The 57282-nt window shown below is 41.8% G+C and carries 68 protein-coding genes, 2 pseudogenes and 1 other annotated feature (1 of these 71 only partly in view); of the genes and pseudogenes, 61 read left to right on the forward strand and 9 right to left on the reverse strand.

The genetic code is table 11. The annotated features are described in order from the left end of the window. A partial coding sequence (locus tag G4417_RS11505; RefSeq protein ID WP_207718449.1) for a hypothetical protein occupies positions 1-343 on the forward strand: 343 nt, incomplete at its 5' end. A 236-nt stretch (positions 344-579) separates the two neighbouring features. Next, positions 580-1755 (forward strand): leucine-rich repeat domain-containing protein, encoded by a 1176-nt coding sequence (locus tag G4417_RS11510; RefSeq protein WP_022381279.1) that lies wholly within the window; start codon positions 580-582, stop codon positions 1753-1755. An 80-nt stretch (positions 1756-1835) separates the two neighbouring features. On the opposite strand, the gene G4417_RS11515 is transcribed toward G4417_RS11510, so the two are convergent. Further along, complete coding sequence (locus G4417_RS11515; protein ID WP_173683532.1) at positions 1836-3548, reverse strand: hypothetical protein; 1713 nt, start codon at positions 3546-3548, stop codon at positions 1836-1838. A 295-nt stretch (positions 3549-3843) separates the two neighbouring features. Here G4417_RS11515 and G4417_RS11520 point away from each other — a divergent pair, with 295 nt between their 5' ends. The 14 genes and pseudogenes from G4417_RS11520 (at position 3844) to G4417_RS11585 (ending at position 21436) form a co-directional block, all read left to right on the forward strand. Beyond that, positions 3844-4185, forward strand: a complete 342-nt coding sequence (locus G4417_RS11520) for a hypothetical protein (protein ID WP_173717689.1) — start codon at positions 3844-3846, stop codon at positions 4183-4185. 179 nt (positions 4186-4364) lie between these two features. Then, positions 4365-6032: a leucine-rich repeat domain-containing protein gene (locus G4417_RS11525; protein WP_173683535.1), complete on the forward strand. Its 1668-nt coding sequence runs from the start codon at positions 4365-4367 to the stop codon at positions 6030-6032. Positions 6033-6524: 492 nt separating this feature from the next. Further along, positions 6525-7241, forward strand: coding sequence for an ABC transporter ATP-binding protein (locus G4417_RS11530; RefSeq protein ID WP_008707211.1), 717 nt, complete (start codon positions 6525-6527; stop codon positions 7239-7241). Between the two features lie 3 nt (positions 7242-7244). Next, entirely contained in the window at positions 7245-11027 is a 3783-nt protein-coding gene (locus G4417_RS11535; protein WP_161276177.1) for an FtsX-like permease family protein, read from the forward strand. A gap of 122 nt (positions 11028-11149) precedes the next feature. Next, a pseudogene (locus G4417_RS17755) lies at positions 11150-11233 on the forward strand (CAT RNA binding domain-containing protein); the annotation flags it as partial. Continuing rightward, a pseudogene (locus G4417_RS11545) lies at positions 11234-11527 on the forward strand (hypothetical protein); the annotation flags it as partial. It abuts the pseudogene before it with no gap. A 248-nt stretch (positions 11528-11775) separates the two neighbouring features. Next, positions 11776-12009 (forward strand) — a binding site (T-box leader). 173 nt (positions 12010-12182) lie between these two features. Continuing rightward, positions 12183-14837, forward strand: coding sequence for a valine--tRNA ligase (locus G4417_RS11550; protein WP_025579947.1), 2655 nt, complete (start codon positions 12183-12185; stop codon positions 14835-14837). Positions 14838-14849: 12 nt separating this feature from the next. Continuing rightward, on the forward strand, positions 14850-16886 hold the full coding sequence (locus tag G4417_RS11555; RefSeq protein WP_173683537.1) for an LTA synthase family protein: 2037 nt from the start codon (positions 14850-14852) through the stop codon (positions 16884-16886). A 110-nt stretch (positions 16887-16996) separates the two neighbouring features. Continuing rightward, entirely contained in the window at positions 16997-18295 is a 1299-nt protein-coding gene (locus tag G4417_RS11560) for a bifunctional folylpolyglutamate synthase/dihydrofolate synthase (RefSeq protein WP_173683539.1), read from the forward strand. Continuing rightward, positions 18292-18444, forward strand: a complete 153-nt coding sequence (locus tag G4417_RS11565) for a hypothetical protein (protein ID WP_173683540.1) — start codon at positions 18292-18294, stop codon at positions 18442-18444. The genes G4417_RS11560 and G4417_RS11565 overlap by 4 nt, the downstream gene beginning before the upstream one ends. 10 nt (positions 18445-18454) lie before the next feature. Continuing rightward, a complete protein-coding gene (locus G4417_RS11570) occupies positions 18455-19792 on the forward strand; it encodes a tetratricopeptide repeat protein (RefSeq protein WP_173683541.1) in 1338 nt (445 codons plus the stop codon). Between the two features lie 165 nt (positions 19793-19957). Continuing rightward, complete coding sequence (locus G4417_RS11575; protein ID WP_173683576.1) at positions 19958-20272, forward strand: STAS domain-containing protein; 315 nt, start codon at positions 19958-19960, stop codon at positions 20270-20272. A gap of 22 nt (positions 20273-20294) precedes the next feature. After that, entirely contained in the window at positions 20295-20720 is a 426-nt protein-coding gene (spoIIAB, locus tag G4417_RS11580; RefSeq protein ID WP_173683542.1) for an anti-sigma F factor, read from the forward strand. A 2-nt stretch (positions 20721-20722) separates the two neighbouring features. Next, complete coding sequence (locus G4417_RS11585) at positions 20723-21436, forward strand: SigF/SigG family RNA polymerase sporulation sigma factor (protein WP_173683544.1); 714 nt, start codon at positions 20723-20725, stop codon at positions 21434-21436. Positions 21437-21533: 97 nt separating this feature from the next. On the opposite strand, the gene G4417_RS11590 is transcribed toward G4417_RS11585, so the two are convergent. From G4417_RS11590 to G4417_RS11615, 6 genes are all read right to left on the reverse strand, one after another. Then, positions 21534-22031: a QueT transporter family protein gene (locus G4417_RS11590; RefSeq protein ID WP_173683546.1), complete on the reverse strand. Its 498-nt coding sequence runs from the start codon at positions 22029-22031 to the stop codon at positions 21534-21536. Positions 22032-22099: 68 nt separating this feature from the next. Beyond that, positions 22100-22714: a stage V sporulation protein AA gene (locus G4417_RS11595; RefSeq protein WP_173683547.1), complete on the reverse strand. Its 615-nt coding sequence runs from the start codon at positions 22712-22714 to the stop codon at positions 22100-22102. Between the two features lie 6 nt (positions 22715-22720). Further along, on the reverse strand, positions 22721-23077 hold the full coding sequence (locus G4417_RS11600; protein WP_173683549.1) for a SpoVA/SpoVAEb family sporulation membrane protein: 357 nt from the start codon (positions 23075-23077) through the stop codon (positions 22721-22723). A gap of 29 nt (positions 23078-23106) precedes the next feature. Next, positions 23107-24189: a stage V sporulation protein AD gene (locus G4417_RS11605; RefSeq protein WP_173683550.1), complete on the reverse strand. Its 1083-nt coding sequence runs from the start codon at positions 24187-24189 to the stop codon at positions 23107-23109. An 89-nt stretch (positions 24190-24278) separates the two neighbouring features. Next, positions 24279-24740, reverse strand: coding sequence for a SpoVA/SpoVAEb family sporulation membrane protein (locus G4417_RS11610; protein WP_173683553.1), 462 nt, complete (start codon positions 24738-24740; stop codon positions 24279-24281). 37 nt (positions 24741-24777) lie between these two features. Next, positions 24778-25197 (reverse strand): stage V sporulation protein AB, encoded by a 420-nt coding sequence (locus G4417_RS11615; protein WP_173683555.1) that lies wholly within the window; start codon positions 25195-25197, stop codon positions 24778-24780. 399 nt (positions 25198-25596) lie between these two features. Between G4417_RS11615 and murB the strand changes: the two genes are divergently transcribed. The 41 genes from murB to G4417_RS11820 all read left to right on the forward strand — a co-directional run bounded on the left by murB (position 25597) and on the right by G4417_RS11820 (position 53046). Further along, positions 25597-26517, forward strand: coding sequence for a UDP-N-acetylmuramate dehydrogenase (gene murB / locus G4417_RS11620; RefSeq protein ID WP_173683557.1), 921 nt, complete (start codon positions 25597-25599; stop codon positions 26515-26517). A gap of 85 nt (positions 26518-26602) precedes the next feature. Continuing rightward, positions 26603-27490: an RNase adapter RapZ gene (rapZ, locus tag G4417_RS11625; RefSeq protein WP_173683558.1), complete on the forward strand. Its 888-nt coding sequence runs from the start codon at positions 26603-26605 to the stop codon at positions 27488-27490. A gap of 10 nt (positions 27491-27500) precedes the next feature. After that, the gene (gene whiA / locus G4417_RS11630; protein ID WP_173683577.1) at positions 27501-28460 is read left to right on the forward strand and encodes a DNA-binding protein WhiA; all 960 of its coding nucleotides are present in this window, start codon (positions 27501-27503) and stop codon (positions 28458-28460) included. Further along, on the forward strand, positions 28457-28711 hold the full coding sequence (locus G4417_RS11635) for an HPr family phosphocarrier protein (protein ID WP_008707243.1): 255 nt from the start codon (positions 28457-28459) through the stop codon (positions 28709-28711). Before whiA ends, G4417_RS11635 begins: the two co-directional genes overlap by 4 nt. A 235-nt stretch (positions 28712-28946) precedes the next feature. Then, complete coding sequence (locus G4417_RS11640; protein ID WP_173683559.1) at positions 28947-30095, forward strand: hypothetical protein; 1149 nt, start codon at positions 28947-28949, stop codon at positions 30093-30095. Between the two features lie 441 nt (positions 30096-30536). Beyond that, positions 30537-30854 (forward strand): 30S ribosomal protein S10, encoded by a 318-nt coding sequence (gene rpsJ / locus G4417_RS11645; RefSeq protein WP_008707245.1) that lies wholly within the window; start codon positions 30537-30539, stop codon positions 30852-30854. Between the two features lie 193 nt (positions 30855-31047). Next, positions 31048-31680, forward strand: a complete 633-nt coding sequence (gene rplC / locus G4417_RS11650; protein WP_173683560.1) for a 50S ribosomal protein L3 — start codon at positions 31048-31050, stop codon at positions 31678-31680. Positions 31681-31701: 21 nt separating this feature from the next. After that, positions 31702-32322, forward strand: a complete 621-nt coding sequence (rplD, locus tag G4417_RS11655; protein ID WP_008707249.1) for a 50S ribosomal protein L4 — start codon at positions 31702-31704, stop codon at positions 32320-32322. Beyond that, a complete protein-coding gene (gene rplW, locus G4417_RS11660; RefSeq protein ID WP_008707251.1) occupies positions 32322-32621 on the forward strand; it encodes a 50S ribosomal protein L23 in 300 nt (99 codons plus the stop codon). Before rplD ends, rplW begins: the two co-directional genes overlap by 1 nt. Positions 32622-32682: 61 nt before the next feature. Continuing rightward, positions 32683-33528, forward strand: a complete 846-nt coding sequence (rplB, locus tag G4417_RS11665; protein ID WP_173683561.1) for a 50S ribosomal protein L2 — start codon at positions 32683-32685, stop codon at positions 33526-33528. A 15-nt stretch (positions 33529-33543) separates the two neighbouring features. Beyond that, positions 33544-33825 (forward strand): 30S ribosomal protein S19, encoded by a 282-nt coding sequence (rpsS, locus tag G4417_RS11670; protein ID WP_008707255.1) that lies wholly within the window; start codon positions 33544-33546, stop codon positions 33823-33825. 88 nt (positions 33826-33913) lie between these two features. Further along, on the forward strand, positions 33914-34303 hold the full coding sequence (rplV, locus tag G4417_RS11675; protein WP_008707257.1) for a 50S ribosomal protein L22: 390 nt from the start codon (positions 33914-33916) through the stop codon (positions 34301-34303). Between the two features lie 11 nt (positions 34304-34314). Then, a complete protein-coding gene (rpsC, locus tag G4417_RS11680; RefSeq protein WP_008707259.1) occupies positions 34315-34971 on the forward strand; it encodes a 30S ribosomal protein S3 in 657 nt (218 codons plus the stop codon). After that, positions 34971-35408: a 50S ribosomal protein L16 gene (rplP, locus tag G4417_RS11685; RefSeq protein WP_008707261.1), complete on the forward strand. Its 438-nt coding sequence runs from the start codon at positions 34971-34973 to the stop codon at positions 35406-35408. The genes rpsC and rplP overlap by 1 nt, the downstream gene beginning before the upstream one ends. Continuing rightward, the gene (rpmC, locus tag G4417_RS11690; RefSeq protein WP_020994114.1) at positions 35398-35607 is read left to right on the forward strand and encodes a 50S ribosomal protein L29; all 210 of its coding nucleotides are present in this window, start codon (positions 35398-35400) and stop codon (positions 35605-35607) included. Before rplP ends, rpmC begins: the two co-directional genes overlap by 11 nt. A gap of 15 nt (positions 35608-35622) precedes the next feature. Further along, on the forward strand, positions 35623-35877 hold the full coding sequence (rpsQ, locus tag G4417_RS11695; protein WP_008707264.1) for a 30S ribosomal protein S17: 255 nt from the start codon (positions 35623-35625) through the stop codon (positions 35875-35877). Between the two features lie 13 nt (positions 35878-35890). After that, positions 35891-36259 (forward strand): 50S ribosomal protein L14, encoded by a 369-nt coding sequence (gene rplN, locus G4417_RS11700; RefSeq protein ID WP_008707265.1) that lies wholly within the window; start codon positions 35891-35893, stop codon positions 36257-36259. Between the two features lie 11 nt (positions 36260-36270). Beyond that, positions 36271-36582: a 50S ribosomal protein L24 gene (gene rplX / locus G4417_RS11705; RefSeq protein ID WP_008707266.1), complete on the forward strand. Its 312-nt coding sequence runs from the start codon at positions 36271-36273 to the stop codon at positions 36580-36582. A 21-nt stretch (positions 36583-36603) separates the two neighbouring features. Next, positions 36604-37143, forward strand: coding sequence for a 50S ribosomal protein L5 (gene rplE / locus G4417_RS11710; RefSeq protein ID WP_008707267.1), 540 nt, complete (start codon positions 36604-36606; stop codon positions 37141-37143). 15 nt (positions 37144-37158) lie between these two features. Beyond that, positions 37159-37344: a type Z 30S ribosomal protein S14 gene (locus G4417_RS11715; RefSeq protein WP_008707268.1), complete on the forward strand. Its 186-nt coding sequence runs from the start codon at positions 37159-37161 to the stop codon at positions 37342-37344. Positions 37345-37488: 144 nt separating this feature from the next. Beyond that, positions 37489-37890 (forward strand): 30S ribosomal protein S8, encoded by a 402-nt coding sequence (gene rpsH, locus G4417_RS11720; protein WP_019162493.1) that lies wholly within the window; start codon positions 37489-37491, stop codon positions 37888-37890. 88 nt (positions 37891-37978) lie between these two features. Next, positions 37979-38518, forward strand: a complete 540-nt coding sequence (gene rplF / locus G4417_RS11725) for a 50S ribosomal protein L6 (RefSeq protein ID WP_173683562.1) — start codon at positions 37979-37981, stop codon at positions 38516-38518. 17 nt (positions 38519-38535) lie between these two features. Further along, the gene (rplR, locus tag G4417_RS11730) at positions 38536-38904 is read left to right on the forward strand and encodes a 50S ribosomal protein L18 (protein WP_008707271.1); all 369 of its coding nucleotides are present in this window, start codon (positions 38536-38538) and stop codon (positions 38902-38904) included. Positions 38905-38922: 18 nt separating this feature from the next. Beyond that, positions 38923-39432, forward strand: a complete 510-nt coding sequence (gene rpsE, locus G4417_RS11735; protein ID WP_119233022.1) for a 30S ribosomal protein S5 — start codon at positions 38923-38925, stop codon at positions 39430-39432. 15 nt (positions 39433-39447) lie between these two features. After that, positions 39448-39630 carry a 50S ribosomal protein L30 gene (rpmD, locus tag G4417_RS11740; protein WP_008707273.1) on the forward strand — a complete coding sequence of 61 codons (183 nt, stop codon included), beginning with the start codon at positions 39448-39450 and terminating at the stop codon, positions 39628-39630. A 143-nt stretch (positions 39631-39773) separates the two neighbouring features. Further along, positions 39774-40214: a 50S ribosomal protein L15 gene (rplO, locus tag G4417_RS11745; protein WP_019162488.1), complete on the forward strand. Its 441-nt coding sequence runs from the start codon at positions 39774-39776 to the stop codon at positions 40212-40214. Beyond that, the gene (gene secY / locus G4417_RS11750) at positions 40214-41530 is read left to right on the forward strand and encodes a preprotein translocase subunit SecY (RefSeq protein ID WP_173683563.1); all 1317 of its coding nucleotides are present in this window, start codon (positions 40214-40216) and stop codon (positions 41528-41530) included. The genes rplO and secY overlap by 1 nt, the downstream gene beginning before the upstream one ends. Before the next feature lie 69 nt (positions 41531-41599). Further along, complete coding sequence (locus G4417_RS11755) at positions 41600-42244, forward strand: adenylate kinase (protein ID WP_008707277.1); 645 nt, start codon at positions 41600-41602, stop codon at positions 42242-42244. 32 nt (positions 42245-42276) lie between these two features. Then, positions 42277-43032, forward strand: a complete 756-nt coding sequence (gene map, locus G4417_RS11760) for a type I methionyl aminopeptidase (RefSeq protein ID WP_173683564.1) — start codon at positions 42277-42279, stop codon at positions 43030-43032. 25 nt (positions 43033-43057) lie between these two features. Next, positions 43058-43276, forward strand: a complete 219-nt coding sequence (infA, locus tag G4417_RS11765) for a translation initiation factor IF-1 (protein ID WP_005428560.1) — start codon at positions 43058-43060, stop codon at positions 43274-43276. Positions 43277-43751: 475 nt separating this feature from the next. Then, positions 43752-43865 carry a 50S ribosomal protein L36 gene (gene rpmJ / locus G4417_RS11770; protein ID WP_003497809.1) on the forward strand — a complete coding sequence of 38 codons (114 nt, stop codon included), beginning with the start codon at positions 43752-43754 and terminating at the stop codon, positions 43863-43865. Positions 43866-44186: 321 nt separating this feature from the next. Then, on the forward strand, positions 44187-44555 hold the full coding sequence (rpsM, locus tag G4417_RS11775) for a 30S ribosomal protein S13 (RefSeq protein ID WP_008707282.1): 369 nt from the start codon (positions 44187-44189) through the stop codon (positions 44553-44555). 162 nt (positions 44556-44717) lie between these two features. Beyond that, entirely contained in the window at positions 44718-45113 is a 396-nt protein-coding gene (rpsK, locus tag G4417_RS11780) for a 30S ribosomal protein S11 (protein WP_008707283.1), read from the forward strand. Positions 45114-45144: 31 nt separating this feature from the next. Then, entirely contained in the window at positions 45145-45738 is a 594-nt protein-coding gene (gene rpsD, locus G4417_RS11785) for a 30S ribosomal protein S4 (protein WP_173683565.1), read from the forward strand. Between the two features lie 146 nt (positions 45739-45884). Then, positions 45885-46844, forward strand: coding sequence for a DNA-directed RNA polymerase subunit alpha (locus tag G4417_RS11790; RefSeq protein WP_173683566.1), 960 nt, complete (start codon positions 45885-45887; stop codon positions 46842-46844). Positions 46845-46982: 138 nt separating this feature from the next. Beyond that, positions 46983-47519 (forward strand): bL17 family ribosomal protein, encoded by a 537-nt coding sequence (locus tag G4417_RS11795; protein ID WP_173683567.1) that lies wholly within the window; start codon positions 46983-46985, stop codon positions 47517-47519. Positions 47520-47801: 282 nt separating this feature from the next. Continuing rightward, positions 47802-48689, forward strand: a complete 888-nt coding sequence (locus tag G4417_RS11800; protein ID WP_173683578.1) for a phosphatidylinositol-specific phospholipase C/glycerophosphodiester phosphodiesterase family protein — start codon at positions 47802-47804, stop codon at positions 48687-48689. A 152-nt stretch (positions 48690-48841) separates the two neighbouring features. Then, positions 48842-50176: a MurT ligase domain-containing protein gene (locus G4417_RS11805; RefSeq protein WP_173683568.1), complete on the forward strand. Its 1335-nt coding sequence runs from the start codon at positions 48842-48844 to the stop codon at positions 50174-50176. Then, complete coding sequence (locus tag G4417_RS11810) at positions 50176-50898, forward strand: type 1 glutamine amidotransferase (protein WP_173683569.1); 723 nt, start codon at positions 50176-50178, stop codon at positions 50896-50898. Before G4417_RS11805 ends, G4417_RS11810 begins: the two co-directional genes overlap by 1 nt. A 2-nt stretch (positions 50899-50900) precedes the next feature. Then, positions 50901-51542: a WYL domain-containing protein gene (locus G4417_RS11815; protein ID WP_173683570.1), complete on the forward strand. Its 642-nt coding sequence runs from the start codon at positions 50901-50903 to the stop codon at positions 51540-51542. Positions 51543-51567: 25 nt separating this feature from the next. Next, positions 51568-53046: a sugar-binding protein gene (locus tag G4417_RS11820; protein WP_173683571.1), complete on the forward strand. Its 1479-nt coding sequence runs from the start codon at positions 51568-51570 to the stop codon at positions 53044-53046. A 100-nt stretch (positions 53047-53146) separates the two neighbouring features. Here the strand turns inward: G4417_RS11820 and G4417_RS11825 are convergent, their stop codons facing one another. Continuing rightward, the gene (locus tag G4417_RS11825) at positions 53147-53719 is read right to left on the reverse strand and encodes a xanthine phosphoribosyltransferase (RefSeq protein WP_055052561.1); all 573 of its coding nucleotides are present in this window, start codon (positions 53717-53719) and stop codon (positions 53147-53149) included. A gap of 406 nt (positions 53720-54125) precedes the next feature. Here G4417_RS11825 and G4417_RS11830 point away from each other — a divergent pair, with 406 nt between their 5' ends. The 3 genes from G4417_RS11830 (at position 54126) to G4417_RS11840 (ending at position 55692) form a co-directional block, all read left to right on the forward strand. Continuing rightward, a complete protein-coding gene (locus G4417_RS11830) occupies positions 54126-54353 on the forward strand; it encodes a hypothetical protein (protein ID WP_019162473.1) in 228 nt (75 codons plus the stop codon). A 130-nt stretch (positions 54354-54483) separates the two neighbouring features. Beyond that, positions 54484-54831, forward strand: coding sequence for a metal-sensing transcriptional repressor (locus G4417_RS11835; protein ID WP_008707305.1), 348 nt, complete (start codon positions 54484-54486; stop codon positions 54829-54831). 30 nt (positions 54832-54861) lie between these two features. After that, positions 54862-55692 carry an Mrp/NBP35 family ATP-binding protein gene (locus G4417_RS11840; RefSeq protein WP_008707307.1) on the forward strand — a complete coding sequence of 277 codons (831 nt, stop codon included), beginning with the start codon at positions 54862-54864 and terminating at the stop codon, positions 55690-55692. Between the two features lie 76 nt (positions 55693-55768). Here the strand turns inward: G4417_RS11840 and G4417_RS11845 are convergent, their stop codons facing one another. Then, entirely contained in the window at positions 55769-56647 is an 879-nt protein-coding gene (locus tag G4417_RS11845; protein ID WP_055052560.1) for a LysR family transcriptional regulator, read from the reverse strand. A gap of 288 nt (positions 56648-56935) precedes the next feature. On the opposite strand from G4417_RS11845, the gene G4417_RS11850 reads away from it, so the two are divergent. Beyond that, positions 56936-57282, forward strand: partial view of a phosphoribosylformylglycinamidine synthase gene (locus G4417_RS11850; RefSeq protein WP_022380650.1) — the 5' end (the start) only. Its footprint extends 3418 nt past the window's final position; 347 of the gene's 3765 nt are visible here — the first part of the coding sequence; it begins with the start codon at positions 56936-56938; its stop codon lies off the right edge, out of view.

A 57282-nucleotide genomic window follows, 5' to 3' on the forward strand; every position in this document is an offset into this window, starting at 1 on the left:
AGTGGACGGAGCTATGAAGAAATCATGCAGTACCTGCACAGTAAATCTGAAGAGGCGTGATCAAATGTTAACGGAATACTATTTTGCAGTCAGGTATGGAGATATCATTATTCTTCTCTATCATGAAGATATGATGTCTGTATGGGAATTATTATTTAAGAACAGCCAGAAGGAAAAGGCATTGAAAAGATTTTTAGAATACTGCTACATGATAGATGTAAAAGTAGCATTCGAAGGTTTGAAAGGAGAAAAAACCAAAGGGTTAAAGGCAACTCTTAAATTTGCGAAAGAACATGATATGTGTATGACTGAAGCACAGATTCAAGGTGCCAATAACATGTAAATTTCCAGCCCGAGATGCTTTTAGGGCTATTCCAGGCTGGAAATTAAGGCAGCTGCTAAACAAAAGGCTTTCAGACTACAGGCGAACATATGTTGCTGCAAAACTGTGGAGATTAATTTAAATTTGCATTTTGGTTCGGGGTCATTAGAATACTTTTAATACCAGAAATACAGGATCTTTTATAGTTAGTGATATACTATGATAATAGATGAATATTATTGATTGGAGGAGATTCTATGAAGTCAAAGAAAGTAAAGAAAATATTGTTGATTGCTTTAACGTGTGTAGCAATTTCTGCATCTGTCTCAGCAGAAGCTGCTATGAAATCACAGATAACCATTGAAAGTAAAAATAAGTATGAACAGTTGAAAATTTCAGAGAGCCGTGTGTATGGAGAATACCCAACTGGAGATTATAAGAAGATAATGCTTCTTCCTTCGGTTTCTAAAGTAGAAAAATTTTGTTTTGAAGATAATTTGAATATAGAAGAAGTAGAGTGGATGGCTTCAGTAGATACTGTTCCAGTTTTTGCCTTTAGCACATGTCCAAAGCTTAAAAGGGTAATACTTTCTGATAATGTGAAAAAAATTGGACAAAGTGCATTTATATACTGCGGTGAACTGACGAGTGTTAAACTTCCCCAAAATCTTCAAAGTATAGATTTTTTTGCATTTGCTGACTGTCGAAAACTGAAAACGTTATATATACCTGAAACAGTTACTGAGATAGGTGCTGAGGCGTTCATAAATTGTGATTCTCTAACAGTTCATGGAAAGAAAAATTCATATGCATACTATTACTGTAAGATGAATGGTATTCCTTTTGTAAGTGAGGGAACTGCTTCAAAACCAGAAACAAATCGTCCGTATATAAAATCTGTTGATTCAGATATAGTAAACAAACAAATCTATGTTACAATTGATTTGAGCGGAAAAGTAAAGAATGCAGATGGATATCAATATCAAATATATGATGGTACTAAGGTATTAGCTAATAAAAATTCTGCAAACACAACCTGTATATTAAAAAAAGTGCCGACTATGGGATTTGCCAGAGTCCGTTCTTATACTGTTCAAAATGGTAAAAAAAGTTATAGCAGGTGGTCTAATGAAATGCGTATGCCTCCTGTTAAACTAAATAAAGATAATATAAAATTAATAAAAATTACCGGGAAAAAGAAAACAGTAACCGCACAGTTTGGAAATTTAAAATACAGTGATGGGTTTGATTGCGTACTTAAGAATGCAGATTCAGGAGAAAATATTGTATTAAAAAATCAAAAGAAAAATACAGTTACTTTTAAAAATATAAAACCGGGAGTTTACTATTTGAAAGCGCATGCATATACGTTGTTGAATGGTATTAAACAGTTTGGCGTATGGTCAGATAATAAAAAAGTTGTTGTTAAATAGAAAATTGGAATTATAAAAAGCAGGCGAAAAACTGCCTGCTTTTTATAATGGAAATTTATGCTGTTATTGATGTAGCGAAATCAAGCTGTAATAAATTCAAGCGTATTATACTGAAAGAAGCCGTCAGTGGATGCTAAACCACTGGTGTGGGTAGCATCTTTGACATTGACATTGCACACAGCGATTAATTTATTATTTTGATCCAGAGCCACTGATTCCAGTTCAAAACTGTTATATGTGCGGCCCTGAGCATCTTTAGCAGGAATATCTGTAACAAATCCGAAATCCGGATATAAAAGTTTGCTATCATCAAGTTTTTTCAGATTATAATGAAGCAAGGTGTTTTTTGTTGTGATTTTAGTCGTTACTCCACTTACAGTATGTGGATTACTGGTTCCGACAAAAAGCCCTAATTTATTGTGATAGAAAATATCCTGGGATGTAGGCTGACCGGCGTTTACCAGTGTACAAAGATAAGTGGCTTTTACATTTTTTTCATTTTCAAATGTACATTTATAGAGCTTTAATGTTCCGTCAACAACGGACAATAATAAAGCTGTATTTGCCTCATAAAAATAATTAATTGCTTTAAGAGCAAATGATTTATCGTTATCGTTGGGAGTTACTGTATATATTATTTCCTCATCCTCTTTGTTACTGCTGATAGCAACCACTTTGTTATTTCTTGCGACAACAAAGAATTTTCCGTTAAAACAGCTCATACCGTTGGCATGACCTAATAAACCGTCAGTGAATGTTTTAAAGTGAGATACACCTGCGCTTGTATTCATATAATTTTTACAGTAGCCAAGAACAGCGACTTTATCTTGACTTTGTTTTATAAAATATGGAGTATTGTTTCCGTTAAAGGATACACATCCCAGATTGGTTGTTTCATAGTTGGGATCTACTTTGGTAGGCACACGGGCTCCTGCTTTAAAACCGCATGCAAAAGTATAGGTTTTACCGGAGTAGGTAATGCCTTCCAGTACAGAGAATTTATCTTCTGCGGTTCCATCGGATGTTATAACATTGGATGCAAGCACAAGGTGATTGGCTTTCATACAGATTGATTCAAGGTTGTACTGTTTATATTCACCTGTTTTATTTACATTGATGACCGAACATGGAGTGTATTTTTTACCTTTATCATCAGTAAGATGATAATCAACTACCAGAATACGGTTCTGAAGTGTTGAAAAAGTGTTATTTGTCAGGATAAATAATCCAAATGAAGTGTGATAGTAAATATCCTGAAGCCGTGTGGTATAACCAAAACCTGAGTTAGTAACTGTGAATGTACTTGCTGCTTTAGCAGCCTTCCAGTCTACAACACTGAAAGTTAATGTCCCAGCATTGCTCTTGTCAGCGTAATGCATAATGATAAATTTCTCGTTAGTTCCGTCAGCAGCAGTGATACCTAATGCGCCTTTTGGACAAATTTCATTGATACTGTACGTACCGAGCTGATTGCCTTTGGTATCCAGTTTTACGATGGTTGTAGAACCGCCGTAACCTTTATGGTCTTCTGCAAGCATATACAGATAATTTCCAATTTTGGTAAGTCCCAGAGCGAACCAGTTCAGATCTTTTTTTACTGCAGTTGCTTTTGTTGCCATGTAGTCAGTCGTTTTGAGTAATGTAGTTTTAAGACCGGTTGTCTTTACGCAATACATATCTGACCCCACAATTGCAATTCCCGCTACGTTTGTTGCACCTTCATCGGGAATTAGTGCATGGTCTACGGGTGTAGCTGAAATGGTTAAAGTTGTTCCATTGAATGTTCCTGGCATAATTTTTTTGCCTCCTTTAAATTTTTGGAATTTGCAAATTCACTTTGTAAAGAGACGTTTTTTCATGATTTGTAAACCGGAAATAAAAAATAAATACAGACAGGAATTATTGTTTCAGAATGATAAAAGATATAGTACTTTATAAACGGGTAAATTTGTTTGTGAAAGAAATTAAGTTAATCGATTATTTCTTTATAATGCAGGAACGGATACACTTCATCTGTCTGATTTTCCGCAGAGCAGGTATTTTGATTTTTCCTATTCACCGATTTTCGATACGAATACAGATGAAGAAATGCAGACTGGAAGTTGTGCTGCTGTGGATATTGTTGATAAGAAGAATCTTCCTGCCGGAAACTATGAGGAACAGGATTCTTTTATTGTAGGAGACCGGATTTATCAGGGACTGGCAGATGCTGTTGAGCCTGTGACTGGAATTACCAATGGTGCAGAAAAAACAGCTCAAAGTTTTCTGGTCAACGGATCTCTGGAACTGAATGAGGATGAAAATAATGAAGGACTGGACACTGCCGTACAGATAATGGTACAGGTGGATGCTTATCAGACATTAAACAGACCAGTTATTGATACGCGGTGGACCAGAGTGATCACAAATTATGCAATGATTATTTCCTGAGGATCTGCAGATTAAAAAAGACAGGCTAAATGCTGCAGACTCTTTGTTTTATGGGGAACAAGATGGAAGAATAAGATTCATGTCTATCAAAATACATTTAATGCCATAATTACCAAAATTCCTCCATCTTGTGATATATTAACATTAACGGTTAAATATCACGGAATGGAGGAATTTTTATGGATAGAAAAAAGTTCATAGCGGTTGCTATTTCGGCAGCACTTGGTTTATCCGGTGCTCCGGTTTATGCATCAGAATCTGTAACATTTTCTGATGGGGAAGTACAGGAATATGGAGCAGAAGAAGAGAAACAGGAATTCCAGACAGATAGCCAGGATCCTGAAACTGATGCATTTCAGGATAAAATGGAATCAGATGCAGATACAGACGGATTTTTGGATGAAGCAACAGGAGTATCCTCAGGGGAAGCGGATGCGAATGGATTTACATATCAATATCTTAAAGAATCTGATACATACCGCCTGACAAAGGGAACAGATACAGAGAATGTCATAATACCTTATGAGTATAATGGAAAAGTAGTTTCAGAGGTTGGAGAGAGAGCTTTTTACGGATGTATAAACATAAAGACTGTGAAAGCAGAAGAGGGAGCTGACAGAAGGAAAAATCATATACGCATTGATAAATCTGCTTTTGAGAACTGTGAAAATCTCAGAAAAGTTTCTTTTGATCAGGGAGCGAAGCTGGAAAGCAGGGCATTTTATAATTGTCCGAAGCTGTGGGAGTATACAGGTGTTTCCTACTATGATTCTTTTGACACAGAAATAGAACAGGATTCTTTTGACGCGGATACAAAGGTAATATTCAGAGCAGGAGATAATGGAATTCCGGAGTCTGTTAAGGCTTTTGCAGACAAGAACAGGGTATTTATGGAAATTACGGATAATGATGATTATGTTCTGACAGATAAAGATGGTACTTCTTATTATGATGACTGGAGTGAAGGAGATTCCAGAACATTCTGTGTAGATTGTGATGATACAATGGCATCGGTAAGAGTGTGGTCTGCTGTGGAAGTGATTGGGCGGAAAGCTTTTTATGGATGCTCAAATGTAAAAAAAGTGCTCATTGAGAGGAAAACTTCAACGATTGAGTCGAAAGCTTTTGCAAAGTGCAAAAATATGAGTATTATTATGCCTTCCGGTATAACAGCAATCAGTGACGATGCTTTTGATGGTGCTTCTGGCATTACTATTTACGCGGATAAGGGCTCTTATGCGGAAAAATATGCAAAGAAACATAATCTGACCTGCAAGACAATACCAGCACCGACAGCAGTACCGGTACCGAAACTGAAAGTATCTTATGATGCAAAAAATGGTAATGCTACATTAAACTGGACACCGGTAGAATATACTTTTCAATATTATATTTACAGATATGATACAGCCACAAAAAAATATAAATGTGTAAGCAAAGTTGACCAGAATACTACGTCATATAAGCCTGAGAGCCCTGTAGGGAGAACAGTGAAATACAAAGTCCGGGTAAGAACATTAGCCGGAATATATACAGACCAGTACAGTAAGAAGAGTAATACAGTGACTGTCCAGGGACGACCGGGGAATGTAAGTGATGTTTCTAAAAAGAAGAAGGGGAAAAACCTTACGTTTAAGTGGACAAAGGCAAAAGGCGCACAGGGATATATTCTGTACAGATATGATGAAAATGCCCGGAAGTACAGAAAAATCAAAACTATAAAAAATGGAAATATTACATCTTATACAGATAAAACCGGAAAATTAAATAAGAATGAAAATTATTATGTGAGAGCATACTGTACAACTAAAGATGGTACCAGATTATATGGATGGTACTGGGCGTAATAATTTCAGGCGGTGATAAAATAAAAAAAGCTGCCTGGGGTTGATTTTATATCAGGCAAAAGGTCCCTGACAGAAATGAAAGAAAGTTTCATAGGTAAAAATAAAGATTCGAGGTCAGATGATGTATGTTTAGTCCCACTTTTATATTTTCGTCATCAGCTTAATGTAAAATAATAACGGGTAAAGAAGATATAAGATGTTCTGGTACATACAATTAAGAAGAAAGGGGCATGTGCTGTGCATAGTCAAAATGATGAACCGCCTGAGATAATCAGGCGGTTTTGACGTATCTGGATTTTTTATGAATATTTTATTTTTAATTACAGGTATAATGTGTTACAATAAATATAACCATTAAGACTACCAGGCAGGTCAGAATTTGACCTGCCTGTAAATAAATACGGAAATAAATCGGGGTCAAAAGAATCGTTAATAATTGTAACAAAATAAAATTACCGGTGTAGCAAAAATAAAATTACAGGGGAAATGCGGATGAATGAGATGACAGATGCATATGTAAAACTGGATAAGGTTTCCAAGATATATGGAACAAAGGAAGTAAAAATCGTTGCAGTAGATGAGATCAGCTTTGAGATTGCCAAGGGAGAGTTTGTAGTGATCGTTGGTCCCAGCGGTGCGGGCAAGACAACAGTGCTGAACATTCTTGGGGGTATGGATCAGGCTACCAGCGGAGAAGTTCTGGTGGATGGAAGGAATATTGCCAGATATAACAGCAGGCAGCTTACCGGTTATCGGAGAAATGATATTGGATTTGTATTCCAGTTCTATAATCTGGTGCCTAATCTTACAGCACTGGAGAACGTAGAACTGGCATTGCAGATCTGTAAAAATCCGCTGGATGCCAAGGAGGTTCTGGAGGAAGTGGGACTGAAGGACAGACTGACCAATTTCCCGGCACAGCTTTCCGGTGGTGAGCAGCAGAGAGTTTCCATTGCCAGGGCACTGGCGAAGAATCCCAAGCTCTTACTGTGTGATGAGCCCACAGGTGCACTGGACTACCAGACTGGTAAGGCAATCCTGAAGCTGTTGCAGGATATGTGCAGGGAGCGTGGAATGACAGTGATCGTCATTACCCATAACTCGGCGCTGACACCTATGGCAGACCGTGTGATCAAGATCAAGAACGGCAAGGTTTCCAGGATGACAATGAATGACCATCCTACACCCATAGAGGAGATAGAATGGTAGGTGATGAATATGAAAGCAATGCATAAAGATTTCTGGATGGAGATACGCAAGAGCAAAGCCAGATTTATTTCCATATTTATGATCGTTGCTCTGGGAGTTGCGTTTTTCTCCGGGATACAGGCCTCGTCACCGGATATGCGCTTCTCAGGTGATGCCTATTATGATGAAACCAATCTTATGGATATCAAAGTAATGGGAACTCTGGGACTGACGGAGGATGATGTAGCTGCCATTAAGCAGGTGGACGGAGTAGAGAATGCAGAGGGCGCCTATGGTACAGATGTAATGTGTGGAGAAGGCGAGAAGCAGAAGGTACTTCATGTGGAAGCTGTGGATCAAACCATGAATCGGATCTCAGTGACAGAGGGAAAAGCTCCGGAAAAAAGCGGAGAGATTTTCCTTGACTGTATTTTTGCTGAGAGCAATGGATATAAGGTGGGTGATCAGATTACCCTGAAAGAGGGCGGAGACAGCGAACTGTTGAAAAAGACAGATTATACAGTTGTGGGTTTAGGAGAGAGTCCTCTCTACATATCCTATAATCGCGGAAATTCCACTTTGGGTTCCGGTGAGGTTAATGGATTTGCCTATGTGCTCCCTGAGGATTTTGACCAGGAAGTGTATACGCAGATTTATGTGCAGGCTCATGGGGCACAGGATCTGATCAGCTATACAGATGCTTATGATTCCCTGATAGAGAGAGTGCAGGAGCAAGTGGAGGGGATTGAGGCAGAACGGTGTCAGGTCAGATATGATGAGATTGTAGAGGAAGCTAATGACAAGCTTGCAGATGCCAGACAGGAACTTGAAGACGGAAAGAAGGAAGCTAATGAGAAGCTTGCGGATGCCAGACAGGAACTGGAGGACGGCAAAAAGAAGTTAAAAGACGGCAAGAAGGAATATAAGGATGGCAAGAAAAAGCTTGCAGACGCAAAAAAGGAACTGGAGGATGGAAAAGCCCGGCTTGCAGATGCAAAGAAGGAATTAGAGGATGGCAGATCCCAGCTTGCCAGTGCGAAAGAGCAGCTTGCCAGTGGCAGAGCACAGATCGCATCTGCAAAGGAACAGCTGAATGCAGGATGGGCGGAGGTTTCAGAGAACCAGGCAAAGCTTGATGATGGAAAAGCACAGCTTGAGGATGGCAAGAATCAGTTAAGCGCCGGTGAGAAGCAGATTGCGGATGCAAAGACGCAGCTTACCCAGAGCCAGCAGGAACTTGACAATGGAAAGGCGCAGATTCAGTCAGGCAGAGAGCAGATTGCAGCAACCAGACAGGACTTAAATGCCAAAAAGGAAAGCTGCAATCAGGGACTTGCGCAGATTGAGCAGCAGGAGGCCGGACTTGCAGAAGGAGAGGCTCAGCTTGAGGGTGCCAGAAGTCAGCTTGCAGCATTGCAGGCACAGTATGAGCAGGCACAAGCTTCAGGCACATATTCCGAGGAAGACCTGGCGGCTCTGGCAGCACAGGTTTCCGCTTATCAGGAGCAGGTGGACAGTCAGGCAGCCCAGCTGGAAGCATCCAGAAACCAGATCGCAGCAGCAAGAAGTGAACTGGAGAGTGGTTTAAGCCAGGTGGAGAGCGGACTGTCCCAGCTTGATGCAAAGGAAGCAGAACTGAACCAGCAGGAGGCCGTATTTCCCGATGCCCAGGCAAAGATTGATGCAGGATGGAAAGAGGTGAAGGCTCAGGAGAAGAAGCTGGAACCAGCCAGAAAAGAGATTCAGGAAAAAGAAGCCCAGCTTGAGTCAGCACAGGAACAGATCGATGCTGCAAAAGCAAAACTAAATTCCAGCCAGGCGCAGTTAGAGGAGAAGGAGGCAGAACTTGCTTCGGGAGAAGCACAGATTCGGGAGAATGAAGGGAAGCTTGCTTCCGGCGAGAAAGAGATTGCCGACAATGAACAGAAGCTGAGGGATGGAGAGAAGGAAATCTCAGAGAACGAACAGAAGCTGAAGGATTCCAGAAAGGACATCAAAAAAGCTGAGAAGGATCTGGAAGAAGGTAAAAAAGAATACGAAGACGGCAAGAGGGATGCAGAGAAAGAAATTGCAGACGGTGAGAAGAAGATTCAGGATGCCCAGGATGAGATCGATGATATCAGTATGCCGGAATGGATGGTAACGGACCGCAATGATCTGCCGGAATATTCAGATTATGGGGATAATGCAGACAGAATAAGAAGTATCGGACAGGTTTTCCCTGTTATCTTTTTCCTGGTGGCTGCACTGGTAAGTCTGACTACCATGACACGAATGGTGGAGGAACAGAGAACCCAGATCGGTACAATGAAGGCTCTGGGATACGGCAAGTATGCAATTGCATCCAAATATCTGCTGTATGCCTTTCTTGCCACAGTGGGAGGCAGTATCCTGGGAATTCTGATCGGAGAGAAAATCCTGCCCTGGGTTATTATTAACGGGTATGGCATTATGTATAAGGGTATGATGAACAATATCCAGATCCGTTATGAATTAAAATTTGCAATGATAGCAGCAGGTGCAGCAACTGTGTGTACTGTCGGAGCCACCATTTTCTCCTGTTACAGGGCACTGGCGGAAACTCCGGCATCACTGATGCGTCCTCCTGCTCCCAAAGAGGGTAAGAGAATCCTGCTGGAACGGATCCCGCTTTTCTGGAAGCACTTGAATTTTACATGGAAATCTACTCTGAGAAACCTTTTCCGATATAAAAAACGTTTCTTTATGACGATTTTCGGTATTTCGGGAAGTATGGCGCTAATGCTGGTAGGTTTTGGACTCAGGGATTCCATTATGGATATTGCCAGACGGCAGTATCAGGAGCTTCAGCATTATACAGGAACGATCATTGATGATGAGGAGGCAACGGATAAGGAGAGACAGGAGCTGGATGAATTTTTGAAGAATGACAGCCAGATCGAGAGATATACCCATGTGCAGTTTACCAAGATGAGTGTTCCCAGAAATAAATCCAATATCAGCGTATATGTGTATGTGCCTGAGAATCTTGAGACCTTTAATAAGGATGTAACTCTTCAGGACAGAAAGACAAAAGAGAAATATAAGCTGACGGAAGCAGGTACAGTGATCAGTGAGAAGACGGCAACTCTGACAGGACTGAAAGTCGGGGATACCATGACCATCACAAAGGATGGGAAAAATTATGAGACAAAGATCGCAGCAGTGACAGAGAATTACATGGGACATTATATTTATATGACAGGAAATGTCTATGAACAGACCTTCGGGGAGAAGCCGAACTATTCTGCAACTGTTTTCACGGTAAAAGAGGAGTACAAAGAATCAGAATCTGAGGTGGGAAATGAGATCCTGAAGCACCCGGCTGCATTAAGCATCAGCTATACCAGCAGTCTGGAGGCTCAGCTTCACAGAATGCTTGGAGCATTGGATACGGTAATCATAGTGCTGATCATTTCTGCGGGAATGCTTGCTTTCGTAGTCCTGTATAATCTGAACAATGTCAATATTACGGAACGCCAGAGAGAACTGGCAACCCTGAAGGTACTGGGATTCTATGATAATGAAGTTTCTGCCTATGTATACAGGGAGAACGTTATCCTTACCCTCATCGGCGTGCTGGCAGGGGCTGTATTCGGAATCTTTTTGCACAGATATATTATCCGTACTGTGGAAGTGGATGCGGTCATGTTCGGAAGAAATATTAATCCTGTCAGTTTCCTGTACTGCGGACTGCTGACAATTGGATTCTCCATGATTGTAAATCTGTTTATGCATCAGAAATTAAAGAAGATTGACATGGTAGAATCCCTGAAAAGTGTGGAATAAACGATTTGTCGCTTTATTGCAGAAAAGAAGAAAAAGAAAAATACAGGATAAGATGTGAAAAATATCTGATAAAACACAAAGAAGAATGAAAATACAATAGCGATTTTTGACAAAATTAAAAAGTGATCAATAACAATATTATCTCGGCATATGAGAAATCCGGTGCAGAAGTAATTGTGATGGGACGGGGAATCGGTTTTAAAAAGAAACAGGGAGAAATAAAAGTTGCTATTGGTCTGGTAGCTTCCGCAGCACTTTGTGCATTTATCTGCGGTGTTACAGAGCCGTTCGAATTTGGTTTCATGTTCCTGACTCTTGGACTCTATGTTATTTATGCATTATTATATGGTATCTTTACCGTGGTCACAGTATTATTAGGATTCCGTGCAGGCTTCTCATTCTCAGCCGGTGTAATCAGATCTGGCAAAAATTCTGTTCAGGTTGTAATCGGTACGAAAGTTCAGTTCGTAGCAGACGAGTTTAAGAAGCTCTGTAAATAATATAGCAGATAAAATCCCTTTTTACAAAAAGACCATAATTTAGTATTTCTTTTACAGCGGGTAAACCAAATGTTTGCTCGCTGTTTTTATATATTTAACCGAATAAACTGCGGAACAGTTACTAAGTTATTAGCAGTCGGCAAAGAGGCTGATTTTATCCATTTGATAAACAATTGCAGGCATAAATTTGTGAAATCCCGTGAAACATCCTTGACAAAAAAAGCTTTTTTCATTATAGTAGAATCCAGAAAAAGGCTGTGAAAAAGAGGAGTAGGCGGTAATGCCCCACAGAGAGGGAAGCTTATAAGCTGGAAGGTTTCCCGGGAACAGAAGTGCTGAAGGTAGCTTTGGAGCCGGGAGGCTGAAGTGAGTGGTATGATAGTGTTGAGATTCATATACGCGCATGGTAGGCTTTCACGTATCCCGCGTTAAGGGAATGAGAGACAAACTAAGGTGGTACCGCGATCAATGTCGCCCTTTGCACGTATAATGCGTGTGAGGGGCGTTTTTTATCGAATAAGTTTATGACACAGTTATCTGGCTGGATGCGGAAAGCGAAGTCAGTATGCTTATTTGTTTGGTTGTCAGGGTGACTGCTTTATAACGGAGTAATCCGTAGATACTTTAGTTTCAGATATATAATTAGGAGGACATTATGAGCAAAGAACTTGCAAAAACTTACGATCCTAAGGGAATCGAAGAGCGTCTTTACACAAAATGGATGGACAATGGATATTTCCATGCAAAAGTAAATCCGGACAAGAAACCGTTTACCATTGTTATGCCGCCGCCAAACGTAACCGGCCAGCTTCACATGGGACATGCGCTGGATGAAACCATGCAGGATATCCTGATCCGTTTCAAGAGAATGCAGGGCTATGAAGCATTATGGCAGCCGGGAACTGACCATGCAGCTATCGCTACAGAGGTTAAGGTTATCGACAAGCTGAAAAAAGAAGGTATCGACAAACACGATATCGGCCGTGAGGAATTCTTAAAACATGCGTGGGCATGGAAAGAGGAGTACGGCGGAAAGATCATCAATCAGTTAAAGAAACTGGGTGCTTCCGCAGACTGGGAGAGAGAACGTTTCACAATGGATGAGGGATGTTCCAAGGCAGTACAGGAAGTATTTATCAAATTATATGAAAAAGGCTATATCTACAAAGGTTCCAGAATCATCAACTGGTGTCCTGTATGCCAGACTTCCATCTCTGATGCAGAGGTTGAGCATGAGGATCAGGACGGATTTTTCTGGCACATTAATTACCCGATCGTAGGGGAAGAGGGACGTTTCGTAGAGATTGCAACTACACGTCCGGAAACCCTGCTGGGTGATACTGCTGTTGCCGTAAATCCGGAAGATGAGCGCTACAAGGATCTCATCGGCAAGATGCTGAAGCTTCCTCTCACAGACAGAGAGATTCCGGTGATCGCCGATGAATATGTAGACAAAGAATTCGGAACAGGATGTGTAAAGATCACACCTGCCCATGACCCTAACGATTTTGAGGTTGGACGCCGTCACAATCTGGAAGAAATCAACATCATGAATGATGATGCAACAATCAACGAACTTGGCGGTAAATACGCAGGTATGGATCGCTATGAAGCACGTAAGGCAATGGTTGCAGATCTGGAAGAACTTGGACTTCTGGTAAAAGTAGTTCCCCACAATCACAGTGTTGGAACACATGACCGCTGCGGTACAACCGTAGAGCCTATGATCAAACCACAGTGGTTTGTAAAGATGGACGAGATGGCAAAGGCAGCGATCAAAGCACTGGATGACGGAGATCTGAAATTTGTTCCGTCCCGTTTTGACAAGACTTACCTTCACTGGCTTGAGAATATCCGTGACTGGTGTATTTCCAGACAGTTATGGTGGGGACACAGAATCCCGGCTTATTACTGTGATGAGTGCGGTGAAGTAGTAGTTGCAAGAGAAATGCCTGAGAAATGCCCGAAATGCGGATGCACACATCTTCATCAGGATGAGGATACACTGGATACCTGGTTCAGTTCTGCATTATGGCCATTCTCCACACTTGGCTGGCCGGAGAAAACACCGGAACTGGAATATTTCTATCCGACAGATGTACTTGTTACAGGATATGACATTATCTTCTTCTGGGTTATCCGTATGGTATTCTCTGCTCTGGAGCAGACTGATCAGGTTCCGTTCCATCATGTACTGATCCATGGTCTGGTACGTGACTCCCAGGGACGTAAGATGAGTAAGTCTCTTGGAAACGGTATCGATCCTCTGGAAGTTATTGATAAATACGGCGCAGATGCTCTTCGTCTTACTCTGATGACAGGTAATGCACCTGGAAATGATATGCGTTTCTACTGGGAAAAGGTAGAAGCAAGCCGTAACTTCGCAAACAAGATCTGGAATGCTTCCCGTTTCATCATGATGAACCTGGAAGGCAAGACAGTGACAGAGCCGGAGAACTTAAATGATCTCTGTGCAGAGGATAAATGGATTCTGTCTCACTTAAATACAGTGATTCGTGAAGCAACAGAGAACATGGAAAAATATGAACTTGGTATTGCAGTACAGAAGGTTTATGACTTCCTGTGGGATGAACTCTGCGACTGGTATATTGAGATGGCTAAGGTTCGTCTGTGGAAGGCAGAGGAAGATCCGAAGGCTGCAAATGATGCACTCTGGACATTAAGAACAGCGCTGACAGAAGGTCTGAAGCTTCTTCATCCGTATATGCCGTTTATCACAGAGGAAATCTACTGCACACTTCTTCCTGAAGAAGAGTCTATTATGATCTCCGAATGGCCTGTATACAGAGAAGAGAGAAACTTCCCGGATGCTGAGAAAGCAATCGAGGGCTTCAAAGAGGTTGTAAGAGGTATCCGTAATACCAGAACAGAGATGAATGTTCCGAATAACCGCAAGACAAGCCTGCATATTGTGGCAAAGGATGCTGAAACAGCAGCAATGTATGAGAACAGCAAGAAATCCTTTGTAAATCTTGCATTTGCAAAAGAGATTCTGGTACAGACAGACAAGAACGGAATCAGTGAAGATGCAGTTTCCGTAGTTGTTTCCAATGCGGTTGTATATATGCCGTTGGAAGACCTGATCGACAAAGATAAAGAGATTGAACGTCTTACAAAAGAAACAGAACGTCTCACAAAAGAGATCGCAAGATGTGAAGGTATGCTGAATAATCCGAATTTCGTAAACAAGGCACCTGCTGCCAAGGTGGATGCGGAGAAAGACAAACTTGCGAAATATAAAGAAATGATGGATAAGGTTAAAGGACAGTTAGAGCAGCTTAAGAAATAAGGGAGTGTTTAGATGAAATTGTATAAGATTTGTAACAAAATCTCCCTTTTACTCCATGTACTTGCCAGCGCAGCGGGATATTTTGTTATGGAGGCAATCTGCCGTCACTCGTTTATAGAAGCCTGGAATTATATGACACAGAGACCTCTGGTTTTTGCATATAATGCGGCATTCATTTTTACTTCGTCACTAATTGTTTATCTGTTTCACAGGAGAGTATTCTGGAGAGTACTGGTTACGTTGTTCTGGCTGATACTGGCCATTATTAACGGTGTTCTCCTGCTGAACCGTGTTACACCTTTTACCGGACCGGATCTGCATCTGATCACAGATGCAATGAAGATTGCCAACAAATATCTGCCTGTTGCAGGCGTTGTGGCAGTCTGCATCCTGTTTGGGATTCTTGTTATTTTACTGCTGATGCTGCTTATTAAAGGACCGAAGTATCAGAAAAAGATTAAATATCGCTACAATATTCCTCTGATCCTGCTGGCTGTTGCTCTTTTTGCAGGAAGTACACAACTGGCACTGGAGAAGAGGGTGCTTTCCAATTACTTTGGAAATATTGCTTTTGCATATGAGGATTATGGATATCCTTACTGTCTGGCAACTACGATTTTCAATACGGGAATCAGTTGTCCGAGAGATTATTCTGAGAAAGAAATCAAAAGAATTGAGAAGACGGAAAAGAATCTTCCGGAAACGCAGGAAGAAAAGCGGCCGAATATTCTGTTTTTGCAGTTAGAATCATTCTTTGATCCTACGCTGGTTAATTACCTGGATATTTCAGAAGACCCGATTCCGACCTTCCGTAAGCTGATGAAGGAATATTCTTCAGGATATTATAAGGTTCCGTCTGTCGGTGCAGGTACTGCCAATACGGAATTTGAATCCATTACAGGAATGAGTATGCATTATTTTGGACCTGGGGAATATCCTTATAAGAGTATTCTTAGAGAGACTACATGTGAGAGTGCACCTTATATACTGAAGAATCTGGGTTATACCACCCATGCAGTTCATAATAATGAGGCAAATTTCTATGGAAGAAGATCTATTTTTCCGAATCTCGGATTTGATACTTTTACTTCCGAAGAGTACATGGCAAGAGAGAACGAGAAGAATCCAAATGGCTGGGTAAAGGATGAGGTTCTGACAGATGAAATCCTGAAATGTCTGGACTCCACTGAGGGACCGGATTATGTATATACTATTTCTGTACAGGGACATGGTGCGTATCCGGATGAGCAGATTCTGGAAAATCCTGAGATCACAGTTTCCGGTGCACCGACTGAGGAAGAGAACAATAAATGGGAATATTACGTAAATGAGATCCATGAGATGGATAATTTTGTCAAAGAGCTGACAGACAAGCTTGCAGATTATCCTGAGGATGTGGTTCTTGTTATGTACGGTGACCACCTTCCGACTATGGGATTGACTGTGGAAGACCTGAAGAACAAGTATCTGTTCCAGACAGAATATGTGATGTGGGATAACTTCGGACTTAAGAAAAAGAAGGAAAATCTTGCAGCATATCAGATGGCGGCAGAGGTTATGGATCGTGTGGGAATCCATGAGGGAACCGTTTTCCGCTATCATCAGGCAAGAAGAAATACCAGAAATTATCAGGTGGATCTGGAAACCCTGCAGTATGACCTCCTTTATGGAAAGAGATATTCCTACGGGGAAAGCGGCGAAAGTCCTTATCTGCGTACCAGAATGCGTATGGGAATCTATGATGTGACTCTGGATTCCATTCAATGTATCTCTGAGGCAGATCATACATATTACATTAAGGGAACGGAATTTACGCCGTCCAGTGAAATCAAGCTGAACGGAGAATGGTATGATACGGTCTATATCAATCCGACTACACTGATGATCACAGGTACGGAGCTGAATGATTTCGACAGGCTGGCGGTGATCCAGCGAAGCAACAGTTCGACGCGAAAACCGCTGAGCAAGAGCTATGACCGGTCCTGCTATGCACTTTATTCAAATAATAAATGGAAATTAACAGAAAGTGCTGGTACGAATGAGAATTAATCCATAATTTTGTCGGATAAAATATTACGATTGGTACTGGACATCTTCCACCACTATTATATAATGTTAGAGTAACTAAATACATTATAGATAAGTGGTGGAATTTTTTTATGAATTACGAAGAAGCAGTTGCTTATATTGATGAAACTCCGAAATTTACAAAGAAGAACAGTCTGGATCACACAAAGGAATGTCTGAGAAGACTTGGCAATCCTCAGGATAAATTTAAGGTGATCCATGTGGCAGGAACCAATGGAAAGGGAAGTACATGTGCGTTTCTGACATCTGTTCTGAGAGAGGCAGGATATTCCTGCGGATTATTTACTTCTCCTCATCTGGTGGAGATCAATGAACGCTTCCAGATCAATGAGGTGAATATTGATAATGATACTTTTCTGAAAGCTTTTGAGAAAGTAAAGGTACTTGCGGATGAACTGGTTGCAGAGGGTAGCTATCATCCTACTTATTTTGAGATGCTGTTTCTTATGGGAATGGTGATCTTTGCAGATGCAGGGGTGGATTATGTGACTCTGGAGACAGGTCTGGGCGGAAGGCTGGATGCGACTACTGCTGTTGAGAATCCTGTTGCCTGTGTGATCACATCGATCAGTCTGGATCATATGCAGTATCTGGGAGATACGGTTGCGAAGATCGCAGGAGAGAAAGCAGGGATCATTGTACCCGGTGTACCGGTAATCTATGACGGAAACGACCCGGATGCAGCAGAAGTGATCCGTGCCAGAGCAGAAGAACTGGGAAGTCCTGCTTATGAAGTGAAGAGATCAGATACAGAAGTGATCAGAAATACTTCGGCGGGAATTGATTTTGCATTCCGGAATGAGTATTATAAGGATATGGTTTTCTCTATTCCGTTTATTGCAAAGTATCAGGTGATGAACAGTGCACTTGCATTAAAGACGATTGAGGTTCTGCAGAATGTGATTCCTGTATCTGTGGATCAGATCCATGCGGGAATTGCCGGAACGCGTTGGCAGGGAAGAATGGAAACAGTGCTTCCGGGCGTGATCGTGGACGGTGCTCACAATGAGGACGGGGTAGAGAAATTTGTAGAGACAGCAGAACATTTTCAGAAAGAATGTCCGCTGACTTTGCTTTTCTCAGCAGTAGATGACAAAGATTATACAGATATGATACATACGATCTGCAGCAGGATCACGTTCCGTCATGTGGTAGTAACCTCTGTTGGCGGATATCGCCAGGTTCCTGCTGAGAGGTTTGCAAAGCTTTTTACAGAAGCGGGTGCTTCTTCTGTGGAAGTGGCGGAGAACGTTGAGAAAGCCTTTACCAGAGCACTGGAAGTAAAGGGGGATAACGGAATGCTCTTCTGCGTGGGTTCTCTGTATCTTGTCGGTGAGATTAAAGATGTGATCAGGAGAAATAAGAAATGATAGATTATGAAGAGGAACTGAAGAAATTTGAGCCCTGTCTGGATGTGGCAGATGCGGAGGGAGCGATTTATGACAGGGAACTGACGGATATCCTGGATATCCTTCAGGAGGTTCTCCGTGAAGCCAAAAGCGGCAGACGGGTAAAATAAGGAGATACACATGAATTGTATGAATTGTGGCGCGTTTCTGGTAGACAAGGATCTGGATTACTGCCCGAAATGTGGATGTAATGTGCTGATCCAGAAGAAGGTGGATTATCTTTCCAGGCAGTATTACAACCGGGGGCTTGAGAAAGCCAGTGTCCGTGATCTTTCAGGGGCGATTGACTGTCTGAAGCAGAGCCTTATTTATAATAAGCATAACATTCAGGCGAGAAATCTTCTTGGACTGGTATATTTTGAGACAGGAGAGGTGGTTGCCGCACTCAGTGAGTGGGTGATCAGTAAGAATCTCCAGCCCTCCAGAAATCTGGCGTCAGAATATATTAACAAGCTGCAGGCGAATTCCAATAAGCTTGAGGCAATCAATGAAACGATCAGAAAGTATAATGATGCCTTAAATCTCTGCAGGGAAGGACATGAGGATATGGCTGCGATCAGGCTGAAGAAGATTCTTATGCAGAATCCAAAGCTGATTAAAGGGTATCATCTTCTGGCGCTCGTGCAGATGAAAGAGGGAGAATATAATAAGGCAAGAAGGACGTTAAGGAAAGCGGCGCGGATTGATAAAACGAATACAACAACTCTTCGTTTCCTGAGAGAGATTGACGAACAGACCGGAGTATCCACACGTCTGGAACGCCAGAATAAAAGAAACAGGAAAGCTGTGGACAGCAGTGAGAATGATATGGCAATCCAGATTCCGCAGTATAAAGAAAAAGGAAGGATTCCTCTGTTCTTTACACTGGTTGCCGGATTTTGTGCAGGATTGCTGGCGTTTTATCTTCTGGCTGTTCCTGCAATACGTCAGGGAATCTACAGGGAAGCGAATCAGCAGATTGTGAAATACAGTGATGCAGTGTCCAGCCAGGGAGCTGAGCTGACCAAGGCACAGAGCCAGGCTCAGGAATCAGGGGACACAGTTGAGGCTGCTTCCAAACAGATAGAGGAAGAGAAGAAAAAGAGCAGCAGTTATGAAGCTCTGATCGAAGCATATGCAGCATTACAGCAGCAGAATGCAGATGAGGCTGCATTGAAGATACAGAATGTTTATGCGGATCTGCTGCCTGCGGATCTGAAGGGAATCTACAATACGATCTGTAACACTACGGGGACAACCGGGATTGAAGGAACTACAGATGCGACAGCAGCAGACGGCACGGACAGTGGTGACAGCGCAGATGGAGATGCTTCTTCGGATTCATCGGACGATGGAAGTTATGACGATGGTTCCTATGACAGCGGGGACTATGGAGACGGTTCTTATGATAACTCTGATGGTGATATGGGAGATGATGGAAATTATGATACCGGTGATTATGACGATTCCGGATACTGATACCGGTTTTTCATTCAGACGTGGCAGAAGACATAAAACAATATAAGAAGATGTAAAGATACAAAAGAGATGCATGGGAGTCATGTGTCTCTTTTTTTAGCGATTCAGGTAAGTCCTCTGCTGAGGTTGCAGATATCTGCCTGGCAGAAAGTGAGGAGGGGTATGATGGAGAACAGATTTGAAATACAGGGAAATTCTCTGATAATTCATTTACCGGAGGAAGTAGATCATATGGTGACGGATGAAATACGCAGAGATTCCGATGATATCATACGGAAAAAATATATACGGACGATCACATTTGATTTTTCCGGAACAGCGTTTATGGACAGTTCAGGGATAGGACTGATCATGGGAAGATACCGGATGATGGGGATGCGCGGTGACTGTATACAGGCTACAGGAGTAAACTCTTATATTGAGAAGCTGCTGCACCTGTCCGGAGTATATAAATTTGTTGAAATCCGTGGGGAAGTCTGAAGAGAGGGGGAAGAAAACTATTATGGAAAATACCAATGAAATGAAAATTATTTTTGACAGCAGACCGGAGAATGAAGGACTCGCGAGGGTTGCAGCGGCAGCTTTCTGCACACAGCTGAATCCGACTCTGGAGGAGGTGGCAGATCTGAAAACGGCTGTGTCAGAGGCTGTGACAAACTGTATTATTCATGCTTATGAAGGGAAAGTGCGGAAGATAGAGATTTTCTGCAGAAGGGAAGGGCAGAACTTATGGATTGATGTGATCGATAAGGGTGTGGGGATCAGAGATGTTTCAAAAGCCATGGAGCCTCTTTTTACAACAAAGCCGGAGAAAGATCGTTCAGGGATGGGGTTTACATTCATGGAAGCGTTTATGGATGAGGTAACAGTAGAATCGCAGGTGGGGCATGGAACAGTTGTCCATATGAAAAAGACGATCGGGAGGTAGGAATGGATCATACTCTTGCTCTGATCATGAAATCACAACAGGGGGATAAAGAGGCAAGAGATACTGTATTTAAAGAAAACGCAGGGCTGGTATACAGCATGGCGAAAAGATTTGCCGGGCGCGGCGTGGAAATGGAAGATATCGTACAGATAGGGAGCATTGGTCTGCTTAAGGCCATAGACCGCTTTGACATTTCGTATGATGTGAAATTTTCCACTTATGCTGTTCCGATGATCATAGGTGAAATCAGGCGTTATCTGAGAGATGACGGAATGCTTAAAGTAAGCAGAAGCTTAAAAGAAAACTGTGCCAGAATTTATTCTGCAAAAGAAACACTGGAAAAAGAGCTGGGACGCGAGCCGACGCTGGAGGAAGTTGCAAAAGCAGCAGAGCTTTCCGCAGATGAAGTACTGATGTCGCTGGAAGCGGGTGCTGAAGTAGAGTCTTTGCATAAGATTATCTATCAGGGAGACGGAAATGACATTTCCCTGATGGACAGGCTTCCGGAAAAAGAGAATGGACAGGATGCAGCACTGGACAGGATTTTTCTGGATGAGATTCTGAAAAAACTGGATGTAAAAGAACGTCAGCTGATCGGCATGAGATATTTTAAGGATATGACGCAGACGGAGATTGCGGCAGAGATGGGGATTTCTCAGGTCCAGGTGTCCAGAATGGAAAAGAGGATTCTGAAGGAACTTAAAAAACAGATATAAGGAGATGGAACGGAAATAAGCCTGAGATAACAGGTAATAAAAGAAGAGTGTGCGATACTGATTTTGCACACTCTTCTTTCAATTCATATATCGTAAATTATACAGTTTTCTGTGATCTGAAGATTACATTTTTGTATTTCAGAAGGGCAGTCTGAAGAATCAGTCCTATTACACCGCAGGAAACTACTTCACCGATACCTACAGTGAACATCATAAGCGGGATCGGAAGATTTACTCCGTATCCGAAGCGAAGTACGAATGGTACGATCACTGCATTGGAAACAATCGGTGGGATTGGTGCCAGAAAACGGTTACAGTTGCGGAGTTTGTAAGTAAATATTGCTCCGATCAGTGTTGCAATGCTTCCGAAAATAATATCTACCGGAATGGCACCGCCAAAGAGATTGGCAATGATGCATCCTACAAATAATCCCGGGATTGCAGCAGGTGTAAAGAATGGCAGGATAGTCAGTGCCTCCGAAAAACGAATCTGAATTTCGCCATAACTAAGTGGTGCAAATAAAAGAGTCAGAACCACATAAATAGCTCCGATCACTGCGGCTTCTGCCAGAAACTGGGTACCTTTGTTTTTCATATTTGATTATCTCCTTTAGTATTTGTTTTACGAGTGGAAGGTCTCGAACACTCGGCTATCGAAGTATATCACTTTTCAGAAGCGCGGTCAATGTCTTCGATAAGAGTTTTATTAACATTTTCTTCGTATAGACGCATTTGTATCTGCATTGGCGTTGGATCATCTGTAATCTTCATATGGCCGAAGTGATTAAAGAAGAACAGCACCCCAAGTCCAATCCCTATGGAGTAGGTGATCTCCAGAACAGTAAAATGACCGGAAGTCTGTCCTGTAACCTGAGTATAGATCTGTGCAAATAAACCACCAACATCTACGTCGTTATTAAATGTCATGATGGAGAAACCTGCACCGAAAAATGCGGCAAGACCCACGAAAATAATCTTGCACCACTGCCAGATAAGTCCGGGACCGGGTTTATTTTTAAAAGTGATAATGAAATCAGCTTCTCCGATGGTATTGATCTCGAGTTCCGGTTCTTTTTTCTGGATTTCAGTGATCAGATCCATGACAGACATTACATAGCGTCCAGGTTTATCCGGATCAAGATTTGCAACCGGCATCACCCGGATCCGGTTCAGGATTTTACTGTTGCTGCAGGAGAGTTTTGCAATATCCTGAAGATAAATGTGGGGATGAGTTACCTGGATATTCTGATCTAACTGTAAATAGAGAGTATCACTCATAGTATGTTATCCTTTCATTTTGGGCTTAAAGACCAGACTTGCAAGATAAGAAAAGATCAGTGCAGCGGAGACTCCCACTGCGCAGGCAGTGAAGCCACCCATAAAGAGTCCGATCAGCCCGTTTTTGTCGATGGCTTCTTTCATTCCTTTCCAGAGAACATTGCCGAAACCAAGCAGTGGGACAGAGGCACCTGCACCTGCGAATTCCACAAATGGCTGATAGATTCCGACTGCGCTTAAGACAGAACCTGTACACACCAGAAGCACCATGATCCGTCCGGGCATAAGCTTTGTTCTGTCAAGCAAAATCTGAACCAGGGCGCAGATCAGTCCGCCTGTCCAGAATGCATTAAAATAGTCCATGTATGTTTCCTCCTGAAAAATTTTTGCATTTACATCATATCCGGGACTCTGTATTGTTCTATCACAACGGCGTGTGCGATACCGGGAATAGGATCGCCCTCGTTGAAGCTTACTTTTGACAGCAGGGCGCCTGTGGGAACGAAGAGAACCCGCTTCCATTTTCCATGTATGATCCCGGGAAGGATATAGCCTGCCAGAACAGAGGCAGAGCAACCGCATCCGCTGCCGCCGGAATGTGTATCCTGAGTCTGGGGATCATAGATCAGCATCCCGCAGTCCTGATGAATGGAGGAGATGTCAAACCCTTTTTCCAGGAGAAGGTCGAAGAGAATCTTCTGTCCTATCATACCCAGATCACCGGTGAAAATGGCATCATAATCAGATGGTTTCCGATGAAAATCTTGAAGATTCCGGGCTATGGTATCGCAGGCAGCAGGAGCCATACATGCTCCCATATTGAAGGAATCCTTAAATCCAAAGTCGATTAGCCGTCCAGTGGTGATTCCGGTTATGACGGCACAGATATTACGGTTTCGGAGTGTTCCCGGGGATTTTTTGTCCGGGCGTGCAGGGGGCTTATACCCAAGTACACAGGCTCCGGCACCGGTGACAGTCCAGGTAGCAGATAAGGGTCTCTGATTTCCATATCCCAGGGGAAAACGAAATTCTTTTTCTGCACTGGCAAAGTGGCTGGAAGTTGCACACAGGATATGTTTTCCATATCCACCCTGAATGCACATGGAACCAAGGGAAAGGGATTCCCCCATGGTGGAACATGCTCCGAAAAGACCGTAAAAAGGAATTTCCAGATCAGCGGTTCCGAAGGAAGAAGCTGCTGTCTGCGCCAGAAGGTCTCCTGCAAAAAGCAGCCGGATATCAGAACAGGTGAGGCCAGCCTTTTGAATCGCCAGCAGAGCAGCCTGCTTTTGCAGAGTGCTTTCGGCTGCTTCCCAGGTATCTGTTCCAAACATAGGATCTTCACATATGCTGTCAAAGCAAGTACCTAAGGGTCCTTCTCCTTCTTTCTGTCCCACAACGGAAGCGCAGCTCTGGATAAAAACCGGATTCTGAAATGAAATGCCGGATGTACCGCAGGTCATTTGTCTGTTCATATGAAACCTCCTTGTATAGTAAGTCAGATGGGAAATATCCTCCCGGCTGAAATTGCAGCGGGGATATTTCTGCCTGCAGATTGCTATAATTATATCTTCATGAAAAGGTAATAAATTACACCAAGAATCCATGAACTCAGGATTCCATAAAGAATTACAGGACCTGCAATGGTGAATATTTTACATCCGATGCCGAATACCTGTCCCTCTGCTTTGTATTCGATTGCAGAGGCAGCTACGGAGTTGGCAAAACCGGTGATCGGAACAAGGCTTCCGGCACCGCCGAATCTGCCGATTTTGGAATAAAGATTGCATCCGGTAAGGATAACGCTGAGAAGAATCAGGATAAGAGAACACCAGGAACCGGCGGTATCTTTGTCCAATCCTAGTCTGCCGGCACAATTTAAGACGATCTGGCCAAGTACACAGATGAATCCTCCTGTGAAAAATGCTTTGCACATATTTATCGGCAGGCTGTGGATGGGTGTGACTGTTTTTACATATTCTTCATATTGCTTTTGCTTTTTTTGATTGGAATTGTTATCTGGCATAATATAAGACCTCTCTGAATTAAATATTAGCTGGAAATTATGGCAGCCATCCGTTATAATAATAAATCAGTGCCCCGACAGTTTTGCCGGCGGCTATGCACAGGATTGTAAAAGAAAGACCCCTCCGGAATCTGATTCTTCTGGCGAATATGGGAAAAATGTCTGCCATTTCTGCCAGAGCCATGATCCATCCGCCAAGGAAAATTCCTGAAAAGAGTCCGTACAGGATCAGAAACGGAGTACCGAACCGGATATCCCAGTGAAAGAGGAAGAACAGGTTTCCAAGTTCTGTTCCCCAGAATGTAATGTCTTCATACAGCATCATATGATCTGCCGTGTGGGTAATTCCTGCATATCTGGGAATAATAGAAAGACCAATCATAAGACCGGTTAGTCCTCCGGCGATAATAAAGCCGGAACATAATCCTGTAAATCCAAGAAAAATCTGCTGTAACATAACTGCCTCCGATTCCTGCCGGTAAAAAGTTCCTGAGTAACTGTCCGGCAGTTTGTTGCTGTGAAGTGCCTGACAGTTACATCTGTGATATGTATTATGGCAGAAATATAAAAATATATACGTTATGATACAGGATGTTACTGTTCACTGGTAATATCCCGCGAGGTGTTTTGGCATGAATATGCCAAAATCCCGAGACATACAAGCCAAAATTCCATTGCCGCAGGCAATCTGGAATGAATTTTGGCTAAGTTACTGTGAATGGAGTGAACAGTAACTACATGATAAAAGAGTGTATGAATAACTGTACTTTTGGAGAGAGAAATAGTATAATATCTGTAATTATCCGACAGTATAAAAATGTCGGAAGAGATTTAATAAATATAGAAAGATTGAGGAATGAAATCTGTGAATCAGAATATAATAGAGAAATTTAATGCTCTGCTGGGAGAAGAAAAGGTGAAAGTGGATGAACCTATGAAACGCCATACCACATTTCGGATTGGTGGTCCGGCAGATTGTTTCTTACTTCCTTCCACTGAGGAAGAATTGCAGGGAATTTTAAAGATATGTAAAGATGAAAAAATGCCTTATTTTATTCTTGGAAACGGAAGCAATCTTCTGGTAAGTGATGAAGGATACAGAGGCGTTATCATTCAGCTTTACAGAAATTATGGTGATATTACGGTAAAGGGAAATGAAATCCATGTAACAGCAGGAGCTTTGCTGTCACAGATTGCGGCAGCGGCAAAAAATGCATCCCTGACAGGATTTGAGTTTGCCGGAGGAATTCCCGGCACATTAGGCGGGGCAGTTGTCATGAATGCAGGTGCTTATGGAGGCGAAATGAAAGATGTGCTGAAAGAAGTAACTGTTATGTCCGATGCAGGTGAAATCCTTACCCTTCCGGCAGAGAAGCTGGAAATGGGATATCGCACAAGTGTTGTGAAAACCAAAGGATATCTGGTGCTGGGCGCAGTGATTGTTCTTGAACACGGAAACCAGGAATCTATAAAGGCAAGGATGAAAGAACTGACAGAGCAGAGGGTAAGCAAACAGCCGCTGGAATTTCCAAGTGCAGGGAGTACCTTCAAACGTCCGAAAGGGTATTTTGCCGGAAAACTGATCATGGATGCCGGACTGCGGGGATATCAGACAGGCGGTGCACAGGTTTCTGAGAAACATTGTGGGTTTGTGATCAACAAAGACAACGCGACTGCAGCAGATGTGTGCAGACTGATCAGAGATGTGCAGGATAGAGTAAAAGAACAGTTTGGTGTGACTCTTGAGCCGGAAGTGAAATTCCTTGGGAAATTCTAATCTGGCTGAATCAGGGCAATCCTGTAAACAGGGTGCAAAAACAAATGAGTAATAGTTGAGATTAAGAAGTGACGGGAGATAGAAAATGCGTTTTGTAATAGTGACAGGAGTGTCGGGAGCAGGAAAAACATCTGCATTAAAAATGCTGGAGGATGCGAATTATTTTTGTGTGGATAATCTGCCAATCCCTTTGCTGGAGAAATTCGCATCACTGATGCCGGAGATACAGGGAGAAGATATACAGAATGTTGCGTTAGGAATTGATGCAAGAAGCGGACGTTCTCTGGATGAACTTGAGGTCGTGCTGGACAGAATGAAGAAAGCAGGATATGATTTTGAGATTCTGTTTCTGGATGCACAGGACAGTGTTCTGGTTAAACGTTATAAGGAGACCCGCAGAAGCCACCCTCTTGCAATGGGCGGAAGAGTGGACGACGGAATCCGGCTGGAGAGAGAGAAGATGCGCTTTCTGAGAGAACGTGCGGATTATATTATTGATACCAGTTATCTTCTGACAAGAGAACTGAAACAGGAGATAGACAGGATATTTGTGGATAATCAGGATTTCTGCAATATGATGATTTCTGTGCTGTCATTTGGATTTAAATATGGAATACCGGCAGATGCAGATCTTGTGTTTGATGTGCGTTTCCTGCCAAATCCATATTATGTGGATGAACTCAGACCTCTGACCGGACTGGATGACAGGGTTTTTAATTATGTAATGGACTGCGATATAGCCAGGACATTTGCAGACAAACTGGAGGATATGATAAATTTTCTTATTCCTAATTATGTGAAAGAGGGAAAGACAAATCTGGTGATCGCAATCGGATGTACAGGCGGCAAGCACCGTTCTGTTACGCTGGCAAGAGAACTTTATTCCAGATTGTCCGGAAATACAAAATACGGATTCAGGCTGGAACACAGAGATGCACAGAAAGACCGCCTGGTCAGAAAACAGGAAGGATGATAAAGGAGAGATGTCTTTTTCAGGGATAGTGAAGGAAGAACTTTCCAGACAGATTGGATTGGCCAGACATTGCAAAATGGCAGAACTGGCTGCGATTTTATGTTCCTGTGGAAAAATGGAATGTTTTTTGGGGGACAGTAAACTGAAAATCCAGACGGAAAATGAAGCAGTTGCAAGAAAGTGCTTTACATTATTGCAAAAAACATTTAATATAGAAACAAAGATATTTGTACGTGAGAACAGTCATCTGAAACGGGTGAAGGTATATACAATAGAAATAACTGATCCCGAAGAAATCCAGGTAATTTTTCAGGCGCTGCGGCTTGTCACGAACAGTATCGACCAGGGTACGCTTGTGTTGTCGGATATGCTGGTGGTACAGCAGAATTGTTGCAAACGGGCGTTTATCAGGGGTGCTTTTTTGGCATCCGGTTCAATCAGTGATCCTGAGAAGGGATATCACTTTGAGATTGTATGTTCTGATGCAAAAAGAGCAGAGCAGCTACAGACGATCATCCGCAGTTTTTCGGTAGATGCCAAGATCGTTCAGCGCAAGAAATCGCATGTGGTCTATGTGAAGGAAGGTGCACAGATTGTTGACATGCTTGCTGTTATGGAAGCTAATGTGGCATTGATGGACCTGGAGAACATCCGAATACTGAAGGAAATGAGAAATTCAGTAAACAGAAAAGTTAACTGTGAAACTGCGAATATTAATAAAACCGTAAATGCAGCCGTTAAGCAGATGGAAGATATTAAGCTGGTTCAGCAGAAGATGGGATTTGAACAGCTTAATGAAGGACTTGCACAGGTTGCAGAACTTCGGATGCAATATCCGGAAGCTACACTAAAAGAATTAGGAATGATGTTAAGCCCGCAGGTGGGCAAATCGGGAGTCAATCACAGACTGAGAAAGCTGAGCGCAATGGCTGACGAGCTGCGGGAGAAACAAGGAGGAGAGTTATTATGATTAAAAAACCAATCACCATTAATTTATCCACAGGTCTGGAAGCACGTCCGGTAGCACAGTTGGTACAGGTTGCCAGTCAGTTCAACAGTGAGATTTATGTAGAGATTGGAAAGAAGCGTGTGAATGCAAAGAGCATTATGGGTATGATGACACTTGGGCTTGATGCAGGGGAAGAAATCACTTTATCTGCAAATGGTGAAGATGAAGAGGCTGCCATGGCAGGCATTGAGCAGTATTTGAGTAATCAGTGATCGGGATTTTTATCAGATTTTGACCTGTAACTGTGAGAGGAAGAACAGTCAGGGGTATGGACACATCCGGAATGGAAGACCGCTTTCCGGGTGTGTTTTGCCGTAATTGGGCGATTATAAGTTGACCATGAGAATAAAACAGGTTATAATGAGTGAAGCGTAACTGTCTGATAGTTTCCTGTCCTGTGGGCTATCGGAGGTTACTGTGCGAGAATAAAAATGAGGAGTGTAACCAATGTCAAAATTTTTGAAATTTATTGTACATTTCATAGTGATATGCACCATTGTCTGCGTTGTTGGACTGGCAGCTCCGCCTTTCTTTGGAGTTACAACGGAAATCACAGATGACTCCGGGAAGGAAACAAACCTGCCGGAAGGATCTGTAACTTATGCGATACCGACGAAGACTGCAGATGCAGCTGTAGGGGACTCTATTTTGTATCAGAGTGATTCAAAGACATATCGTTACATGATCACAGAGATGGATAAAAAAAATAATATCTTTAAAGTAGTCGATGCCACGGATAAAGATGCAGAACCGATTACTGTTGAAGTGAAAGATTATATTCCTGAAGTTGTTATTACTATTGGATATGTAGGATACCTCTTGATTGCGACACAGAGTATAGAGGGACTTATTATTATCGGACTGGCTGTCCTTTTTCTTGTAATTCTTTACATAGTTGCGGAACTTTTGAAGAAAGAGCCACAGGATGATTATGATGATGTGGATACAGAACCGGGATATGTGAAGAGTAAAAAGGAACTTAAGAGAGAAGAGAAGGCAAGAGAAAAACGTTATAAAGATGAAGAGCGACAGATAAAGAAAGAAGAAAGAGCCCGCAAAAAGGGAAAAGCACCTGAAAGAAAGAAAATTAAAACAGGTGGATTTGTAGATGAAATCTATGAAGATGATTTGGAATCAGAGAAGCATGAACAGCCCAAACAGCCGACAACAGTCCAGACGGCAACAAGCGAAGCACATGAACTTCTGAAAAAAGAAATTGCGGCAGCTACTGCGGATGAACCGATGAAGGCAGAAGAATCGGAAGAACAGATCAAACCGGAAGAAATAATGTCCCGAGGGCCTGTTTCCGGAAAAACAGAAATGATCGTGCCACAGGTTAAAGAGCAGCTGAGACAGATGATGACTGCTTCTGAAAGACAACCTGTTGAAGCGTCGGAAGATGAAGAGCCGGAAGAGATTAAACGTATGGTGATTCCGGCGTGGTCAGCAGCACAGATCGCTGAGATTGCAAAAAAACAGGGCGATGCGCCTGATATTGTCAGAGATGATGTGACAAAAGTGACGCTGTTTGATTATTCTGACATTATAGCAGATGAGAAGCCTGTACAGACAGAACAAAGTGAAACAGAAGAATAAGAGATGACGCAGGAACGTGTTTCTTCCTATTATATATAGAAGGAACACGTTCTTTTTATGTCCGGCGCGGAAAATGATCAAATCCTTTATGATTTGGCTTCCGTTATGCCGTGGAATTGCCGAAATAATATTGTACAGAATCAAATACAAAAAAATAATAAAAAAAGTAAAAAAAACACTTGCATTTTTTCGGATGGTCGTGTATACTCTCAATTGTTGTGACATTGATAGCAATGAAGCGCGAGGTTGCTGCCACAGAGATGGCAGGTTTTCCGTGGAGCGAATGTCAAGTTTGAAAACTGACGACAAGTCACTGTACAAGTTCAGAAGACCATCCAGGGATGGCGTGTGTGGTAAGAATTTGAAAGACACACACGGAGATGTGTACAGTCGCCGCTTGTCGTACTGCTTGAAAAGTACGAATAGGAGGAGACTTTTTTTATGGCAAATCAGGTAATGAGAATCACTTTAAAGGCTTATGATCATCAGTTAGTAGATGCATCAGCAGCAAAAATCATCGAGACTGTTAAAAAGAACGGAGCAATGGTAAGCGGACCGGTTCCACTTCCAACTAAGAAAGAAGTTGTTACAATCTTAAGAGCCGTTCATAAATACAAAGATTCCAGAGAGCAGTTCGAACAGAGAACTCATAAGAGACTGATCGATATCCTTACACCAACACAGAAGACAGTAGATGCTCTGTCAAGACTGGAAATGCCAGCAGGTGTTAACATCGATATCAAAATGAAGACTAAATAAGGCATTGAACACTTAATAAGTATGCAATGCGAATTTAGTGAGAAAGCTCACCTCGACACTTAATGAATGACGAGCGAAGCGAGGAAATGAATTTAGTGACGATGGTGTCTCAACTATGATAATGCTATAAGCATTAAGCTATTTACTATATGATTGCCGGTAATCGGTAATCCGCTATAAGGAGGAAGAAAGAATGAAGAAAGCTATTTTAGCTACTAAAGTCGGAATGACTCAGATCTTCAATGAAGACGGCCAGTTAATTCCGGTAACAGTTTTACAGGCTGGTCCTTGTGTCGTAACTCAGGTTAAGACAGAAGAGAACGATGGATACGAAGCAGTTCAGGTTGGATTCGGAGACATCAGAGAAAGCCTTGTTAACAAACCGGAAAAAGGACACTTTGACAAAGCTGGCGTTGCAGTAAAGAGATTCGTTAAAGAATTCAGATTTGATAACGCTGCTGAATATGCAGTAGGACAGGAAATTAAAGCTGATATCTTTGCAGACGGCGATCACATTGATGCAACAGCTGTTTCCAAAGGTAAAGGTTTCCAGGGTGCAATCAAGAGACATGGTCAGTCCAGAGGACCTATGGCTCACGGTTCCAAATATCATCGTCATGCAGGTTCCAATGGTGCTTGTTCTGATCCGAGCAAGGTATTCAAAGGAAAACACATGCCAGGTCATATGGGAAATGTTCAGGTTACTGTACAGAACCTTGAGATTGTACGCGTAGATACAGAAAACAACTTACTGTTAGTTAAGGGTGCTGTTCCAGGACCTAAGAAATCTTTGGTAACAATCAAAGAGACAGTAAAGTCCTTATAATAAGAAAGGAGGAGCACACAAATGGCAAACGTAACTGTTTATAATATGGAAGGCAACGAAGTTGGAACAATGGAACTGAATGATGCAGTATTCGGCGTAGAAGTCAATGAGCATCTTGTTCACCTTGCTGTTGTTCGTCAGCTTGCAAATAATCGCCAGGGTACTCAGAAGGCTAAAACACGTTCTGAAGTAAGCGGCGGCGGAAGAAAACCGTGGAGACAGAAAGGAACAGGTCATGCTAGACAGGGTTCCATCCGTGCACCACAGTGGACTGGCGGCGGTGTTGTATTCGCTCCGGTACCAAGAGATTATGAAGTAAAAATGAACAAGAAAGAAAGAAGAGCTGCTTTAAAATCTGCTCTGACTTCCAAAGTTCAGGACAATAAATTAGTAGTTGTTGATGCTCTTACATTAGCAGATGTTAAGACAAAGGAAATGCAGAAAGTTCTTACAAACCTGAAAGCTGAGAAAGCTCTGGTTATCACAGCAACAGATGACAAGAACGTAATCCTTTCCGCAAGAAACATCACTGATGTTCAGACTGCAACTCCAAGTACTATCAACGTATACGATGTTATGAACCACAACACCGTAATCGTAACCAAAGATGCTGTAGCATCCATCGAGGAGGTATATGCATAATGGCTGATATCAAGTACTATGACGTAATCAAGAAACCAGTGATTACAGAAAAATCTATGAATGCAATGGCTGAAAAGAAATACACTTTCTTAGTTCATCCGGAAGCAAACAAATCTCAGATCAAAGAAGCTGTAGAGAAAATGTTCGAAGGAACAAAAGTAAAGAGCGTTAATACCATGAATATGGATGGAAAGAAAAAACGCCGTGGTATGACAGTTGGAACAACTGCTAAAACCAAAAAAGCTATCGTAGCTCTGACAGAAGACAGTAAAGATATTGAAATCTTCGAAGGACTTTAATTAACAGATAGCGATTATACGCATTCAAAAGCGTGAGGACAAATTTGAAAGGAGAACAAAAATGGGAATCAAAAGTTATAACCCATATACACCGTCTAGAAGACATATGACTGGTTCCGATTTCTCAGAGATCACAAAATCTACACCAGAGAAATCTCTTACCGTGTCTTTAAAGAAAAACGCTGGACGTAACAACCAGGGTAAAATCACAGTTAGACACCGCGGAGGCGGAAGCAGAAGAAAATACAGAATCATCGACTTCAAGAGAAGAAAAGATGGAATCGCTGCAACAGTACTTTCCATCGAGTATGATCCAAACAGAACAGCAAACATCGCTCTTATCTGCTATGCAGATGGCGAGAAAGCATATATCCTTGCACCGGAAGGCTTAAAAGTAGGCCAGAAAGTCATGAACGGAGCAGAAGCAGAAGTTCGTGTTGGTAACTGCTTACCATTAGAGCTTATCCCGGTTGGTACTATGGTACACAACATTGAGCTTCATCCTGGAAAGGGCGGACAGATGGTTCGTTCTGCTGGAAACGGCGCTCAGTTAATGGCTAAAGAAGGCAAATACGCAACACTGCGTCTGCCATCTGGTGAAATGAGAATGGTTCCGATCGTATGCCGCGCATCTGTTGGTATTGTCGGAAACGGAGATCACAACCTGATTAACATCGGTAAAGCCGGACGTAAACGTAACATGGGTATCAGACCTACTGTTCGTGGTTCCGTAATGAACCCGAATGACCATCCACACGGTGGTGGTGAAGGAAAGACCGGTATCGGTCGCCCAGGTCCATGCACTCCATGGGGAAAACCTGCTCTTGGTCTGAAGACAAGAAAGAAAAACAAACCGTCCAACAAGCTCATCGTAAGAAGACGCGATGGAAAAGCTTTATCGAAATAATAAGGAGGATTAAGCATGTCTCGTTCACTGAAAAAAGGACCTTTTGCAGATGCAAGCTTACTGAAAAAAGTAGATGCGTTAAACGCTGCAAATGATAAATCCGTTATCAAAACCTGGTCACGCCGTTCTACAATCTTCCCGTCCTTCGTAGGACACACAATCGCTGTCCATGACGGAAGAAAACACGTGCCGGTATATGTAACAGAGGATATGGTTGGCCACAAACTCGGTGAGTTCGTTGCAACCAGAACTTACAGAGGACACGGAAAAGACGAAAAGAAATCCGGTGTTCGCTAGTATTTGACTTTATATTCTGTCTGCTGCCCATGAGACAGCGGACAGGTTAACCTGATATTGAGAGAAAGAGGAAAGGAGGCACTTTAAAATGGCAAAGGGACATAGAAGCCAGATAAAAAGAGCCAGAAATGAGAGTAATAGAGAGACAAGACCGTCTGCAAAATTATCTTATGCAAGAATTTCTGTTCAGAAAGCCTGCTACGTGTTAGATGTAATCCGCGGTAAAGATGTGCAGACAGCACTTGGTATCTTAACATACAACCCAAGATACGCTTCCAGCGTTATCAAGAAACTTCTTGAGTCAGCAATTGCAAATGCTGAAAACAACAACGGAATGAATGCAGACAACCTCTACGTTGCAGCCTGCTATGCAGATAAAGGACCTACAATGAAGAGAATTCAGCCAAGAGCACAGGGTAGAGCTTACAGAATCGAAAAGAGAACAAGCCATATCACCATCGTGCTGGATGAAAGATAAGGAGGAAAAGCATGGGACAGAAAGTTAACCCACATGGCCTTAGAGTCGGTGTTATCAAGGATTGGGATTCAAGATGGTATGCTGATGCAGACTTCGCTGATTATCTGGTAGAAGACTACAACATCAGAACATTCCTTAAAAAGAAATTATACAGCGCAGGTGTTTCCAAGATCGAGATCGAAAGAGCATCTGACAGAGTTAAGATTATCATCTACACAGCTAAACCTGGTATCGTAATCGGTAAAGGCGGAGCTGAGATCGAAAAAGTTAAAGCTGAATTAAAGAAATTCACAGACAAGAAACTTATCGTAGATATCAAAGAAGTAAAGAGACCAGACAAGGATGCTCAGTTAGTAGCAGAGAATATCGCGCTTCAGCTTGAGAACCGTATCTCTTTCAGACGTGCTATGAAATCTACAATGCAGAGAACAATGAAGGCTGGAGCTAAAGGTATCAAAACATCCGTATCCGGACGTCTTGGCGGTGCTGATATGGCTCGTACAGAGTTCTACAGCGAAGGAACTATTCCGCTTCAGACACTTCGTGCAGATATTGACTATGGATTCGCAGAAGCAGACACAACATACGGCAAAGTTGGCGTAAAAGCTTGGGTCTACAATGGCGAAGTACTTCCAACAAAAGGAACTAAGGAAGGGAGCGATAAATAATGTTAATGCCAAAAAGAGTAAAACGTCGTAAACAATTCCGTGGCTCCATGAGAGGAAAAGCCCTTAGAGGTAATAAGATCAATTATGGTGAATTCGGACTTGTTGCAACCGAACCGTGTTGGATCCGTTCCAACCAGATCGAAGCAGCCCGTGTTGCTATGACTCGTTATATCAAACGTGGTGGTCAGGTTTGGATCAAGATTTTCCCAGATAAACCAGTAACAGCGAAACCAGCAGAAACACGAATGGGTTCCGGAAAAGGTGCTCTTGAATACTGGGTAGCAGTTGTTAAACCAGGACGTGTAATGTTCGAAATCGCAGGCGTTTCCGAGGAAATCGCTCGTGAAGCATTACGTCTTGCGATGCACAAGTTACCATGTAAATGCAAAATCGTTTCTCGTGCAGACTTAGAAGGCGGTGATAACAGTGAAAATTAATAAATTCGTGGAAGATTTAAAGGCAAAATCAGCTGCAGAATTAAATGAAGAATTAGTAGCTGCTAAAAAAGAACTTTTCAATCTGAGATTTCAGAATGCAACTAATCAATTAGAGAACACAAGCCGCATCAAAGAGGTTCGTAAGAACATCGCAAGAATCCAGACAGTGATTACTGAGCAGGCTAACGCTTCCAAATAATAGGAGGAAACTATCGTGGAAAGAAATCTGAGAAAAACCCGCGTGGGTAAGGTTGTCAGCAATAAGATGGATAAGACCATTGTAGTTGCTATTGAAGACCATGTAAAACATCCTCTTTACAAAAAAATCGTGAAGAGAACATATAAATTAAAAGCTCATGACGAAAACAATGAGTGCAATATCGGTGATACCGTAAAAGTTATGGAAACCAGACCGTTATCCAAAGATAAGAGATGGAGACTGGTTGAAATCGTAGAGAAAGTTAAATAAGGAGGAAACCAGTATGATCCAGCAGGAAACTAGACTGAAAGTTGCCGACAACACTGGTGCAAAAGAAATCCTTTGTATTCGTGTTATGGGCGGCTCTACAAGAAGATATGCAAGCATTGGCGATACAATCGTTGCTACTGTTAAAGATGCAACACCAGGCGGCGTTGTTAAAAAAGGTGACGTTGTAAAAGCTGTTGTAGTTAGAACTAAAAAAGGCGCTCGTCGTAAAGACGGATCTTACATCCGCTTCGATGAAAATGCTGCCGTAATCATTAAAGACGACTTAACTCCGAGAGGAACACGTATCTTTGGACCAGTTGCCAGAGAGCTTCGTGAGAAAAAATTCATGAAGATCGTTTCCTTAGCTCCGGAAGTATTATAGGAGGGTGCCTAATGTCAGCTATGAAAATTAAAAAAGGTGATACTGTAAAAGTTATCGCTGGTAAAGATAATGGCAAAGAGGGTAAAGTCCTTGCAGTTAACGCAAAAGACAATACCGTAGTTGTTGAGAACATCAACAAGGTTACAAAACACAGCAAACCATCTGCAGCAAATCAGCAGGGCGGAATCATCACAAAAGAAGCTCCTCTTCATATCTCCAACGTTATGTTAGTTGTTGATGGACAGGCTACAAGAGTAGGCTTCCAGATGGACGGAGACAAAAAAGTCCGCGTTGCTAAAAAGACCGGTAAGGTTATCGATTAATTAAGAGAGGAGGCATGACAAGTGAGTAGATTAAAAGAAATGTACAAAAATGAGATCATGGATGCCATGACCAAAAAATTTGGATACAAAAATGTTATGGAAGTGCCAAAACTCGATAAGATCGTAATCAATATGGGTGTTGGTGAAGCCAAAGAAAATGCTAAGCTTCTGGATGCTGCAATCGCAGATATGGAACTTATCACAGGACAGAAAGCAATCGCTACAAAAGCTAAAAAATCTGTCGCTAACTTTAAGATCAGAGAGGGTATGCCGATTGGTTGTAAAGTTACATTAAGAGGAGAAAAGATGTATGAGTTCGCTGATCGTCTGATCAACCTTGCACTTCCTCGTGTACGTGACTTCCGTGGTGTTAACCCGAACGCATTCGATGGTCGTGGAAACTATGCTCTGGGTATCAAAGAGCAGCTCATCTTCCCGGAAGTTGAATATGATAAAGTTGACAAAGTAAGAGGTATGGACATCATCTTCGTTACTACAGCAAAGACTGATGAAGAAGCTCGTGAATTACTGACATTATTCAATATGCCGTTTGCAAAATAATAGGAGGAACGATTCATGGCTAAAACAGCAATGAAAATCAAACAGCAGCGCAAACAGAAATTCTCCACAAGAGAATACACACGCTGCAACATTTGTGGACGTCCACATTCTGTTTTAAGAAAATACGGAATCTGCAGAATCTGCTTCCGTGAATTAGCTTACAAGGGACAGATCCCGGGTGTTAAGAAGGCTTCCTGGTAGGAACCGGATTTAAATATAAATAAACGATCGGCTGATTTATCAGTCCGGTCATGTGTCCAGACGAGATTTATGATAAAAAAGGTAACAATGTAAACAATTAATATACATGCACATGTAAAGTCTGAATTATAGGAGGAAACTAACATGACAATGAGCGATCCAATCGCAGATATGCTTACAAGAATCCGTAACGCAAATACTGCAAAACATGACACAGTAGATGTTCCGGCATCCAAAATGAAAATTGCAATTGCTAACATCCTTGTTGATGAAGGATATATTGCAAAATATGATTTAGTTGAAGATGGAGTTGTTAAAACTCTTCATATCACACTGAAATACGGTGAAGACAAAAACGAAAAAATCATCACTGGTTTAAAGAGAATCTCCAAACCTGGTCTTCGTATCTATGCAGGCAAGGATCAGCTTCCAAAAGTTCTTGGTGGACTTGGAATCGCAATTCTCTCTACAAACAAAGGTGTTATTACTGACAAAGAAGCCCGTAAACTTCAGGTTGGCGGCGAAGTATTAGCATTCGTTTGGTAATTTGAACCAAGATTTTTTATAGAGAACAAACTGAAAACAGAGAGGATGTCATATCCTCTCCGATAATCTAAGTAAGGAGGACAAACATATGTCACGAATTGGTAGACTTCCGGTTGCTATTCCTGCAGGCGTAGAAGTAAAAGTCGCTGAAGGCAACGTAGTAACTGTAAAAGGACCAAAAGGAACACTCGAAAGAGCACTTCCTACAGAAATGGAAATCAAAGTTGAAGATGGTCATGTAGTAGTATCCAGACCAAACGACTTAAAGAAAATGAAATCTCTTCACGGTTTAACAAGAAGCTTAATCCACAACATGGTTGTTGGTGTAAGCGAAGGCTATACAAAAGAGCTTGAAGTTAACGGTGTAGGTTATAAAGCAGCAAAACAGGGCAAAAAGCTTGTGCTTAGCCTTGGATATTCTCATCCGGTAGAAATGGAAGATCCAGACGGAATCGAAACCAAAGTTGATGGTAACAAGATTATCGTATCCGGTATCAGTAAAGAAAAAGTCGGCCAGTTTGCAGCTGAGATCAGAGACAAGAGAAGACCTGAGCCATACAAAGGTAAAGGTATTAAATATGTTGATGAAGTTATCAGACGTAAAGTTGGTAAGACTGGTAAGAAATAATTCAGGAGGGTGAGAAAATGGTAAATAAGGCATCTAGAGCGAAAATTCGTGAGAATAAGCATAGAAGATTACGTCATCATTTAAACGGAACTGCAACAACACCTCGTTTAGCAGTATTTCGTTCCAACAAGCATATTTATGCTCAGATCATTGATGACACTGTAGGAAAAACTTTAGTATCTGCTTCTACTCTTCAGAAAGAAGTAAGAGCTGAGTTAGAGAACACTGATGATGTAGCAGCAGCTGCACATTTAGGAACCGTTATTGGTAAGAAAGCTGTTGAAGCTGGCATCGAAAGCGTTGTTTTCGACAGAGGAGGCTATATCTACCACGGTAAAGTTAAAGCACTGGCAGACGCAGCAAGAGAAGCTGGGCTGAAATTCTAATAAGGAGGAGCGAAACACATGAAACGTAATCTTATTGATGCTAGTCAGTTAGAATTAGAAGATAAAGTAGTATCAATCAAGCGTGTTACCAAGGTTGTTAAAGGTGGTCGTAACTTCCGTTTCACAGCTTTAGTTGTTGTAGGTGACGGCAACGGACACGTTGGTGCAGGTTTAGGTAAAGCAGCTGAAATTCCTGAAGCTATCCGCAAAGGAAAAGAGGATGCTATGAAGAAATTAGTAACAGTAGCAAGAGATGAAAACAAGTCCATTACACATGACTTTGTTGGAAAATACGGCAGCGCTGAAATGCTTCTGAAGAGAGCTCCGGAAGGTACTGGAGTTATCGCCGGCGGTCCTGCCCGTGCGGTAATCGAGTTAGCTGGTATCAAAAACATCCGTACAAAATGTATGGGATCCAGAAACAAACAGAACGTTGTTCTTGCAACAATCGAAGGCTTAAGACAGTTAAAAACTCCGGAAGAAGTTGCTAGACTTCGCGGAAAATCTGTTGATGAGATTCTGGCTTAAGGAGGAAATACAAAAATGGCAAACACATTAAAAGTTACATTAGTAAAATCTCCTATTGGTGCAGTTCCGAAACACAAAAAAACTGTTGCAGCTATGGGTCTTACAAAAATGCACAAAACAGTTGAAATGCCGGATAACGCAGCAACAAGAGGAATGATTCAGCAGGTACAGCACCTGGTAAAGGTTGAAGAAGCTTAATTGTGATTTAACCAGAGAGAATTCTGATATGGATCTGATATGAGCCTGTTATTCACAGAGAATGGCAGGAGCATACAGAAACATATTCAGACACAATACAATCTGAACTTATAGATTTGAAATAATAATAAGGAGGTGCCAACATGGAATTATCAAACTTAAGACCAGCAGAAGGTTCTAAGCACAGCGATAACTTCAGAAGAGGCCGTGGACATGGTTCTGGAAACGGCAAGACAGCCGGTAAAGGACACAAAGGACAGTTAGCTCGTTCCGGTCACAAGAAACCGGGATTTGAAGGTGGTCAGATGCCTTTATACAGACGTCTGCCTAAGAGAGGATTCAAAAACAGAAATACAAAAGAGATCATTGCAATCAACGTTGACGTACTGAACCGTTTTGAAGATGGTGCAGAAGTTACAGTAGAAAGCTTACTTGCAAGCGGTGCAATCTCCAAGATCGCTGATGGCGTTAAAATTCTTGGAAACGGTGAGCTGACAAAGAAACTTAATGTCAAAGTAAACGCTGTCAGCGAGACTGCAAAATCAAAAATTGAAGCTGCTGGTGGTACAGTAGAGGTGATCTAATGTTTGAAACTCTTAAAAATGTTTTTAGAGTGAAAGAAATGAGACGCAAGCTGTTGTATCTGATATGGATGATTTTTATCATCCGTATCGGCTGCCAGATTCCGGTACCGGGAGTTGACAGTGATTTCTTCAAACAGTGGTTCGGCAGCAATGCCGGTGATGCATTCAATTTCTTTGATGCATTTACCGGTGGTTCATTTGAAAGAATGTCAATTTTCGCATTAAACATCACACCTTATATTACATCTTCCATTATCATTCAGCTTCTTACCATTGCAATTCCGGCACTGGAAGAAATGCAGAGAGATGGTGAAGAGGGAAGAAAGAAGATGACTGCGATCACACGTTATGTGACCGTGGGTCTTGCTTTATTTGAGTCAATCGCAATGGCAATCGGATTTGGACGTCAGGGTATGATTCCGGATCTGGACTTCTTTAAAGGTGTTGTAGTTGTTGCCTGCCTTACAGCCGGTTCAGCTATGTTGATGTGGCTTGGTGAGCGTATTACAGAAAAAGGCGTTGGAAATGGTATTTCCATCGTACTTACTATTAATATCATCTCCAGAGTACCAAGCGATCTGGCATTACTGTATGAGAACTTTATTAAAGGAAAAACGATTGCAAAGGGCACTCTTGCAGGGCTGATCATTGCAGCCGTTATTCTTCTGGTAGTAGTTCTGGTACTTATCCTTAACGGAGCAGAGAGAAGAATTCCGGTTCAGTATTCCAAGAAAATGGTCGGAAGAAAGCTGATGGGCGGTCAGTCCACCAACATTCCGCTGAAGGTTAACACCGCCGGTGTTATCCCGGTAATCTTTGCATCCTCCATTATGTCTTTCCCGGCTATCATTGCACAGTTAACGGGAAAAGGTAATGGTACAGGAATCGGAAGTGAGATTATCCGTGGTCTTTCTTCCAATAACTGGTGTAATCCGAAACAGCTCCAGTATACATGGGGACTAGTTCTTTACATCGTACTTTGTGTTTTCTTTGCATATTTCTACACTTCCATTACATTCAATCCTCTGGAAGTGGCAGATAATATCAAAAAGCAGGGTGGATTTATTCCAGGTATTCGTCCTGGAAAACCTACGTCAGACTATTTGACTAATATCTTAAATTATATTATATTTATAGGTGCAGTAGGTCTTATCATTGTGTGCGTGATTCCGTTCATCTTTAATGGTGTGTTCGGAGCGAATGTTTCATTCGGTGGTACATCTATCATCATTATTGTTGGTGTTATCCTCGAAACTGTGAAACAGATCGAGTCACAGCTTCTCGTACGTAATTACAAAGGCTTCCTGAACAATTAAAAATGAGAGGTTGTGGTGCATGGCATCACAGCCTTGATTTGCTAAAAAAGAAAACGGAGGGTATATCTTATGAAAATCATTATGTTGGGTGCACCGGGAGCAGGAAAAGGAACTCAGGCGAAAAAAATTGCTGCGAAATATCAGATTCCGCACATTTCCACCGGAGATATTTTCCGAGCAAATATCAAAAATGGAACAGAACTGGGTAAAAAAGCAAAAACTTATATGGATCAGGGACTTCTTGTACCTGATGAACTGACCTGTGATCTGGTTGTGGACAGAATACAGCAGCCAGATGCGGCAAATGGTTATGTACTGGATGGTTTTCCAAGAACAATTCCTCAGGCAGAGTGTTTAACAGAAGCTCTGAATAAACTGGGAAGTAAAGTTGATTATGCAATCGATGTGGATGTTCCGGATTCCAATATTGTAAACCGTATGTCCGGAAGACGTGCCTGCCTCAAATGCGGTGCTACTTATCATGTTGTACATGCTGCACCGAAGGTTGAGGGCGTTTGTGATACCTGTGGGGAGAAACTGGTGCTTCGCGATGATGACCAGCCTGAAACAGTTCAGAAACGTCTGAATGTATATCATGAGCAGACACAGCCGCTGATCGATTATTATACTAAAGAGGGAATTTTAAAATCAGTGGATGGCACAAAAGATCTTGAAGAAGTATTTGCAGATATCGTTGCCATCCTGGGAGAGTAATCGGGTGTTTTTAAACACCATCTGGAGGTAAAATGTCGGTTTCTATCAAGACAGAACATGAAATTGAACTTATGAGGGAGGCAGGTCATCTGCTTGAGAAAGTACATGATGGTCTGATCCCGTACATTAAACCGGGAGTGAGCACAAAGGAGATCGACCGTATCGGGGAACAGATGATACGTGATCTGGGCTGTATCCCGAATTTCCTGAACTACGGAGGTTTTCCTGCATCATTCTGTATCAGTCTGAATGATGAGGTAGTTCATGGAATCCCGTCTGAAGAGAAGATCATTCAGGAGGGAGATCTTGTAAAGATTGATGCCGGTCTTATTTATAAGGGGTATCATTCTGATGCAGCGAGAACTTATGCTGTCGGTGAGGTCTCACCGCAGGCGCGTAAGCTGATGGATGTGACCAGAGAGTGTTTCTTTGAAGGACTTAAGGCCGCACGTGCAGGAAATCATCTGAATGATATTTCCAAGGCAATCGGTGCTCATGCTGCCAAATATCATTATGGGATTGTCCGCGACCTGGTTGGACATGGAATCGGCACTCACCTTCATGAGGATCCGCAGATCCCGAATTTTCCGCAGAAGCGAAGAGGAGTTCGTCTGATGCCGGGTATGACACTTGCTGTAGAGCCTATGATCAATATGGGACGTGCAGATGTGGCATGGCTGGATGATGAGTGGACTGTTGTAACTATGGATGGTTCTCTTTCTGCTCATTATGAGAATACGATTCTTATTACAGACGGAGATCCGGAGATTCTGACTCTTACGAAATAATTGGACGACATACAGGAGGTTTAAAATGTCAAAAGCAGATGTAATCGAAGTGGAAGGCACTGTTCTGGAAAAGCTGCCTAATGCGATGTTTAAAGTGGAACTAGAGAACAAACATGTGGTGCTTGCACATATCAGTGGTAAGTTACGTATGAATTTTATTCGTATTCTTCCCGGAGATAAAGTTACGATTGAACTGTCTCCGTATGATCTGTCTAAGGGCAGGATTATCTGGAGAGATAAATAAGAAATATTGGACTGCAGTTGGTGCAGTGATGAGAAAGAGAGCTGGAGGGATCTGGTTCTCTTTTTTTGTGCTGTAAAGGGGGACGCGTAGAAAAATAATTCATTTCATGTGCGGTTTCGGCATCTAAGATATTCTAAGCTTTCATAAATCTGCTAAAAGCATGAGGAAATCAGGTCAAACTCGCTTCGCTCAGACAGTGACCTGATTTTCTCATAACGCAGATTTCTGAGAGCTAAGAATATCTAAGATGCCTGCAAATGCACATGAAATGAATTATTTTTCTACGCTGTATGTTGGCAGTGGGAAGTATAAATGGATGATTGGGGGAGAAAATGAAAAAATGTGATTTTATTCAAAAAAGTGCTTGCATTTTATATTTTGCTGTGATAATATATAAGCCGAACGCGTAAGTATATTGTATTTGTGCGCTCAAAAAACTGCAGATTTTAATGAATTTACGGAAGGAGGATTTCCAGTGAAAGTAAGATCATCTGTAAAGCCGATCTGCGAAAAATGCAAGATCATTAAAAGAAAAGGATCTATCAGAGTAATCTGTGAGAATCCAAAACACAAACAGCGTCAGGGTTGATTGACAGTTTAAAGTTTGTGTAACGTGCGGCTGTAGTATGAGACACCCGGAGAGGTTGTCCAGACTGTTAAGATAGTTTTAGCATGTATTGCCTAATACCGAGAGGCAACGTTGGCCCGTTGGCCGCAGTAATTCGGAAAGGCTGCTTTTCGCCAATTGCAGCTGGGTGTTTTACCGAGGCACCCCAATTAGGAACTGAGAAATAAGGAAGTGATGTGTCCGATACATCCCATTTCACCTTACTTGAGTGAGAGAATTCGCGAGGGTAAGTGATGTACAGGCATTAAGGACTTTCAAAGTAGAAGATGGAGGAAACAGTACATGGCTCGTATAGCTGGTGTAGACTTACCAAGAGAAAAACGTATTGAAATCGGTCTTACCTACATTTATGGTATTGGTAGACCAAGCGCAGACAAAATCCTTGCAAAGGCAGAAGTTAATCCTGACACACGTGTCAGAGATCTGACTGATGACGAAGTAAAGAGACTCAGCGCAGTTATTGATGAAACAATGACAGTAGAAGGTGACCTTCGCAGAGAAATCGCCCTCAACATTAAGAGACTGCAGGAAATCGGATGCTACAGAGGTATCCGTCATCGTAAAGGACTTCCGGTTCGTGGTCAGAAGACTAAGACCAACGCTAGAACACGTAAAGGTCCTAAGAGAACAGTAGCTAATAAGAAGAAATAAATAAAGCTTTAAATATTTGATAAGCGTAGGCTGATCTTATGAGGAAGCTTGCATGGACACTTGATGAATGACGAGCGAAGCGAGGAAATGAATTTAGTGGACATGGTGTTTCTTGTAACATATATTTGATTGATAAATAGGAAAGTGTAGGTTAGTTTTAAAATGGCTAAAGTGACTAAAAAAGCGACTGCAAAACGTCGTGTCAAGAAAAACGTTGAACACGGACAGGCACATATTCAGTCTTCTTTCAACAATACAATTGTTACTCTGACTGACAATGAAGGAAACGCTCTTTCATGGGCAAGTGCTGGTGGTCTTGGATTTAGAGGTTCAAGAAAATCTACTCCTTATGCAGCACAGATGGCAGCTGAGACTGCAACAAAAGCTGCACTTATTCATGGTTTAAAAACTGTAGATGTTATGGTAAAAGGACCAGGTTCTGGACGTGAAGCTGCAATCCGTGCCCTTCAGGCTTGCGGACTGGAAGTAACAAGCATCCGCGACGTAACTCCGGTACCACACAATGGTTGCCGCCCACCAAAACGCAGAAGAGTCTAATTGATTTAGAATATTAGGAGGTATTTGAGAAATGGCAGTAAATAGAGTGCCTGTTCTGAAAAGATGCAGATCCCTTGGCCTGGATCCGATTTATTTAGGAATTGATAAAAAATCCACAAGACAGTTAAAACGTGCAAATCGTAAAATGTCTGAGTATGGTTTACAGTTAAGAGAAAAACAGAAAGCAAAATTTATCTACGGAGTTCTGGAAAAACCTTTCCACAACTACTACAACAAAGCTGACAGAATGCCGGGACAGACTGGTGCAAACCTTATGATCCTTCTTGAGAGCAGACTTGACAATGTAGTATTCCGTATGGGATTTGCTAGAACAAGAAAAGAAGCTCGTCAGATCGTTGACCACAAGCATGTACTTGTAAACGGAAAATGTGTAAACATTCCTTCCTACCTTGTAAAAGCTGGTGATCAGATTGAGATCAGAGAGAAATCCAAAGGTTCTGAAAGATACAAAGGTATCCTTGAAGTAACTGGCGGACGTCTTGTTCCGGAATGGATTGACGTAGATCAGGAGAACTTAAAAGGAACTGTAAAAGAACTTCCTAACAGAGAAGCAATCGATGTTCCTGTAAACGAGATGCTTATCGTCGAGTTGTACTCCAAATAATCCATAGGATTATATTATAGAAAATTACCTGGTAATATTTCTATTATTTATACGATTCAGTGGTTGATATATATCTTCCGCTGAATTGTAGTATTTGAATGAATACCCCTCAAACTTTTATTAACCCAGAAGGAGGGAACCCTATAGTGTTTGATTTTAATAAACCTAAAATCGAGATTACCGAATTATCTGAAGATAAAAAATTTGGCAGATTCGTAGTTGAGCCTCTGGAAAGAGGATATGGAACTACACTTGGAAATTCTTTAAGAAGAATTATGCTGTCTTCCCTGCCGGGTGCAGCTGTAAGCCAGGTTAAAATTGATGGTGTGCTTCACGAATTCAGCTCCATTCCGGGCGTAAAAGAAGACGTGAGCGATATTATCATGAATCTTAAGAGCCTTGCTATTAAGAACCACAGTACAGACAACGAGCCGAAGACTGCATACATCGAGTGTGAAGGCAAAGGTGTTGTAACTGCTGCAGACATCCAGGCTGATCAGGATATCGAGATCATGAATCCGGATCAGGTGATTGCTACCTTAAACGGTGGCAAGGACTGCAGACTTGCTATGGAACTTACTATTACAAAAGGCCGCGGATATATCAGCGCTGACAAAGGTAAATCTGATGATATGCCTATCGGTGTACTTGCAGTTGATGCTATCTATACACCAGTAGACAGAGTCAACATGATCGTAGAGAATACACGTGTTGGTCAGGTAACCGATTATGATAAGCTGACACTGGATGTGTACACAAATGGTACACTTGATCCGGATGAGGCAGTAAGCCTTGCAGCAAAAGTATTAAGTGAGCACTTAAGCCTTTTCATTGACCTTTCCGAAAATGCGAAGACCGCTGAGGTTATGATCGAGAAAGAAGATAATGAGAAAGAAAAAGTTCTGGAAATGAGCATTGATGAACTTGAATTATCTGTTCGTTCCTATAACTGCTTGAAGAGAGCCGGCATTAATACGGTTGAAGAATTATGTAACAAGACTTCTGATGATATGATGAAGGTTCGTAACCTTGGACGTAAATCATTAGAAGAAGTTCTTGCGAAACTGAAAGAGCTGGGCTTACAGCTTCAGCCTGCAGAAGAGTAAGAACAGATTAGGTTATTGGTTCTGTAAAGGAACAGTAACCAGTTAACAAAGAGATATTATGCGGTGGGGATGCCTAAGCAGTCGGACAGTAAGACCGAACAAGCGTGCCCGGCTGTCCCACAGATGGAGGAAAATTAAATGGCAAAATATAGAAAATTAAGCAGAACTTCTGACCAGAGAAAAGCATTACTTAGAAGCCAGGTAACAAGCCTTTTATATCATGGAAAAATTGTTACTACAGAAGCTAAAGCAAAAGAAATCCGTAAAATCGCTGAAAGTCTTGTAGCTATGGCTGTCCGCGAAAAAGATAACTTCGAAACTGTTACTGTAACTGCTAAAGTTGCTCGTAAAGACGCTGAAGGCAAGAGAGTAAAAGAAGTTGTTGACGGAAAGAAGAAAACTGTATACGATGAAGTACAGAAAGAGATCAAGAAAGATGCTCCTTCCAGACTTCATGCCCGTCGTCAGATGATGAAAGTTTTCTACCCGGTTAAAGAAGTACCTGCAAAGGGTGCCGGAAGAAAGAAAAACACTAAAGACGTAGATATGGTTGCTAAGATGTTCGATGAGATCGCTCCAAAATACGCTGACCGTAACGGTGGTTACACAAGAATCGTTAAGATCGGACCGCGTAAAGGCGATGCTGCAATGGAAGTACTGATCGAATTAGTATAATTCAGCCAGATTTTCGATTTTATATTTGTCCAGACGATAATAAGACTGCATATGTATGGTGTTCATGCCGTATATATGCAGTTTTTTTGTTATGCTGTAGGAAATCACTTCCTGTAACATAACCGTTTATTACCCTTGATTATTTTAGCCAGATAGCGTAAAATCGTAGAGTATATAAACACCAGATTGATGAAGAGGCGTTCAATAAGACATTGAACTGTTACAAAATACAAGAGCAAAAGATAAGTGAGGAATACAAATGACCGGCAGGAGATTGAGAAGTTGAGGCAGAATACGAAAAAGAAACGATCAGGATTTGGTTATTTCATCAGAATGTTTTTGATGTTGGTGGAATTACTGGCTGTTACACTGTTCCTGTGGGGAAATGATGCCCATTCCATATCTGCCACCACACCTGAATTTAAGTGGGAAAATTATAAAACGATCGTACATGCACTGGGAGGAATTGGTGATAAAACCTATCTGAATTCAAAAGAGAGTTTTCTGGCAGGCTATCAGATGGGCTGCAGGCTGTTTGAAGTTGATCTTGTGAAAACCTCTGATGATGTGTGGGTATGTCGTCACAGTTGGTATCAGTCTCTTGGACAATGGGAGGGGGATAAAAAGAAAGTGCTTTCTTCAGAAGAATTTTTATCCAGTCCCATTTATGGGAAATATACGCCCATGACCTTTGAGGATCTTCTGGTTCTGCTGAGTGATTATCCGGACGCTTTTGTGATGCTGGATTCCAAACAGTATTCTCTCCGTAATTATCAGAAAACAGTGGAAGATTATGCAGACTATATTGAACTGGCAGAGGCTGCCGGTGTTCCGGACGTGATGGGACAGATCATACCGGAAATCTATAATCAGGCAATGTTTGCCGGAACAGCACTGCTGTATGATTTTCCTGGATATATTTATTCCTTATGGCAGGAATATTCTACAGAAGAACTGACTGAGATCGCCGCATTCTGTAAAGAAAAAAATATTCAGGCAGCTACAGTCTATTATAAATACTGGTCAGATGATGTGCAGGAGATTTTTGACAAAAAAGGAATCAGGTTATATATTTATACTGTGAATGACCTGAAGGAAGCACAATATTATATGCAAGAAGGTGCGGCGGGTGTATGCTCAGATTATCTGCAGGATACCATGTTTGACTGAGTTGTCCTGCCGGCATTATGAAATGGTCATAGAGGAATTATTATAGCTGTAGCTGTTCCAGGATGAATAAGGGTAAAGATATCAGGAGCAAAAAGAATTTTAAATAAGCGGCAATAACAAAGATTATATTATAAAGGAAATTATCATACACAATGAAAATAAGAGTAATGATTGCTGTCTGTGCAGCAAAATTTGTAGGATACGTATGTAAGAAAATGGGAAGGCAGGGTGTAACCTGGGCAGGAAAAGTGGCAATTAAGATTTGTCCAGACATTCTGGAACAGCTTTCCTCACAGGTACGAAAGGCTATTTTTGCAACCTGCGGTACAAATGGAAAGACAACTACCAACAATATGCTCTGTGCGGCATTGGAAGCAGAAGGACAGAAAGTAATCTGTAACCACACAGGTTCCAATATGCTCAATGGAGTTGTTGCCGCATTTGTGCTGGCTTCGAAATGGAATGGTAAAATTGATGCGGACTATGCATGCATTGAGGCCGATGAAGCATCCACCAGACATATTTTTCCGAGAATCAAACCGGACTATATGCTTCTGACAAATCTTTTCCGCGACCAGCTTGACAGATACGGAGAGATTGATATTACTATGAACATTCTGGAAGAAATGATGCGCAAGGTTCCGAAGATGCAGATTATTGTAAACGGTGATGATGCATTATCCGCATATCTTGCCATGGATTCCGGGAATCCATATGTAACTTATGGTATCAGTAAACCGGTGATCAAATCAGCAGCAAATGAAATCAGGGAGGGACGTTTCTGCAAGCGATGCGGTGAGAAGCTGGAATATCGTTTCTATCATTACAGCCAGCTGGGAGATTATTATTGTCCAAAATGCAGATTTGCAAGACCGAAGCCGGATTTTGATGCGGAGGATGTAAAGGTAGGCGACCAGCTTAGCTTTTGTGTAGAAGGAAAACACATTGTAGCAAATTATAAGGGATTTTATAATGTGTATAATATACTGGCAGCTTATGCGGGAGTGAGGACTGCAGGATTTGCGGGAGAGCATTTCGGGGATATGCTCCGCAGATTTAATCCGGAAAACGGACGTATGGAGCAGTTTCGTATTAAGGGAACAGGAGTAACTTTAAATCTTGCCAAGAATCCGGCGGGATTTAATCAGAATATTTCCGCAGTGATGCAGGATCAGGCACCGAAGGACATCATTATTGCGATCAATGATAATGCCCAGGACGGAACAGATATTTCCTGGCTCTGGGATGTTGATTTTGATCTTCTTGGAAATGATTCAGTGAAATCTATCACTGTAAGCGGTATCCGCTGTCAGGATATGCGTCTGCGCCTGAAATATGTGGATATTCCTTCTATTCTTCAGGGAGATGTTGAGAAAGCAATCCGCGACAGAGTAGAGGACGGAACAGGAAACCTGTATGTGCTGGTAAATTATACAGCATTATTCAGTACAAGAAACATTCTGAAGAGACTGGAGGGTGAGAGATAATGAAAATCACAATAGGACATTTATATCCGGATCTTCTGAATCTTTATGGTGACAGAGGTAATATTCAGTGTCTGATGAAGAGATGCCAGTGGCGTGGGATTGAGGCTGAGACCATACCGTTTGAGCTGGATGATAAAATAGATTTCTCGAAGCTTGATATCGTACTTCTGGGTGGCGGTTCGGACAGAGAGCAGATGATCGTATGTGAGAAGCTTCAGGAAATCCAGCCGGATTTTAAGGCTTATGTGGAAGATAACGGCGTTGTCATTGCAATCTGCGGTGGCTATCAGTTACTTGGAAAGTATTACAAAACAGATCAGGGAAACATGAAAGGACTGGATTTGGTAGACTTGTATACAGAGCAGGGCGAAGGCCGTCTGATCCAGAATATCGTTCTGCAAAGTGATCTGTTTGATATGCCGATTGTTGGATTTGAGAATCATGGAGGAAGAACCTGCATTAATAATAACAAACCACTGGGAAAAGTACTTTACGGTGCAGGAAATGACGGTAAGTCAGGCTATGAAGGCGTAGTATATAAGAATGTGATAGGGACTTATCTGCATGGACCGTTACTTCCGAAGAATCCGCAGCTTGCAGACTGGCTCATTCAACATGCGCTGGAAAGAAAGTATGGAAAAGAAACAGAACTTACACCGTTAGATGACAGTCAGGAAAAAGAAGCAAATGACTATATATACCACAGATTTGTAAGAGGATAATTATGGCGAAATCATGTAATCAAAAAGGAAAAATACTGTATCTGCAGAAAATGCTGTCTGAGACAACAAGTCAAAAGCCTGTCACCATGCAGGAGATTCTGGCAAAATTGGAAGAACAGGGGATTCGAGCTGAACGAAAGAGTATTTATGATGATATGGAAACCCTGCGTGATTTTGGAATGGATATACATTACAGAAGAGGACGGGAAGGCGGATATTATGAGGAAAAATCAGCTTCAGATAAAACGGAAGCGGATAATACGATAATACATCAGCCAGATGGCGAAACAGGAGAGAAATCTGAAAATGTGCAGGAGCAGGTTGGAAAAGCATTTGAAGCACCTGCAAAGATCAGTGCTCCGACACCCTCCCAAACAGGTGAGAATATAAAAGAGATCAGGCTTGTATGTCAGAATTCTACAAAGAAAAAAATCCAGCGTACCTTTGGCTCGGAGATTTTCTGCAAAATAAAGGGTGAGGATAATTTTATTGTAACTGTTGAGGTTGTGGTTGATAAGGCGTTTTTTGGATGGCTGGCTTCAATGGGAAGGAATGTACATATTCTGAAACCAAAGAAAGCAGCTGTTGCCTATCGGGATTATCTGAAGAACATTGCAAAAGATTATAAGGGAATTGATAAATAAATATGATATCAGAAAGGATCGTATTATGAAAAGAAGAGCAACAGCTATTCTGCTTGGAATAATGGTATCCTCCATGTTCCTGTCTGCCTGCGGGAAGAATGAGGCAAAAGAAGCAGCAAATGAAAGTGCTCAGGTAGAAGAAGAGGGCGTAGGCGAAGTAACTGAGGAAGGTGAAAAAGTAGAGGCGGAAAATCAAAATGCTTCTGATGCCGATGACAGCAGCAAGGCAGGAGACAGTGCAAAATCAGACGAAGACAATAAAGAGACATCAGTGAAGGAGAAAGAAGACGAAGATTCTTCAGAAAAAGATTCAGATGATGAATTAGAGGAAGATGCTGAGGTAACGGAAGCTTCTGCCGGAAAGATAGGTGTGCTTCTTTCTGATGACGATGAGGATGCAAAAATTGACAGCGAAGAGATGACTTCGCAGATTGAAGATGGAGGATATGAGGCAGATGTGAAGAATGCCGGCGGCGATCCTGCGCTTCAGATTTCCCAGATTCAGGAATTTATTGATGAGCAGGTTTCTGCCCTGATTATTGATCCGGTAGATTCCTATGGTCTGACAGATATCCTGAAAACTGCCAAAGAGCAGGAAATACCGGTTATTTCCTATGACAGTCTGATTCGGGATACTGCGGATATCAATTATTATGCAACTTATGATACCAGAGCGATAGGAAAGGATATTGCCAAAGAAATTATCAAAAAAATGAATCTGGATAAAGCCAGAGAGGATAAGAAGTCTTATACAATTGAATTTCTCATGGGATCTCCGGATGACAATGCTGCGCTGTTTCTGTGTAATGGAATCCAGGAGGGACTTCAGGAATATCTGGATGATGGAACACTTGTATGTAAATCCGGAAACACGTCATTTGATGACACAGGAATCATGAGATGGAGCGAGGCATCTGCAAAGACAAAACTTGATTCGATTATAAGTGAGTTTTATGCAGAGGAGAAGGCTCCGGATATTATCTGTACTGCATATGACGGATTTGCTTATGCTGCAGAGGAAATTTTAAGTGACAGCGGTCTGGAACCGGGAAGTGATGAATGGCCGATGATCACAGGATATGGCAGTGAGGCACAGGCAGTAAAGGATATTGCAGCAGGTAAAATGTCATTTACCATGTTTATGGACCGTAAGGAACTGGCTCAGGGCGGAGCACAGATGGCCATTGACTATCTGACAGGAGAGAAAGTTGACGTAAAAGATTATTCACAGTATGATAACGGAGTAAAGATTGTGGGGACTTTTACATGTGGGGCACAGATGATCGACAAGGATAATTATCAGATTCTTGTGGATAACGGAACTTATACGGAAGATGAGATCGCGCCTGATCCGACACCGGAGGCAACACCTACGCCAGAGGCAACCTCTGCGCCGAAAGTGACATCAAAGACAGCCCCAGAGGAAGATTCAGAAGAAGTAACACCAACTCCTGAAACTGAAAATAAATCAGAAGGTGAAACGAAAAAAAAGTCTGATCTATGATTCCGAAGATAACTCAAAAGTGGAGAAAACATCGGATCAGAAAAAAACAAAGAATTCATAGAACAAAAAAAGGATGGGTTTTCCCATCCTTTTTATAAAATTAATCTCTGAAGGTTAAGGAATCGTCTGTCATGGAATCAACGATAGCAAGAGATTCAAGACGGATTCCCATATCGCGGATCTCCTGGCCGCCATGCTGGAAGCCTTTCTCAATAACAATACCGGCTCCTTCAAGAGTTGCCCCTGATTTCTTAACAATATCGATCAGGCCGAGAAGTGCACATCCGTTAGCAAGGAAATCATCAATCAGAAGTACATGATCTTCAGGTCCGAGAAACTTCTTGGAAAGGATCACATCATATACTTTCTTATGAGTGAAAGATTCTACTTTAGTTGTATACATTTCTCCATCCAGATTCACGCTCTGTGCTTTCTTGGCAAAAACCACAGGTACATCAAAGTACTGGGCAGCAATACAGGCGATACCGATACCGGATGCTTCAATTGTAAGGATTTTAGTGATTGGACAGTCGGAGAAGCGGCGTTTGAATTCTTTGCCGATTTCATTGATGAGGGTAATATCCATCTGATGATTTAAGAAACTGTCTACTTTTAAAATATTTCCCGGTTTTACAACTCCATCCTTAAGAATTCGGTCTTTTAAAAGCTTCATAGATTTCTCTCCTTTATATATGTAATTAGTTTGTAGCTGTCGGTAACTATCCGGTACACTGCTTCCCGAAAGTACTGAATAGTTACAGTTACTGTGAATATGCAGAATTCAAAAAAACATCAGGCTGCAAAATGAACAGTAACATTGCTGTTTTGATAATTATAGACTATGATACGCTATAATTCGTCTTCATGCAATTATTTTTGACAAAAAATCTAAAAATAATTATAATAGTCTCAGACTGGTTGGGAAAAACCGCAGGACAATCTGTGCAGATTGCCGTAAATCAGCCGAAGAGGGCTGCGAAAAACAATAAGCAACAATCTGGGACTCAAATAGTGAAACGGATTGCAAATATCCGTCTTACGGACTGGAGATGGAATATAATAAACGAAAGGATTTATTTATGAAAGAATATGAACTGATATGGGAAATTTTTAATAAATGTCCGCGGAATCAGATGCGTGATGTTTTTGTGGAAGAACTGGAACTTGAGGATCCGGAAGAATATATCAGAAATAAATTCAAAGGAAAAGAAGTTTCCTATGAAAAAACTGTCCTGGAGGATGGAACCATTATTTTTGATATTACGACTTCACAAATAAAACAGCGTTGCTCCTTTACAGAAATTTGACAAATGTGGTATAATATCATTTACGCTGTACGGAAGTGCTGTAAGCAGAAAAGCCACAGACAGTGTGTGAGAATATAAAGACAGATAAGCAGTAAAAAATCGGATATTCTGAAAGAGAAAGGGGAATGTTATGGCCGAGGAACAAAAGACACATACGCATGTACTGGAGGATGGGACGGTAGTTGAACATTCTCACGGGGAACATGGGCATCATCACAGTCATGCGCATACAAAGGCAGTGCTGAACCGTATGTCCAGAGCAATCGGACATATGGAATCTATCAAACGTATGATAGAGGACGGAAGAGACTGTGCGGAAGTTCTGATACAGCTTTCAGCAGTGAAATCTGCCATCAATAATACAGGTAAGATCATTCTGCAGGATCATATCGAACACTGTATTGTAGATGCAGTGGAACATGGTGATAAAGAGGCAATTAAAGAACTTGAGGTAGCAATTGACAGATTTGTAAAATAATATGGATGAATATAAAGGAGAAGATTAATTATGGCAAAAGAATGTAACAACACTTCATGCGACAAAGCAAGCTGCGAAGGTTGTTCCAGCAGCAAGAAACAGCAGAGCTTTCAGGCAGAAATGAATGCTCAGTCAAATGTAAAACATGTGATTGGGGTTGTCAGTGGAAAGGGTGGCGTTGGTAAATCCTTCGTAACAGGCTCCCTGGCAAATATGATGGCAGCACAGGGATACAAGGTTGGTATCCTGGATGCGGATATCACAGGACCGTCCATCCCGAAAATGTATGGATTAAAGGGTGCAGCAATGGCAAATGATGAAGGTATCTACCCGATGATCACAAAAAACGGGATCAAGGTAATGTCCATCAACCTTCTGCTTCCTACAGAGGATACTCCTGTAATCTGGAGAGGTCCGGTTCTTGCAAATATGGTAAAACAGTTCTGGACAGATGTTATCTGGGGCGATGTAGACTATCTGTTTGTGGATATGCCTCCTGGAACAGGTGATGTTCCGCTTACAGCATTCCAGTCTCTGCCGATCGAAGGAATCGTGATTGTAACATCACCTCAGGATCTGGTTAAGATGATCGTTAAGAAAGCCTTTAATATGGCTGAGATGATGAAGATACCGGTACTTGGAATCGTAGAGAACTACAGCTATGTGAAATGTCCGGACTGCGGAAAAGAGATCAAAGTATTCGGTGAGAGCCATATTGATGAGATCGCAGCAGAGCTGAAGGTTCCTGTACTTGGAAAAATGCCGATCGATATGGATTATGCAACTAAGGCAGACGGCGGATTCTTTGCAGCAATCGACAATCAGTATATTACTGATGCGCTGGCTGTAATGCCGAAATAAGAAAAAGAAGTTCTCATTCAGTAAGAAACGCGATTATAAAAATTGTTGTTTCAGTACTGAGTGAGGACTTCTTTTATTATATGGAAGTAAACATTTCAATAAAGCGTTCAGCAGCCTGAGAGACAGTAAGACTGTCATGCTGGGCAAGTACAAGCTGACGTCCGGGAAGAGGCTCTTTTAACATGAGCGGTGTCAGCTGATCATTTTCTTTTAACATATAATCAGGAACACAGGCAATCCCCAGTCCGATCCGTGCCAGATCCAGAAGCAGGTCATTACTGTTTAGCTCTACTTCAGGAAGAAGCTTGAGATTATGGGCTGTGAATGCCTCTCGCAGATATTCACTGGTGGTACTTTTGGGGGAAAGCATCAGGATCGGATAGTTCAGAAGCTCCTGCAGTTCAGTCTGAACAGTGTGTACAGGAAAGTAATCCGTATTGGCAACGAATACATCGTGGAATTCTTTTAGCACACGGGTCTGAAAATGGCTGCCAAGTCTGGAATTAGGACAGTTGCATACAATCAGATCTGCCTGACCTTTCTCCAGAAGCTCTGCACAGCCGATGGAGGTACTGTTTGTGACTTTGATGCGGACATCCGGGTAGGTCTGATGGAATTTCTGAAGATAATCAATGAGAAAATACCGGCAGATCGTATCGCTGGCAGCAATACGCAGCTGGCCTTTCAGCAGATTGTCTCCTGACAGGAGAGATTCTCCCTCGTCCAGAAGCTGGAGAGCCGGTTTTACATGCTGGAGCAGAAGTTCTCCTTCAGGAGTTAACAATACTTTCTTGGTACTTCGGATAAAAAGAGGATGATTCAGCTTTTTTTCCAGAGTTTTAATAGACTGGCTGACTGCTGACTGGGAGATAAAAAGCTGTCGGGAAGCCTCAGAAAAGCTCAGGGTGGTGGCAACATAGTAGAATACTTTGTATAATTCCAGATTAATATCCATAGAAATAAATCCTTTCATAAAATAATATGATGATATAAATTGTCTGCAGCAATGGAACTTTAAAGCTTGTATGTCTCTGGATTTTAGCATATTCATTCCAAAACATTTCGCGGATAGTGATTAATTAGTTACATTAATAAAAAATATAAGATATATTAATTTTACTAATGATATTTCCTATGATACTATAAAGAAAGCAATAGTTCAAGCAGCAGGTTCACTGGAGTCGGGCTGCAAGGTGCTTTTAAAGCATTTTTAAAACAATGCATACATAAGAAAGGAGTTTCTATGAGTAACGTAAGACGTGTCTATGTAGAAAAGAAACCGGCCTTCGCTGTACAGGCAAAGGAATTAAAACATGAGGTCAGCAGCTATCTGGGAATTAAATCCGTAACAGCAGTACGTGTGCTGATTCGCTATGATGTAGAAAATATTTCTGATGAAGTTTTTGATAAAGCATGCAAAACTGTTTTTGCAGAGCCACCTGTAGATGATTTATATCTGGAGAATTTTGAGGCAGCAGAAGGCTCCCGCATCTTCTCTGTAGAATTTTTACCGGGACAGTTTGACCAGAGAGCAGATTCTGCTGTTCAGTGTGTACAGTTCCTGGATGAGAATGCACAGCCTATCATTCG

The sequence above is a fragment of the Blautia wexlerae genome (assembly GCF_013300825.1).
Taxonomy (GTDB): domain Bacteria; phylum Bacillota; class Clostridia; order Lachnospirales; family Lachnospiraceae; genus Blautia_A; species Blautia_A wexlerae_B.

Excerpts from the sequence above, each read along its gene's own strand:
- G4417_RS11510 (WP_022381279.1), top strand. The coding sequence starts at position 580 with ATGAAGTCAAAGAAAGTAAAGAAAATATTGTTGATTGCTTTAACGTGT.
- G4417_RS11515 (WP_173683532.1), bottom strand. The coding sequence starts at position 3,548 with ATGCCAGGAACATTCAATGGAACAACTTTAACCATTTCAGCTACACCC.
- G4417_RS11520 (WP_173717689.1), top strand. The coding sequence starts at position 3,844 with ATGCAGACTGGAAGTTGTGCTGCTGTGGATATTGTTGATAAGAAGAAT.
- G4417_RS11525 (WP_173683535.1), top strand. The coding sequence starts at position 4,365 with ATGGATAGAAAAAAGTTCATAGCGGTTGCTATTTCGGCAGCACTTGGT.
- G4417_RS11530 (WP_008707211.1), top strand. The coding sequence starts at position 6,525 with ATGAATGAGATGACAGATGCATATGTAAAACTGGATAAGGTTTCCAAG.
- G4417_RS11535 (WP_161276177.1), top strand. The coding sequence starts at position 7,245 with ATGAATATGAAAGCAATGCATAAAGATTTCTGGATGGAGATACGCAAG.
- G4417_RS11550 (WP_025579947.1), top strand. The coding sequence starts at position 12,183 with ATGAGCAAAGAACTTGCAAAAACTTACGATCCTAAGGGAATCGAAGAG.
- G4417_RS11555 (WP_173683537.1), top strand. The coding sequence starts at position 14,850 with ATGAAATTGTATAAGATTTGTAACAAAATCTCCCTTTTACTCCATGTA.
- G4417_RS11560 (WP_173683539.1), top strand. The coding sequence starts at position 16,997 with ATGAATTACGAAGAAGCAGTTGCTTATATTGATGAAACTCCGAAATTT.
- G4417_RS11565 (WP_173683540.1), top strand. The coding sequence starts at position 18,292 with ATGATAGATTATGAAGAGGAACTGAAGAAATTTGAGCCCTGTCTGGAT.
- G4417_RS11570 (WP_173683541.1), top strand. The coding sequence starts at position 18,455 with ATGAATTGTATGAATTGTGGCGCGTTTCTGGTAGACAAGGATCTGGAT.
- G4417_RS11575 (WP_173683576.1), top strand. The coding sequence starts at position 19,958 with ATGGAGAACAGATTTGAAATACAGGGAAATTCTCTGATAATTCATTTA.
- spoIIAB (WP_173683542.1), top strand. The coding sequence starts at position 20,295 with ATGGAAAATACCAATGAAATGAAAATTATTTTTGACAGCAGACCGGAG.
- G4417_RS11585 (WP_173683544.1), top strand. The coding sequence starts at position 20,723 with ATGGATCATACTCTTGCTCTGATCATGAAATCACAACAGGGGGATAAA.
- G4417_RS11590 (WP_173683546.1), bottom strand. The coding sequence starts at position 22,031 with ATGAAAAACAAAGGTACCCAGTTTCTGGCAGAAGCCGCAGTGATCGGA.
- G4417_RS11595 (WP_173683547.1), bottom strand. The coding sequence starts at position 22,714 with ATGAGTGATACTCTCTATTTACAGTTAGATCAGAATATCCAGGTAACT.
- G4417_RS11600 (WP_173683549.1), bottom strand. The coding sequence starts at position 23,077 with ATGGACTATTTTAATGCATTCTGGACAGGCGGACTGATCTGCGCCCTG.
- G4417_RS11605 (WP_173683550.1), bottom strand. The coding sequence starts at position 24,189 with ATGAACAGACAAATGACCTGCGGTACATCCGGCATTTCATTTCAGAAT.
- G4417_RS11610 (WP_173683553.1), bottom strand. The coding sequence starts at position 24,740 with ATGCCAGATAACAATTCCAATCAAAAAAAGCAAAAGCAATATGAAGAA.
- G4417_RS11615 (WP_173683555.1), bottom strand. The coding sequence starts at position 25,197 with ATGTTACAGCAGATTTTTCTTGGATTTACAGGATTATGTTCCGGCTTT.
- murB (WP_173683557.1), top strand. The coding sequence starts at position 25,597 with ATGAAATCTGTGAATCAGAATATAATAGAGAAATTTAATGCTCTGCTG.
- rapZ (WP_173683558.1), top strand. The coding sequence starts at position 26,603 with ATGCGTTTTGTAATAGTGACAGGAGTGTCGGGAGCAGGAAAAACATCT.
- whiA (WP_173683577.1), top strand. The coding sequence starts at position 27,501 with ATGTCTTTTTCAGGGATAGTGAAGGAAGAACTTTCCAGACAGATTGGA.
- G4417_RS11635 (WP_008707243.1), top strand. The coding sequence starts at position 28,457 with ATGATTAAAAAACCAATCACCATTAATTTATCCACAGGTCTGGAAGCA.
- G4417_RS11640 (WP_173683559.1), top strand. The coding sequence starts at position 28,947 with ATGTCAAAATTTTTGAAATTTATTGTACATTTCATAGTGATATGCACC.
- rpsJ (WP_008707245.1), top strand. The coding sequence starts at position 30,537 with ATGGCAAATCAGGTAATGAGAATCACTTTAAAGGCTTATGATCATCAG.
- rplC (WP_173683560.1), top strand. The coding sequence starts at position 31,048 with ATGAAGAAAGCTATTTTAGCTACTAAAGTCGGAATGACTCAGATCTTC.
- rplD (WP_008707249.1), top strand. The coding sequence starts at position 31,702 with ATGGCAAACGTAACTGTTTATAATATGGAAGGCAACGAAGTTGGAACA.
- rplW (WP_008707251.1), top strand. The coding sequence starts at position 32,322 with ATGGCTGATATCAAGTACTATGACGTAATCAAGAAACCAGTGATTACA.
- rplB (WP_173683561.1), top strand. The coding sequence starts at position 32,683 with ATGGGAATCAAAAGTTATAACCCATATACACCGTCTAGAAGACATATG.
- rpsS (WP_008707255.1), top strand. The coding sequence starts at position 33,544 with ATGTCTCGTTCACTGAAAAAAGGACCTTTTGCAGATGCAAGCTTACTG.
- rplV (WP_008707257.1), top strand. The coding sequence starts at position 33,914 with ATGGCAAAGGGACATAGAAGCCAGATAAAAAGAGCCAGAAATGAGAGT.
- rpsC (WP_008707259.1), top strand. The coding sequence starts at position 34,315 with ATGGGACAGAAAGTTAACCCACATGGCCTTAGAGTCGGTGTTATCAAG.
- rplP (WP_008707261.1), top strand. The coding sequence starts at position 34,971 with ATGTTAATGCCAAAAAGAGTAAAACGTCGTAAACAATTCCGTGGCTCC.
- rplN (WP_008707265.1), top strand. The coding sequence starts at position 35,891 with ATGATCCAGCAGGAAACTAGACTGAAAGTTGCCGACAACACTGGTGCA.
- rplX (WP_008707266.1), top strand. The coding sequence starts at position 36,271 with ATGTCAGCTATGAAAATTAAAAAAGGTGATACTGTAAAAGTTATCGCT.
- G4417_RS11715 (WP_008707268.1), top strand. The coding sequence starts at position 37,159 with ATGGCTAAAACAGCAATGAAAATCAAACAGCAGCGCAAACAGAAATTC.
- rpsH (WP_019162493.1), top strand. The coding sequence starts at position 37,489 with ATGACAATGAGCGATCCAATCGCAGATATGCTTACAAGAATCCGTAAC.
- rplF (WP_173683562.1), top strand. The coding sequence starts at position 37,979 with ATGTCACGAATTGGTAGACTTCCGGTTGCTATTCCTGCAGGCGTAGAA.
- rplR (WP_008707271.1), top strand. The coding sequence starts at position 38,536 with ATGGTAAATAAGGCATCTAGAGCGAAAATTCGTGAGAATAAGCATAGA.
- rpsE (WP_119233022.1), top strand. The coding sequence starts at position 38,923 with ATGAAACGTAATCTTATTGATGCTAGTCAGTTAGAATTAGAAGATAAA.
- rpmD (WP_008707273.1), top strand. The coding sequence starts at position 39,448 with ATGGCAAACACATTAAAAGTTACATTAGTAAAATCTCCTATTGGTGCA.
- rplO (WP_019162488.1), top strand. The coding sequence starts at position 39,774 with ATGGAATTATCAAACTTAAGACCAGCAGAAGGTTCTAAGCACAGCGAT.
- secY (WP_173683563.1), top strand. The coding sequence starts at position 40,214 with ATGTTTGAAACTCTTAAAAATGTTTTTAGAGTGAAAGAAATGAGACGC.
- G4417_RS11755 (WP_008707277.1), top strand. The coding sequence starts at position 41,600 with ATGAAAATCATTATGTTGGGTGCACCGGGAGCAGGAAAAGGAACTCAG.
- map (WP_173683564.1), top strand. The coding sequence starts at position 42,277 with ATGTCGGTTTCTATCAAGACAGAACATGAAATTGAACTTATGAGGGAG.
- infA (WP_005428560.1), top strand. The coding sequence starts at position 43,058 with ATGTCAAAAGCAGATGTAATCGAAGTGGAAGGCACTGTTCTGGAAAAG.
- rpsM (WP_008707282.1), top strand. The coding sequence starts at position 44,187 with ATGGCTCGTATAGCTGGTGTAGACTTACCAAGAGAAAAACGTATTGAA.
- rpsK (WP_008707283.1), top strand. The coding sequence starts at position 44,718 with ATGGCTAAAGTGACTAAAAAAGCGACTGCAAAACGTCGTGTCAAGAAA.
- rpsD (WP_173683565.1), top strand. The coding sequence starts at position 45,145 with ATGGCAGTAAATAGAGTGCCTGTTCTGAAAAGATGCAGATCCCTTGGC.
- G4417_RS11795 (WP_173683567.1), top strand. The coding sequence starts at position 46,983 with ATGGCAAAATATAGAAAATTAAGCAGAACTTCTGACCAGAGAAAAGCA.
- G4417_RS11805 (WP_173683568.1), top strand. The coding sequence starts at position 48,842 with ATGAAAATAAGAGTAATGATTGCTGTCTGTGCAGCAAAATTTGTAGGA.
- G4417_RS11810 (WP_173683569.1), top strand. The coding sequence starts at position 50,176 with ATGAAAATCACAATAGGACATTTATATCCGGATCTTCTGAATCTTTAT.
- G4417_RS11815 (WP_173683570.1), top strand. The coding sequence starts at position 50,901 with ATGGCGAAATCATGTAATCAAAAAGGAAAAATACTGTATCTGCAGAAA.
- G4417_RS11820 (WP_173683571.1), top strand. The coding sequence starts at position 51,568 with ATGAAAAGAAGAGCAACAGCTATTCTGCTTGGAATAATGGTATCCTCC.
- G4417_RS11825 (WP_055052561.1), bottom strand. The coding sequence starts at position 53,719 with ATGAAGCTTTTAAAAGACCGAATTCTTAAGGATGGAGTTGTAAAACCG.
- G4417_RS11830 (WP_019162473.1), top strand. The coding sequence starts at position 54,126 with ATGAAAGAATATGAACTGATATGGGAAATTTTTAATAAATGTCCGCGG.
- G4417_RS11835 (WP_008707305.1), top strand. The coding sequence starts at position 54,484 with ATGGCCGAGGAACAAAAGACACATACGCATGTACTGGAGGATGGGACG.
- G4417_RS11840 (WP_008707307.1), top strand. The coding sequence starts at position 54,862 with ATGGCAAAAGAATGTAACAACACTTCATGCGACAAAGCAAGCTGCGAA.
- G4417_RS11845 (WP_055052560.1), bottom strand. The coding sequence starts at position 56,647 with ATGGATATTAATCTGGAATTATACAAAGTATTCTACTATGTTGCCACC.